General features: G+C 70.6%; 50 protein-coding genes and 2 pseudogenes. 17 read left to right on the top strand and 35 right to left on the bottom strand.

Annotation, left to right across the window (positions count from 1 at the left end; translation table 11 throughout):
• The 7 genes and pseudogenes from L0P92_RS12910 to L0P92_RS12880 all read right to left on the bottom strand — a co-directional run.
• Positions 1-1,057: pseudogene (locus L0P92_RS12910) on the bottom strand (nicotinate-nucleotide--dimethylbenzimidazole phosphoribosyltransferase); the annotation flags it as partial.
• A gap of 368 nt (positions 1,058-1,425) precedes the next feature.
• Complete coding sequence (cbiE, locus tag L0P92_RS12905; protein WP_234762714.1) at positions 1,426-2,637, bottom strand: precorrin-6y C5,15-methyltransferase (decarboxylating) subunit CbiE; 1,212 nt, start codon at positions 2,635-2,637, stop codon at positions 1,426-1,428.
• Between the two features lie 76 nt (positions 2,638-2,713).
• Positions 2,714-3,346, bottom strand: a complete 633-nt coding sequence (locus L0P92_RS12900) for a GNAT family N-acetyltransferase (protein WP_234762713.1) — start codon at positions 3,344-3,346, stop codon at positions 2,714-2,716.
• A gap of 151 nt (positions 3,347-3,497) precedes the next feature.
• Positions 3,498-4,331 carry a MetQ/NlpA family ABC transporter substrate-binding protein gene (locus L0P92_RS12895; RefSeq protein ID WP_234762712.1) on the bottom strand — a complete coding sequence of 278 codons (834 nt, stop codon included), beginning with the start codon at positions 4,329-4,331 and terminating at the stop codon, positions 3,498-3,500.
• 69 nt (positions 4,332-4,400) lie between these two features.
• Entirely contained in the window at positions 4,401-5,126 is a 726-nt protein-coding gene (locus L0P92_RS12890; protein WP_234762711.1) for a methionine ABC transporter permease, read from the bottom strand.
• Positions 5,123-6,160, bottom strand: coding sequence for a methionine ABC transporter ATP-binding protein (locus L0P92_RS12885; RefSeq protein ID WP_234762710.1), 1,038 nt, complete (start codon positions 6,158-6,160; stop codon positions 5,123-5,125). Before L0P92_RS12885 ends, L0P92_RS12890 begins: the two co-directional genes overlap by 4 nt.
• Before the next feature lie 384 nt (positions 6,161-6,544).
• Complete coding sequence (locus L0P92_RS12880) at positions 6,545-7,192, bottom strand: HAD family hydrolase (protein WP_234762709.1); 648 nt, start codon at positions 7,190-7,192, stop codon at positions 6,545-6,547.
• Positions 7,193-7,261: 69 nt separating this feature from the next.
• On the opposite strand from L0P92_RS12880, the gene L0P92_RS12875 reads away from it, so the two are divergent.
• Positions 7,262-7,621: a hypothetical protein gene (locus tag L0P92_RS12875; RefSeq protein WP_234762708.1), complete on the top strand. Its 360-nt coding sequence runs from the start codon at positions 7,262-7,264 to the stop codon at positions 7,619-7,621.
• Complete coding sequence (locus L0P92_RS12870) at positions 7,602-8,051, top strand: hypothetical protein (RefSeq protein ID WP_234762707.1); 450 nt, start codon at positions 7,602-7,604, stop codon at positions 8,049-8,051. The genes L0P92_RS12875 and L0P92_RS12870 overlap by 20 nt, the downstream gene beginning before the upstream one ends.
• Positions 8,052-8,125: 74 nt before the next feature.
• Here L0P92_RS12870 and L0P92_RS12865 read toward each other — a convergent pair whose 3' ends face one another.
• The 3 genes from L0P92_RS12865 to L0P92_RS12855 form a co-directional block, all read right to left on the bottom strand.
• Complete coding sequence (locus tag L0P92_RS12865; protein WP_234762706.1) at positions 8,126-8,623, bottom strand: GNAT family N-acetyltransferase; 498 nt, start codon at positions 8,621-8,623, stop codon at positions 8,126-8,128.
• Between the two features lie 45 nt (positions 8,624-8,668).
• Entirely contained in the window at positions 8,669-9,178 is a 510-nt protein-coding gene (locus L0P92_RS12860; protein ID WP_234762705.1) for a sigma-70 family RNA polymerase sigma factor, read from the bottom strand.
• A gap of 74 nt (positions 9,179-9,252) precedes the next feature.
• Positions 9,253-10,422, bottom strand: coding sequence for a glycerophosphodiester phosphodiesterase (locus L0P92_RS12855; RefSeq protein WP_234762704.1), 1,170 nt, complete (start codon positions 10,420-10,422; stop codon positions 9,253-9,255).
• 380 nt (positions 10,423-10,802) lie between these two features.
• Between L0P92_RS12855 and L0P92_RS12850 the strand changes: the two genes are divergently transcribed.
• Positions 10,803-11,477: a lysophospholipid acyltransferase family protein gene (locus tag L0P92_RS12850; RefSeq protein WP_308289715.1), complete on the top strand. Its 675-nt coding sequence runs from the start codon at positions 10,803-10,805 to the stop codon at positions 11,475-11,477.
• Between the two features lie 15 nt (positions 11,478-11,492).
• On the opposite strand, the gene L0P92_RS12845 is transcribed toward L0P92_RS12850, so the two are convergent.
• From L0P92_RS12845 to argH, 4 genes are all read right to left on the bottom strand, one after another.
• Positions 11,493-13,073 carry an MFS transporter gene (locus tag L0P92_RS12845; protein WP_234762703.1) on the bottom strand — a complete coding sequence of 527 codons (1,581 nt, stop codon included), beginning with the start codon at positions 13,071-13,073 and terminating at the stop codon, positions 11,493-11,495.
• Positions 13,070-13,636 (bottom strand): TetR/AcrR family transcriptional regulator, encoded by a 567-nt coding sequence (locus L0P92_RS12840; RefSeq protein WP_234762702.1) that lies wholly within the window; start codon positions 13,634-13,636, stop codon positions 13,070-13,072. The genes L0P92_RS12845 and L0P92_RS12840 overlap by 4 nt, the downstream gene beginning before the upstream one ends.
• Before the next feature lie 114 nt (positions 13,637-13,750).
• A complete protein-coding gene (locus L0P92_RS12835; RefSeq protein ID WP_234762701.1) occupies positions 13,751-14,722 on the bottom strand; it encodes an aldo/keto reductase in 972 nt (323 codons plus the stop codon).
• A 138-nt stretch (positions 14,723-14,860) separates the two neighbouring features.
• Positions 14,861-16,285: an argininosuccinate lyase gene (gene argH / locus L0P92_RS12830; RefSeq protein ID WP_234762700.1), complete on the bottom strand. Its 1,425-nt coding sequence runs from the start codon at positions 16,283-16,285 to the stop codon at positions 14,861-14,863.
• A 300-nt stretch (positions 16,286-16,585) separates the two neighbouring features.
• On the opposite strand from argH, the gene L0P92_RS12825 reads away from it, so the two are divergent.
• The 6 genes from L0P92_RS12825 (at position 16,586) to L0P92_RS12800 (ending at position 22,636) form a co-directional block, all read left to right on the top strand.
• Complete coding sequence (locus L0P92_RS12825; RefSeq protein ID WP_234762699.1) at positions 16,586-17,524, top strand: hypothetical protein; 939 nt, start codon at positions 16,586-16,588, stop codon at positions 17,522-17,524.
• Between the two features lie 117 nt (positions 17,525-17,641).
• On the top strand, positions 17,642-18,226 hold the full coding sequence (locus L0P92_RS12820; protein WP_234762698.1) for a pyridoxamine 5'-phosphate oxidase family protein: 585 nt from the start codon (positions 17,642-17,644) through the stop codon (positions 18,224-18,226).
• Between the two features lie 3 nt (positions 18,227-18,229).
• Positions 18,230-18,931, top strand: a complete 702-nt coding sequence (locus L0P92_RS12815; RefSeq protein WP_234762697.1) for a L,D-transpeptidase family protein — start codon at positions 18,230-18,232, stop codon at positions 18,929-18,931.
• A gap of 97 nt (positions 18,932-19,028) precedes the next feature.
• Positions 19,029-20,411 (top strand): ferredoxin reductase family protein, encoded by a 1,383-nt coding sequence (locus L0P92_RS12810; RefSeq protein ID WP_234762696.1) that lies wholly within the window; start codon positions 19,029-19,031, stop codon positions 20,409-20,411.
• 37 nt (positions 20,412-20,448) lie between these two features.
• A complete protein-coding gene (locus tag L0P92_RS12805; RefSeq protein ID WP_234762695.1) occupies positions 20,449-21,840 on the top strand; it encodes an FMN-binding protein in 1,392 nt (463 codons plus the stop codon).
• 55 nt (positions 21,841-21,895) lie between these two features.
• Positions 21,896-22,636, top strand: coding sequence for an FAD:protein FMN transferase (locus L0P92_RS12800; RefSeq protein WP_234762694.1), 741 nt, complete (start codon positions 21,896-21,898; stop codon positions 22,634-22,636).
• 128 nt (positions 22,637-22,764) lie between these two features.
• On the opposite strand, the gene L0P92_RS12795 is transcribed toward L0P92_RS12800, so the two are convergent.
• From L0P92_RS12795 to argC, 5 genes are read right to left on the bottom strand one after another with little or no spacing between them, the layout of a single operon-like run.
• Complete coding sequence (locus L0P92_RS12795) at positions 22,765-23,310, bottom strand: arginine repressor (protein ID WP_234762693.1); 546 nt, start codon at positions 23,308-23,310, stop codon at positions 22,765-22,767.
• Between the two features lie 19 nt (positions 23,311-23,329).
• The gene (locus L0P92_RS12790; RefSeq protein ID WP_234762692.1) at positions 23,330-24,517 is read right to left on the bottom strand and encodes an acetylornithine transaminase; all 1,188 of its coding nucleotides are present in this window, start codon (positions 24,515-24,517) and stop codon (positions 23,330-23,332) included.
• Positions 24,514-25,428, bottom strand: a complete 915-nt coding sequence (gene argB, locus L0P92_RS12785) for an acetylglutamate kinase (protein ID WP_234762691.1) — start codon at positions 25,426-25,428, stop codon at positions 24,514-24,516. Before argB ends, L0P92_RS12790 begins: the two co-directional genes overlap by 4 nt.
• Entirely contained in the window at positions 25,425-26,576 is a 1,152-nt protein-coding gene (argJ, locus tag L0P92_RS12780; RefSeq protein WP_234762690.1) for a bifunctional glutamate N-acetyltransferase/amino-acid acetyltransferase ArgJ, read from the bottom strand. Before argJ ends, argB begins: the two co-directional genes overlap by 4 nt.
• Positions 26,573-27,601, bottom strand: a complete 1,029-nt coding sequence (gene argC / locus L0P92_RS12775) for an N-acetyl-gamma-glutamyl-phosphate reductase (RefSeq protein WP_234762689.1) — start codon at positions 27,599-27,601, stop codon at positions 26,573-26,575. Before argC ends, argJ begins: the two co-directional genes overlap by 4 nt.
• A 195-nt stretch (positions 27,602-27,796) precedes the next feature.
• Between argC and L0P92_RS12770 the strand changes: the two genes are divergently transcribed.
• Positions 27,797-28,489 carry a DUF6215 domain-containing protein gene (locus L0P92_RS12770; protein WP_234762688.1) on the top strand — a complete coding sequence of 231 codons (693 nt, stop codon included), beginning with the start codon at positions 27,797-27,799 and terminating at the stop codon, positions 28,487-28,489.
• 15 nt (positions 28,490-28,504) lie between these two features.
• Here L0P92_RS12770 and L0P92_RS12765 read toward each other — a convergent pair whose 3' ends face one another.
• Entirely contained in the window at positions 28,505-30,985 is a 2,481-nt protein-coding gene (locus L0P92_RS12765; RefSeq protein ID WP_234762687.1) for an alpha-L-arabinofuranosidase family protein, read from the bottom strand.
• A gap of 126 nt (positions 30,986-31,111) precedes the next feature.
• Between L0P92_RS12765 and L0P92_RS12760 the strand changes: the two genes are divergently transcribed.
• Positions 31,112-31,555, top strand: a complete 444-nt coding sequence (locus tag L0P92_RS12760; protein WP_234762686.1) for a DUF6314 family protein — start codon at positions 31,112-31,114, stop codon at positions 31,553-31,555.
• Here L0P92_RS12760 and L0P92_RS12755 read toward each other — a convergent pair.
• The 3 genes from L0P92_RS12755 to L0P92_RS12745 all read right to left on the bottom strand — a co-directional run bounded on the left by L0P92_RS12755 (position 31,537) and on the right by L0P92_RS12745 (position 34,311).
• The gene (locus L0P92_RS12755) at positions 31,537-32,130 is read right to left on the bottom strand and encodes a histidine phosphatase family protein (protein WP_234762685.1); all 594 of its coding nucleotides are present in this window, start codon (positions 32,128-32,130) and stop codon (positions 31,537-31,539) included. The two genes, L0P92_RS12760 and L0P92_RS12755, sit on opposite strands and share 19 nt — an antisense overlap.
• A gap of 140 nt (positions 32,131-32,270) precedes the next feature.
• Positions 32,271-32,705: a GNAT family N-acetyltransferase gene (locus L0P92_RS12750; RefSeq protein ID WP_234762684.1), complete on the bottom strand. Its 435-nt coding sequence runs from the start codon at positions 32,703-32,705 to the stop codon at positions 32,271-32,273.
• Positions 32,706-32,877: 172 nt separating this feature from the next.
• On the bottom strand, positions 32,878-34,311 hold the full coding sequence (locus tag L0P92_RS12745; RefSeq protein WP_234762683.1) for an aminotransferase-like domain-containing protein: 1,434 nt from the start codon (positions 34,309-34,311) through the stop codon (positions 32,878-32,880).
• Between L0P92_RS12745 and L0P92_RS12740 the strand changes: the two genes are divergently transcribed.
• Together L0P92_RS12740 and L0P92_RS12735 are read left to right on the top strand one after the other, a co-directional pair.
• The gene (locus L0P92_RS12740; RefSeq protein WP_234762682.1) at positions 34,310-35,224 is read left to right on the top strand and encodes a DMT family transporter; all 915 of its coding nucleotides are present in this window, start codon (positions 34,310-34,312) and stop codon (positions 35,222-35,224) included. The two genes, L0P92_RS12745 and L0P92_RS12740, sit on opposite strands and share 2 nt — an antisense overlap.
• Positions 35,225-35,319: 95 nt before the next feature.
• Positions 35,320-35,514 (top strand): DUF1918 domain-containing protein, encoded by a 195-nt coding sequence (locus L0P92_RS12735; protein ID WP_234762681.1) that lies wholly within the window; start codon positions 35,320-35,322, stop codon positions 35,512-35,514.
• 13 nt (positions 35,515-35,527) lie between these two features.
• Here L0P92_RS12735 and L0P92_RS12730 read toward each other — a convergent pair whose 3' ends face one another.
• A complete protein-coding gene (locus L0P92_RS12730; RefSeq protein WP_234762680.1) occupies positions 35,528-36,793 on the bottom strand; it encodes a glycoside hydrolase family 10-like protein in 1,266 nt (421 codons plus the stop codon).
• A 197-nt stretch (positions 36,794-36,990) separates the two neighbouring features.
• Here L0P92_RS12730 and L0P92_RS12725 point away from each other — a divergent pair, with 197 nt between their 5' ends.
• Together L0P92_RS12725 and L0P92_RS12720 are read left to right on the top strand one after the other, a co-directional pair.
• Entirely contained in the window at positions 36,991-37,863 is an 873-nt protein-coding gene (locus L0P92_RS12725; protein WP_308289714.1) for a 3-hydroxybutyryl-CoA dehydrogenase, read from the top strand.
• Positions 37,864-38,088: 225 nt separating this feature from the next.
• Complete coding sequence (locus L0P92_RS12720) at positions 38,089-38,346, top strand: hypothetical protein (protein WP_234762679.1); 258 nt, start codon at positions 38,089-38,091, stop codon at positions 38,344-38,346.
• On the opposite strand, the gene L0P92_RS12715 is transcribed toward L0P92_RS12720, so the two are convergent.
• The 10 genes and pseudogenes from L0P92_RS12715 to infC form a co-directional block, all read right to left on the bottom strand.
• On the bottom strand, positions 38,343-38,873 hold the full coding sequence (locus L0P92_RS12715; protein WP_234762678.1) for an NUDIX hydrolase: 531 nt from the start codon (positions 38,871-38,873) through the stop codon (positions 38,343-38,345). The genes L0P92_RS12720 and L0P92_RS12715 overlap by 4 nt on opposite strands.
• A 75-nt stretch (positions 38,874-38,948) precedes the next feature.
• Positions 38,949-40,289, bottom strand: a complete 1,341-nt coding sequence (locus L0P92_RS12710) for an NsdA family TPR-like regulatory protein (protein ID WP_234762677.1) — start codon at positions 40,287-40,289, stop codon at positions 38,949-38,951.
• Positions 40,290-40,545: 256 nt separating this feature from the next.
• Entirely contained in the window at positions 40,546-41,604 is a 1,059-nt protein-coding gene (locus L0P92_RS12705) for a PP2C family protein-serine/threonine phosphatase (protein ID WP_234762676.1), read from the bottom strand.
• A 218-nt stretch (positions 41,605-41,822) separates the two neighbouring features.
• Complete coding sequence (gene pheT, locus L0P92_RS12700) at positions 41,823-44,336, bottom strand: phenylalanine--tRNA ligase subunit beta (protein WP_234762675.1); 2,514 nt, start codon at positions 44,334-44,336, stop codon at positions 41,823-41,825.
• On the bottom strand, positions 44,336-45,457 hold the full coding sequence (gene pheS / locus L0P92_RS12695; protein WP_234762674.1) for a phenylalanine--tRNA ligase subunit alpha: 1,122 nt from the start codon (positions 45,455-45,457) through the stop codon (positions 44,336-44,338). Before pheS ends, pheT begins: the two co-directional genes overlap by 1 nt.
• A gap of 136 nt (positions 45,458-45,593) precedes the next feature.
• Positions 45,594-46,730 (bottom strand): sensor histidine kinase, encoded by a 1,137-nt coding sequence (locus L0P92_RS12690; RefSeq protein WP_234762673.1) that lies wholly within the window; start codon positions 46,728-46,730, stop codon positions 45,594-45,596.
• 53 nt (positions 46,731-46,783) lie between these two features.
• Positions 46,784-47,632, bottom strand: a complete 849-nt coding sequence (locus L0P92_RS12685; RefSeq protein ID WP_234762672.1) for a TrmH family RNA methyltransferase — start codon at positions 47,630-47,632, stop codon at positions 46,784-46,786.
• Between the two features lie 104 nt (positions 47,633-47,736).
• Positions 47,737-48,120, bottom strand: coding sequence for a 50S ribosomal protein L20 (rplT, locus tag L0P92_RS12680; protein WP_004002577.1), 384 nt, complete (start codon positions 48,118-48,120; stop codon positions 47,737-47,739).
• 111 nt (positions 48,121-48,231) lie between these two features.
• Positions 48,232-48,426, bottom strand: coding sequence for a 50S ribosomal protein L35 (rpmI, locus tag L0P92_RS12675; RefSeq protein ID WP_234762671.1), 195 nt, complete (start codon positions 48,424-48,426; stop codon positions 48,232-48,234).
• A 111-nt stretch (positions 48,427-48,537) separates the two neighbouring features.
• A pseudogene (gene infC, locus L0P92_RS12670) lies at positions 48,538-49,219 on the bottom strand (translation initiation factor IF-3).
• Between the two features lie 335 nt (positions 49,220-49,554).
• On the opposite strand from infC, the gene L0P92_RS12665 reads away from it, so the two are divergent.
• On the top strand, positions 49,555-49,920 hold the full coding sequence (locus tag L0P92_RS12665) for a DUF1844 domain-containing protein (protein WP_234762670.1): 366 nt from the start codon (positions 49,555-49,557) through the stop codon (positions 49,918-49,920).
• A 13-nt stretch (positions 49,921-49,933) separates the two neighbouring features.
• Here L0P92_RS12665 and L0P92_RS12660 read toward each other — a convergent pair whose 3' ends face one another.
• Positions 49,934-50,665 (bottom strand): SseB family protein, encoded by a 732-nt coding sequence (locus L0P92_RS12660; protein ID WP_234762669.1) that lies wholly within the window; start codon positions 50,663-50,665, stop codon positions 49,934-49,936.
• Positions 50,666-50,814: 149 nt separating this feature from the next.
• Between L0P92_RS12660 and L0P92_RS12655 the strand changes: the two genes are divergently transcribed.
• The coding region (locus tag L0P92_RS12655; protein WP_234762668.1) for a serine hydrolase at positions 50,815-51,543 on the top strand (729 nt) is incomplete at its 3' end.

The following is a 51,543-nucleotide window of genomic DNA, read 5'->3' as shown; positions in this document are numbered from 1 at the left end:
CGGCGTCCGTGGGCTGCTCGGTCGACGTGAGGTGCTCGGCCGGCGTGGGGTGCTCAGGCTCGGGGGCGGCGTCGGCTTCGACGGCGGGCTGCTCCTCGGGGAGCTGCGCGGCCTCGGGCGCGGGGTCGGCCTCGGGAGCCGGAGGCTGTGCGGCCTCGGCAGCGGGGGTCTCGGAAACCTGGTCGACCTCGGCCGCGGGTGCTTGGGGCGTCTCGGGAAGCTGGTCGGCCTCGGTGACGGGGTCGGCAACCGGAGCAGCGGCTTCCGGAGTGGAACCCTCGGGCTCAGGAGCCTGGTCGGCCACCTCGACAGCCTCGACCACCGGGGCTTCGGCGACCTCGGCAACCTCACCGGCATCGGCAGCGGGAACCGTCGGCGCGGCAGGCGCCTCGTCGCCCTGAGCGGCACCGGCCACCCGGGACACCACCGCCTGCGCCGCGCCGGGCTGTCCGGTCGGGACAACCGTTTCGGCAGCCGTCCCCTCGGCGCTCACCGGAGCCGGGGCCGGAGCCTGGACCTGCACGGCGGCCGGGGCGGCGGCGCCCCAGGGGGCCGCCGGCTGCGGGGCCGCCGCTTCCTGCGGCTGCGGGACGTCCAGGTACTCGGGGCCGGCCGGGGCCTGCCCGGGCTGGCGTACGGGTGCGCCGACGGCGCCGCGGTCGGCGAGCGAGCGGACCGGGCTGGCGGAGGCGTCGGGGATGGGCGGGCCGAGGTGCAGGGGGCGGCGCGGGGTGATCGGCGGAATCGGCGTCGACGGGGCCGAGGGGACCGACGGGCCGGGCAGCCGTACGGCGCTGAGGTCGACCGAGCCGCTGTCGCGGCCGGAGATCTCGTGCGCGTCCGGTTCGTGCACGGCCTCGACGACCGGTTCCGGCGCGGGCGGAGCGACCTCGTTGCCCCAGGCGCCCTGGGAGCCGGGCAGCAGCAGGTCTTCGTCCTCGGCGGTGGTCTCGGAGAGGTAGGTGTACGAACCGTGCGCCGCGGGGGCGCCCGGCTGCTCCACCATGCCTGCGCTCTCCGGCAGTCCCTCGCCCGGGACCTGGCCGGTGTCGGTCATGCGTACCCCTCGCCCATCGGTTAGTGCTTCTACGACCAGCTCACCGGGGACGGCGCACCGACCGCCCCCGCAGTGAAGAACGAGCGTGTGTGCCCAGCGGCACGAACGACCCGCCCAAAAAAGGCGACAAAGCCATTGAGTGGCATTGTCGTGGCCGTTCGGCCGTCGCGACAGGTTGATCCGCGACAGGCCGCTGTGGACTGCGCCACGTTGCGCGTCCTCCGGTTCCGCCGTACCACACCCACCCCAAACGGGGCGTGTTTTTCCGGACATTGACCGACGAAGTGCCGGGCGACCGAGTGCGGTACAACGATCGGCCAGCCTACCGCGCGCGGTACGACAACAGGATCACGGGGACGGCTTCGCGGTCACCCGGTGCGGTCGGGCAGCACCCCGCTGAGCAGGAACGCGACACTGCGCTCGCGCTCCGTCCAGGCCCGCGTGTCGAGTTCGACGGACTGGAGGAGGGAGCACTCGACGTCGTAGCCGTGTGCGGTGAGGTCGCGTCCGACGATCTCGGCGGCGTCGCGGGTCGCGGCGTGTGTGACGATGCGCTGCGGACGCCGGTCGGCGACGGCCGAGACGACCTCCGCTCCCCCGCCGCCGATGCGTACGACGTCCGGTTCGGGGAGGTTCTCCAGGGCGTGCGGGGCCGTGCCGTTGACGACCTGGAGCTGGACGCCGAAGCCGCGTGCGTTGGCCTCGGTGCGGGTGCAGGCCTGTGGGTCGCGGTCGACGGCGATGACGGCGGCGCCGGCCCGGGCGGCCTCGACGGAGAAGGCTCCGCTGCCGCAGCCGATGTCCCACACCAGGTCGCCGACGCGCGGGCCGAGCCGGGTGAGTTGGGCGGTGCGGAGCGGTTCCAGCTCGCCTTCGCCCATGAGTCCGCCGTAGGACTCGGCGGGCAGGGTCCAGCCGCGGGGTCCGGCGGCGGGGTCGCGGCCGGCGATCCAGTCGCCGGACTCGCGGGCGGCGGCCGTGCCGCCGATGACGATGACGACGTTCGGATCGCGCCAGGTGTGGTCGGCGGCCTTGTCGGAGGTGACGACGGTGACCTGCTCGCGTTCGCTGCCCAGCGCCTCGCAGATGACGAAGGTGCGGTGGACGCCTTCCAGGAGGAGGCCGAGTTCGGCGGGGCCGGCGCCCGGTGAGGTGAGGACGGCGACCTTGGTGTGGGCGCGGCACACATTCACCGCGCGTCGCAGGGTGCGACGGTGTGCGACGACCACTTGTGCGTCGTCCCAGGGCATGCCGGCCCGGGCGAAGGCGGCGGCGACCGAGGAGACGGCGGGCACGACCTCGACCTCCAGGCCGAACTCGGGCGCGCGCAGGGTGCGTACGACCCCGAAGAACCCGGGGTCGCCGTCGGCGAGGACCACGGCGGTGCCGCGGTGGCCGGCGATCCGGCGGGCGGCGAGGGCGACGCTGCCGAGGCGGATGCGCTCGGCGGTGGGCGGCACCTCGGGGAGCGCGAGGTGGTGTGCGGCACCGGCCACCAGGGTGGCGGCGCCGAGAGCGGAGCGTGCCGCGGCGGTCAGCGGTGAGCCGTCCCAGCCGATCACCGTGACGCGGTCGGCCATCGTCGTCAGTCTCCAGGGTTCGCGCAGGTCGCCTGCGTGGGCTGTCCGTGGGCGGGCTCCGTGAGCGTACCCGGTGTCAGTTCCAGTCGCCGAACGAGGTGAAACCGTCGGCGGGCTGATCGCCGACGCCCTCCAGGTCCTCGGGCAGCAGGCTCCACACGATCAGGTCGGTGCGGACGTCGGTCCACTCGCCGCTGTCCGTGCGGGTCCGGGCTATCCAGGCGCCGCGCAGCACGCCCTCGCTGATACAGCCGATCTTCTGGGCGACCTGCTGGGAGGCGGTGTTGTCGGCGGCGGTGCGCAGTTCCAGCCGTTCGAACTTCTGGTCGTGGAACAGCCACTGCGCGGTGGCCAGGGCCGCCTCGGAGGCGTAGCCCTCGCCGCGGGCCCAGGGCGCGACGACGTAGGAGATCTCGCTGGAGCGGACCCGCCAGTCGGTGTTCTGGAGGTGCACGATGCCGACCAGGCGCTGGGTGAGGAACTCGTCGACGGCGAAGACAATGCCGCGACCGTCGGCGCGTTCGGCGGGCGCGAGCCGGGTGATCCAGTCGCGGGCGTCGTCCTCGGTGTAGGGCTGCGGCACGGTGGTCCAGGCGGTGACGAGTTCGTCGTTCATCATCTCGGCGAACGCCTCGACGTCCAGGTCCTCGAAGGGGCGCAGCACCAACCGCTCCGTGCTGATGGAGATGTTGGGGAAGGTGCCAGTCATGCGCCGCTCCGTAACCTTTGAAAATCCGTCAGGGCCTGCTGAACTGCCCAGCATGCAGCATGAAAGCACTGAACCGCACCACGGGGTCCACACCAAGTGAGCGAGTGGACCCCGTGCGTGGCGATACGCCGTATACGCGCCGTCTAAAGGATCAGAAGGCGGCGACGACCGCTCCGTCGTACTTGTCCTCGATGAACTTCTTCACCTCGGGCGAGGTGAGCAGCTTCGCGAGCTTCTCGACGCGCGGGTCGCCCTCGTTGCCCTTCTTCACGGCGAGGAAGTTGCCGTACGGGTTGTCCTTGGGCGACTCGGCGGCGATGGCGTCCTTCGCCGGGCTGAGGTCGGCCTCCAGGGCGTAGTTGCCGTTGATGACGGCGGCGTCGACGTCACCGAGGGAGCGCGGCAGCTGGGCGGCCTCCAGCTCCTTGAAGTTCAGGTTCTTCGGGTTGGAGGCGATGTCCTTCGGGGTCGCCTCGTAGCCGACGCCCGCCTTCAGCTTGATCACGCCGTTGGCTTCGAGCAGCTTCAGCGCGCGGGCCTCGTTGGTGGTGTCGTTCGGCAGGGCGACGGTGGCGCCCTTCTTCAGGTCCGTCAGCTTCTTGACGCCCTGGGAGTACACGCCGAGCGGCTCCAGGTGCACCGTGGCGTTCGGCACTGCGACGACGTCGGTGCCGTTCTTCTTGTTGAAGTCGTCCAGGTACGGCTGGTGCTGGAAGTAGTTGGCGTCGACCTCACCCTGCTGGACGGCCGTGTTCGGCGTCACGTAGTCGGTGAACTCCTTGACCTCGAGGTCGAGGCCGGCCTTCTTGGCGAGGTTGTCCTTGATGTACGTGAGGATCTCGCCCTGCGGGGTGGGCGTGGCGGCGACCTTCAGCGGGGCGCTCGCGTCGGAGCGGGAGTCCTTGTCCGCGCCGCAGGCGGTGAGCCCGAGGGTGAGGGCTCCGGCGGCGAGGACGGCAGTGGTGAACTTGGCGGTGTTACGCACGAAAAGTGCCTTTCCTGATGGTGGTGCATCCCCATGGGGTATTACGGGGAGATCTGGGGGGAGCAGGACCTAGACGGTCTTGGTCGTCGCCGTGGACGCCTTCAGCAGCCGTAGCTTCGGCCCGGGGCCGGAGCGTCCGCCCCGGCGGTGCAGGGAGCGGGCCGCGTAGTCGCCGGCGAACTGGATGAGGGAGATCACGACGGCGAGGATCGCGACGGTGAGCCACATCAGCTCGGTCTCGAAGCGCTGGTAGCCGTAGCGGATGGCGATGTCGCCGAGGCCGCCTGCGCCGACCGTGCCGGCCATGGCGGAGTAGCCGATGAGGGCGACGATCGTGGTCGTGGTGCTGGCGATGAGGGAGGGCAGGGACTCGGGCACGAGGACCTTGCGGACGACGGTCCAGGTGTTGCCGCCCATCGACTGCACGGCCTCGACGAGCCCGCCGTCCACTTCGCGGACAGCCGTCTCGACAAGGCGCGCGAAGAACGGGATCGCGCCGATCGCGAGCGGCACGATGGCGGCCTCGCGGCCGATGGTCGTGCCGGTGACCCAGCGCGTGAAGCTCATCAGCGCGACCATCAGGATGATGAACGGCATCGAACGGGCGACGTTCACGATCTGCCCGATGACCTTGTTGGCCAGGACGTTCTGGAGGAGCCCGCCCCGGTCGGTGAGGACGAGCAGGATGCCGAGCGGGAGGCCGCCGACGACGGCGATGACGGTGGACCAGCCGACCATGTAGAGGGTGTCCCAACACGCCTGCTCCAGCAGGGGCTGCATCTCGGACCAGGTCACAGCTGGGCACCTTCCTTCAGCAGAACGGGCTCCTGGCCCAGTACGTCGATCTGCAGGCCCTGTTCGCGCAGGAAGCCGATGGGCACGACGTTGTCCTCGTAGCGGCCGGGCAGTTCGATGCGCATCCGGCCGACCTGGAGGCCGCCGACGGTGTCGATGGCGGCGCCGAGGATCGAGATGTCGATGTTGTAGGTGCGCGAGAGCTGGGAGATGACCGGCTGGGTGGCCGCCTCGCCCTGGAAGGTCACGTCGACGACGGTGCGGTCGTCGGCGGAGGCCTCGCCGCCGACCGGGAAGAGCGCGGAGGCGAGTTCGGAGCCGGGGGTCGCGAGCAGCTCGCTGACGGTGCCGGACTCGACGATGCGGCCGTTCTCCATGAGTGCGGCCGAGTCGCAGATCGACTTCACGACGTCCATCTCGTGGGTGATCAGCAGGACGGTCAGGCCCAGCTGCCGGTTCAGGTCGCGCAGCAGCTGGAGGATGGAGCGGGTGGTCTCGGGGTCGAGGGCGCTGGTGGCCTCGTCGGACAGCAGCACCTTGGGGTCACCGGCGAGGGCGCGGGCGATGCCGACGCGCTGCTTCTGGCCGCCGGAGAGCTGGGCGGGGTAGGCCTTGGCCTTGTCCGCGAGACCCACCAGGTCCAGGAGCTCGAGCGCCTTGCGCGACCGCTCCTTGCCGGACTTGCCGAGGATCTCCAGCGGCAGCTCGACGTTGTCCTGGACGGTCCGTGAGGACAGCAGGTTGAAGTGCTGGAAGACCATGCCGATACGGCTGCGGGCCTGCCGGAGTTCCCTGCCGGCCCGGGGGCCTCGTCCGGCGAGGGCCGTCAGGTCCTGTCCGGCGACGGTCACCGTGCCGGCGGTGGGGCGCTCCAGCAGGTTGATGCAGCGGATGAGGGAGGACTTGCCGGCGCCGGACTGGCCGATGACGCCGTAGACCTCGCCTTCGCGGACGTGGAGATCGACGCCGTCGAGGGCGGTGACCTCACGGCCGCGTGAGCGGTAGACCTTGGTCAGGCCCGTGGTGGTGATCACTGGGGTTTCCGTCACTGTCGAGTGCGCGGCGCGTCGTGGGCGCCGGGCACGTGGCGTTCATGGTCGAAGGCAGCCGGAACGCAGCACGGTTCTCCGGGACGCGGAGGGAACCGGAGGAGAATCGTGTGCGCGGGGCGCGGCTCAGTCACCTACGCGGGGCGTACGGGCGGACATGAGCGGGCTCTCGCTTCGGGGCGCGAGGCTCAGCGGTGGTGCGGGGGCCCTCTAGAAGGCGCACATTCGACACATACAACGAGCACCGGGCGTCAGGGTCGCCTCGGTCGCAAGGGTGCGGCAGCTCGTCGTGGTCATGCGATCAGTAAACCAGACCTACGGTCCTTACCGGCCGCCGCTGTCCACATACCGGACAGCGGCGGACAGCTCTCAGCCGCGTACGGAGATCTCGATGCCGGCGTCGGTGACCAGGGCGGACAGGGCGGACAGGTCCCGCACCACATGGTCGGCGTCGAGCTCATGGGCCTGGTGGGTTGTGGTGAACGCCACGGTGGTCATCCCGGCGGCGCGACCGGCCTGGAGACCGGCGGGGGCGTCCTCGAAGACGACGCAGTGCGCCGGGTCGACGCCGAGCTGCCGGGCGGCGAGCAGGTAGGGCTCGGGGTCGGGCTTGCCGCGCGTGATGTCGTCGGCGGCGATCATCGTCTTGGGCCGGATGCCGACGGCGTCGAGCCGGGCCTCGGCGAGCCGCCGGGTGGCGGAGGTGACGACGGCCCAGCGGTCGGCGGGCAGCGAGTCGAGGAAGGCCTTGGTGCCGGGCAGCAGATGCACTCCGCCGTTCGGCACGTCCTCGACCTCCAGCGCCTCGATCCGGGCGAGGGCCTGCGGCACGACGTCGGCGGGCAGCAGCTCGGTGACTATCTCCACGGCCGGACGTCCGTGCAGCTCGACCCTGCCGAACTCCTCCGTGATGCCGTACTCCTCGGCCCAGCGTGCCCAGCAGCGGTCCACGGAGGCGAGGGAGGAGACCAGTGTGCCGTCGTTGTCGAACAGGAGGGCGCGCGCATCGATCGTCATGGTCCAGACCCTACGGTGCCGTCCGGGGGCGGCCGCACCAGCCCTTTTGGGCCGTAATAGGCTCGCCGCATGTTTGATGCCCTGACGCTGGCGACCGGGGTCGCCGCGCTGTTGCTCGCCGCCTGGTGCGGCTGGGCGGCCTACCGTGACCAGCCGACGAAGGACTGGCACTTCATCGGGATGGCCGTGGTGACGGTACTGGCCCTGGTGCAGCTGGTGGCCGGGATCGTGCTGCTGGCGCGGGGCGAGAAGCCGGAGCAGGGCACGACGATCTTCGTGGCGTATCTGCTGGGGTCGTTCGCGTGCATTCCGGCCGCGGGCTTCATGTCGCTGGCCGAGCGGTCCAAGTGGGGTTCGGTGACGGTTGCCGCCGGCGGTGTGGTGCTGGCCGTGCTGGAGGTGCGGCTGTATGACATCTGGGGAGGCTGAGGTGACCGTGTCGGAGGACGAGCCCACCAGGACGCGGCTGATCGGCGGTCCCGGGATTCTGCTGGTGTGGCTGTACGGCGTGATGGTCGTCGGGGCCGTGTCGCGGTCGGCGTACCAGATCGCCACGGAGTTCGACCGGGCGCCGCTTGCTTATTCGTTGTCGGCGGTGGCGGGGCTTGTGTACGGGTTCATCACGTACACGCTGGTGCGGGGCGGGGAGACGGCCCGTAAGGCGGCGCGGGTGTGCTGCGCGGCCGAGTTGGCGGGCGTGCTGATTGTGGGTACGTGGACCATGGTCGAGCCTTCGGCGTTCCCCGATGCGACCGTGTGGTCCGATTTCGGTATGGGGTACGTGTTCATTCCGGTGCTCTTGCCGCTGTCCGCGCTGTATTGGTTGCGCAAGCGTGCGCCTCATGGGGATGCCGCCTGAGGTTTTCAGGCGGCATGCGGTCCGTTGTGGCTTGTCGCGCAGTTCCCCGCGCCCCTAAAGGCAGGGGGTTGCAGTCACGCTGTTGTTGCGTATGCGCCGGCTGCCTTCTCCAGGACGACCATCGGGACGCCGTCGGCGCCCTTGGACGTGCCCACCGTTTCGTAGCCGACCTTGCGGTAGAGGCGGAGGTTGCCCTCGCTGCGGTGGCCGGTCTCCAGGCGGAACCTCTTGGCGCCGCGCTGTTCGGCCAGGGCCGCTTCCGCCGCGCGCAGCAGCCTCGCGCCGATGCCGTGGCCCTGGAGGCGGGGGTGGACGCAGAGCTTGCCGATGGCGGCCGAACCGTCCCCGGTGACGCTGCCGCGGACCGAGCCGACCACCTCCTCGCCGAGCCGGGCCACGAAGACGCAGTCCGTGGCGACCTCCGCGCGGACCGAGTCCAGGGTTTGGACGAGCGGGTCGATGCGGTAGTTGCCGTACAGCGCCGCTTCGCTCTGGAAGCACAGGTACTGCAACCTGAAGATCTGCTCCGCGTCCTGCTCGGTCGCCGCAGAGATGGTCACGCTCATGCCCATGTGCGCACGCCTCCCGCTCACCTGATCGCCTGTCGTCCCCCACTCCTATCCCCGCGCTTCGCGGGCCGCAACCTCCGGTGTGAGCAATCGGCGCAGACATCCCAGGCATCTGGAACGTTCCGGGCCGAGACTTCCCTGTGAGATACCCAACTCCCCCGCGATTTCCCGGTATGTCGGGTCCCTCGGGGAGAGGAGGGCCTCGACGAGCCGGGGGCAGCGGCCGGGGAGCCGGCGGACCGCTTCCCGCAGGGCGCGGCGGCGGGCGGCCATCAGGGCGAGGTGTTCGGGATCGTGCCGGTCGGTGTCGGCGGCGGGCTCGTGCTCGTAGGGCCGTTCCCGTCGTGTCGTACGGCGGCTGCGGCGGGCCTCGGAGCGGACGGCCCTGCGCAGCCAGCCCGGTGGGTCCGGGGGCGGGCCGTCGGTGTCGAGGCGTTCCAGGAGGCGGAGCCAGACCGCCTGTTCCAGGTCGCCCGGCTCGGTTCCGGCGGCGTGGGCCTCGGCGGAGGCCTCCGCGAGGAGCAGCGGGCGCAGGGCGGCAACCAGGTCGTGCGTCATATGCGGCACGACGCGGCCGCCCGGGCAGAGGGTTGCCCGGGCGACCGTGAGTCACCCCAACCGGGGCGCGGGTCTCAGCTGTTGACGAAGTCCTCGCGGGCCAGCACCCCGGTGTCGGGGTTGTCGGTGAAGACACCGTCGATGCCGGTCGCGAAGTACGTCCGGTAGGCGCCGAAGACATCGCCGTAGGCGTCGGCGTCGGTGCCCTTGCGGAAGTTCGTGGGGAGGAAGGGGTTCTCGTTGCGCATCGTGTAGGGGTGCAGGATCAGGCCGACCTTGTGCGCGTCGCTCACCAGCGTGGTGGGCGCGGTGAGGTTGCCGTTCGCGTCCTTGGGGATGACCAGGTCCAGGGTGGGGCCGATGCCCTGGGCGTAGGAGGCGATCTCCCTGAGGCCGGCCGGCTTGATCAGGTCGGCGACCGTGCGCGGGTCACCCGTCTCGACGAAGTCCCAGGGGCGGCTGGTCGCGCCGGAGAGCAGGACCACCAGCGGGTTGTCGACCAGCTTGTTCAGGCGCTGGACGCTGGTCGGTTCGAAGGACTGGAGGATGACCGGGGAGTTCCGCCGGTCCTTGCCGTGCTTGTGCAGCACCTTGGCGACCCGCTCCTCCAGGGCGAGGCCCTGCTTGCGGAAGTAGGTGGGGTGCTTGAGCTCGGGGTAGATCCAGACCTGCTTGCCGCGCCCCCGGGTCTGCTCGTCCTGCCAGCGCAGCACCTCTTCGAAGGTGGGGATCTCCCAGCGGCCGTTGTAGAGGGTGTTGTGCGGGCGGTTGGCAGGGATGCGCTCGGTGGCGCGCAGGGTCTTCAGCTCGGCGAGCGTGAAGTCCTCGGTGAACCAGCCGGTGGTGGAGACGCCGTCGAGGAGCTTGGTCTTCTTGCGGTCGGCGAACTCGGGATGGTCCGCGACATCGGTCGTGCCGCCGATCTCCGGCTCGTGCCGGCAGACGAGATGGCCGTCCCTGGTGGGCACCAGGTCGCCGGCCTCGACGATGTCGGCGCCCATGTCGAGGGCCAGCTGGTAGGAGCCGAGGGTGTGCTCGGGCCGGTAGCCGCTGGCGCCCCGGTGGCCGATGATCGTCGGCTTGGGCAGGCTCTTCACTCCGCCACCACCGCCTCCGTGCCGGGTCTCCGCCGCTCTCGCCGTGCCGGAGAGCCCGAGGACCGCTCCGCCCGCGCCGAGCACGGCCGCGCCGAGAAGCATCCGCCGTCCGGTGACGCCCGTCTGCTCGTTCTCCTGGGTTCCCATGTGGACCCTCCCTGACCGTCCGCTCATTCAGTGCGCGCCGATCGTAGGTGCGCGTGCGTGACGGATGGGAGACCTCCGGCGGAACTCGCGGGTGACGCTGAATGTCGTACGGGAAAGGTGAGGTGACGTTCCGTCGGGAGTCGGCCGGAGGGCGCGGGCAGGTCGTCGCTAGGCCCTCGGGGCGATGTCGGTCACATCGTGGCCGGCGTGTTACGGGCCGTCCACGCCGCGTCACCGCAGGTAAACCTGTGTCAACAGTGCGTAAGGCCTCGGTGAAGTCGGCGCACCCGATGTGCGGGACCCCGGGAACCGCGAGTATCGTCCTCACCTGCACAGACTTGTACAGATCCCTCGCCATCCCCTTGACCCCGGAGGGCCCGTTGTCCCGCTTCGCGCTCATCAAGGCAGTGCTCGGACCGATCATGCGCCTGATGTTCCGCCCACAGGTGGAGGGCGCGGAGCACATCCCGGGCGACGGTCCGGTCATCCTGGCCGGCAACCACCTCACCTTCATCGACTCGATGATCCTGCCGCTGGTCTGCGACCGTCAGGTCTTCTTCATCGGCAAGGACGAGTACGTCACCGGCAAGGGCTTCAAGGGTCGTGCGATGGCCTGGTTCTTCACCGGGGTCGGCATGATCCCGGTCGACCGGGACGGCGGCCGGGGCGGGGTCGCGGCGCTGATGACCGGGCGCCGGATCCTGGAGGAGGGCAAGGTCTTCGGCATCTACCCCGAGGGCACGCGGTCGCCCGACGGGCGGCTGTACCGGGGGCGCACCGGGATCGCACGGTTGACGCTGATGACCGGTGCGCCGGTGGTGCCGTTCGCCATGATCGGCACGGACAAGATTCAGCCGGGTGGGGCGGGGATGCCGCGGCCTCGTAAGGTCACGGTTCGCTTTGGTGAGGCGATGGAGTTCTCCCGTTACGAGGGGATGGACCGGGACCGGTATGTGCTGCGGGCCGTGACGGACTCTGTGATGACCGAGGTCATGCGGCTGTCCGGGCAGGAGTACGTGGACATGTACGCCAGCAAGGCGAAAGAAGCCGCGTAAGCACCGTTCGGGTTCTCAGGTACGGCGGCTGCGGGTCCGCTGTGGTTGATCGCGCAGTTCCCCGCGCCCCTGAGGCAAGCTGTCCAGCCGTTGGTCTCGCAGCATGAACCACGCTGCCACTGCCGCAGTGAGCAGGACAACCGCGCCCACGCCCGATGCCAGTGCGAGGCCGTCCACGAAGGACTGGCGGGCGGCGTCGAGCAGGGCCTCGGACGTGGGGGCGGGCAGGTGTGCCGCCGCCTCCACCGCGCCGCCCAGAGATTCGTGGGCCTCGGCCGGAGTGCCTGCCGGGCCCGTGAAGTCGCGGTAGACGCCCGTCACGATCGAGCCGAGCACCGCGATGCCGAGCGCCGCGCCCAGTTCGTACGCCGTCTCCGACACCGCCGAGGCCGCGCCTGCCTGCTCCTTCGGTACGGAGGAGAGGATCACGTCGGAGGTGACCGTGAAGGAGAAGCCGGCGCCGACGCCGACGACCAGGAGGGCGGCGCCGAGCAGGGGGTAGCCCGTCGAGCGGTCGATGACCGTGAGCGCGGCCAGGGCGAGGCCGATCGCCGCGAGGCCGCCGGAGACCACGGCGCGCACCGAGTAGCGGCGGGCCACGCGACCGGCGATGAGTCCGGCCACGACCGCGCCGATCGCGGCGGGCAGTTCGGCAAGACCCGCCTCCAACGGGCCCCTGCCCTGCACGAGTTGCAGGAACTGGGAGAGGAAGAAGACCAGGCCGGACAGGCCGAGGATGGTCAGCAGGTCGGCCAGCACCGCGCCGCTGAAGCCACGGTGCCGGAACAGCCGCATGTCCAGCAGTGGGGACGGCAGCGTGAGCTGGCGGCGCACGAAGCCGTACAGCGCGGCCGCGCCGGCCAGGCCGGCGGCGAGCGTGGCCCAGGTGAAGCCGTGAGCGGCCGCTTCCTTGACGGCGTACACGACACCGATCATGCCGACGAGGGACAGGGCGACGCTGGTCATGTCCCAGGGGCCGGGGCTCGGGTCGCGTGACTCGGGCAGCAGCTTGATGCCGACGAGGACGAGGACGACCATCACCGGCAGGTTGATCAGGAAGACCGAGCCCCACCAGAAGTGTTCGAGCAGGAAGCCACCGGCGATCGGGCCGACGGCGGTACCGGCGGAGGCGGTCGCACCCCAGATGCCGATGGCGAGGCTGCGTTCACGCGGGTCGTGGAAGAGGTTACGGATCAGGGCGAGGGTCGCCGGCATCAGCGTCGCGCCGGCGACACCCAGCAGCGCCCGGGCGACGATCATCAGCTCCGGGGTCGTCGCGTAGGCGTTGAGCACGGATATCGCGCCGAACGCCGTGGCGCCGACGAGCAGGATCCGCTTGCGGCCTATTCGGTCGCCGAGGCTGCCCATCGAGACGAGCAGACCGGCGATCACGAAGGAGTAGACGTCGCCGATCCACAGGAGCTGGGTGCCGGAGGGCTTCAGGTCCTCGCTGATGTAGGGGGTCGCGAGGCCGAGGACGGTCGCGTCGACGGCCACCAGCAGCACGGCGAGCACGAGGACGGACAGCGCGAGCCAACGGCCCGGGCGCTTGGTCACCGCCTCGGTCGTGGTGGCCGGCTGCAGGGTGCTGGTCATGATTCCTCTCTCGGTCGTGCGGGTTGGCGTAGTGCGCCGCCGAGCAGCAGCTCGACGATCATGTGGGTGAAGTCGTTGCGGGCGACCCGGCCCTCCGCGACCGCCCAGGCCGCTGAGCCCAGCAGGCCGTAGAGCGCCTCGGTGAGCCAGACCGGGCTGAGGTCGATGCGGAACTCGCCGTTCTGCTGGCCGCGTCGGAACAGGGCGGCGATGCGGTCGTCGATGCGTGCCCAGCCCGCGTTCTGCTGCTCGCCCTCGAACAGTTGGTTCTCCGTGTAGAGGAAGGCGAGCAGTCCAGCGGCGGGTTCGATGGCGCCGACGAGGCGTCGTACGGCGTCACCCGCCGCGCCCTCGTCCAGACGCGCCGCGTCCAGCGCGGCCTCGCACTCCGCGATGCCGAGCGACTCCAGCGCGCGCACGAGCGCGTCCCGTCCGGCGAAGTGCCGGTGCAGGGTGGCGCGGCTGATCCCGGCGGCCTTGGCGACCTCGTCCATGGTCGCGGTGGATTTGCGGGTCAGCAGGGCCGCGGCGGTGCGCAGCACGTGGTCACGATCAACAGCCATGAGACGAGAGTAGCGCATGTGAGACATGATTGTCTCATCGTGGGCATGCGTGACTCATTGCGCGTCGGCCAGCGTGATCTACGGGGCCGACGGCCGGCGATCAACGGGTGTGCGTCAGTGCCAGGGCAGTTGCCCGCGCGTCTCCCAGTACGCGTCCGGCTCCTCCACCAGCGCGGCCAGCCGCTCCAGTTGGGCGTCGTCCAGGTCCACGACCGCCGCGTGCAGGTTCGACGCGAGTTGTACGGTCGTCGCCGCGCCGGAGAGGACGACGCCGGCCCAGGGCTCACGGAGGATCAGCGCCAGCGCGACGGCGTCGCAGCCGAGTTCCGTCTCCTCGGCCACCGCCTTCAGCGCGTCCGGCGCATACCGGTCCGCGAGTCGTCCGTTGGCCATGCCCTCCTTGACGATCACCGTGAGCCCGGCGTCGTGGGCCTCGGCGAGGGCGGGGCCCGCCGAGGTCTCCAGGGCGTTGAACGTCGACTGGACGGTATGGAAGAGGGGCTCGCCGTCGACCGTCACGGCGAGGGCGGCGCGGATCGCGGCCGCTTGGGCGGGGCCGCTGGTGGAGAAGCCGATGGTGAGGCCGGCGGCCGCGGCTTCGGCGAGCCTCGCGTGCAGGTCCTTGTCGGTGAGGGCGGGGCTGTCCGGGGTCACCGAGTGGATCTGGTAGAGGTCGAGACGGTCGCCGAGCAGGGCGTCGGACTCGGCGCGCTGACGCTCGTAGGTCTGGAGGGTGTGGTCCTTGACCTCGTGTTTCTCGGCGTCGGTGGACCAGTCGGCGGTGTAGGTGTAGCCCCACTTGCTGCCGATGACCACGTCGTCGATGCCGGGGTTCTTGTCGAGCCAGTCCGCGAGGAACTCCTCCGAGCGGCCGTAGGAGCGGGCGGCGTCGAAGTAGCGGACGCCCTGGGCGTAGGCGGCGTCGAGGAGTTCGTGGGTGCGGGTGTGCAGCGCTTCGGCGCTGCGGTGCTCTCCGAGGTCTTCGTGTCGGCCGAGGTTGATGTAACCGGGGCGGCCGACGGCGGCGAGGCCCAGTCCGATGTGGCAGGTGGGGGTTGTCGCTGTCGCCAGTCGGGCGAAGGGCATCGCGGGCTCCGTTCGGTCGGCTCCGGTACGGCTCCTGACCAACGTAACCCGCGATGACCTTCGCCTCAGGGGTTGGGTTGTGCGGTAGTTCGGCGGCTTTCGGCCTGTGGGGTTTGCTCGCGCAGTTCCCCGCGCCCCTTAAGGGCGATTCGCCCACTGGTGCTGGGCTGCCACGTCCTGCTTCACCTCGGCCAGTTGGACGGCCACCGCGCTCGGGGCCGTGCCCCCCCGGCCGTTCCTGGAAGCCAGCGCGCCCGGCACGTTGAGGACCGTCCGGACCTCCGGCGTCAGATGGGCGCTGATCTTCGCGAACTGTTCGTCCGTCAGGTCGTCCAGCTCCTTGTTCTCCGCCTCGGCGACCTTCACGCACTCGCCGGCGACCTCGTGGGCGACGCGGAAGGGGACGCCCTGCTTGACGAGCCACTCGGCGATGTCGGTGGCGAGGGAGAAGCCGGCCGGGGCCAGTTCCTCCATGCGCTCGCGGTTGACGGTGAGGGTGGCCATCATGCCGGTGAAGGCGGGGAGCAGGACCTCCAGCTGGTCGCAGGAGTCGAAGACCGGCTCCTTGTCCTCCTGGAGGTCGCGGTTGTAGGCGAGGGGCAGCGCCTTGAGCGTCGCCATCAGGCCCGTCAGGTTGCCGATCAGCCGGCCGCTCTTGCCGCGCGCCAGCTCCGCGATGTCCGGGTTCTTCTTCTGCGGCATGATCGACGAACCCGTGGAGAACGCGTCGTGCAGGGTCACGAAGGAGAACTCCTTCGTGTTCCAGATGATGATCTCCTCGGCGATCCGGGAGAGGTTCACGCCGATCATCGCGGTGATGAAGGCGAACTCGGCGACGAAGTCACGGGAGGCCGTGCCGTCGATCGAGTTGGCGGCCGACCCGTGCTCGAAGCCGAGGTCCTTCGCCACCGCCTCCGGGTCCAGACCGAGGGAGGAACCCGCCAGGGCGCCGGAACCGTACGGCGACACCGCCGTGCGCTCGTCCCACTGGCGCAGCCGCTCGGCGTCCCGGGACAGGGACTGGACGTGGGCCAGGACGTGGTGGGCGAAGAGCACCGGCTGGGCGTGCTGGAGGTGGGTGCGGCCGGGCATCGCCACGTCCGGATGGGCCTCGGCGAGGCCCATCAGCGCGTCCTGGAGGTCGGCGATCAGGCCGCCGATGACGCGGGCGTGGTCCCTCAGGTACATCCGGAAGAGGGTGGCCACCTGGTCGTTCCGGGAGCGGCCCGCGCGGAGCTTGCCGCCGAGGTCGGCGCCGAGGCGCTCCAGCAGGCCGCGCTCCAGGGCGGTGTGCACGTCCTCGTCGGCGATCGTGCCCACGAAGGAGCCGTCGGCGACATCCGCTTCGAGCTGGTCAAGGCCCGCGATCATCCGGGTCAGCTCGTCCTCCGTGAGCAGCCCCGCCTTGTGCAGCACGCGCGCGTGGGCGCGGGAGCCGGCGATGTCGTACGGAGCCAGCCGCCAGTCGAAGTGGACCGATGCGGACAGCTTGGCCAGGGCCTCGGCGGGACCGTCGGCGAAACGGCCGCCCCAGAGCCGGACGTCACCGCTGTTGCTGCTCACTTGCTGCGCTCCTCGGGAGGGTCTGGATGTGGCACCGCCTCCCCGTGGCGTGAACGGGGAGGCGGTCGTCAGGCTAGTGCGCTTGACCACACATTCACCTGCATGAGTATGCAGAGCTCTGCATGATTCGTCAATTCAGGCGGCCGGGGCGGTCGACTCCAGGGCGGGGCGCGGCAGAAAACTCGCGCTTCCTTTGAACGCGGGAAACCGCTTACCCGTACCTCTCGCCGAACGCAGGCGCCGCGTTTGCAACAGACAGCACGCACAGACGACACCCCCGAACCCGAGTGAGGCATCCGCATGTCCAGGGCTCTTCCGAAGTACAACAAGCGCCGCGTCGCGTTCATCGGCGGCGCCGCCGCGGTGGCGCTGTCCGGCACGGTGATCGCCGGCTTCGCCCTTGCCGGGGAGACGACATCGTCTTCGAAGAGCGCCGGCACGAACGCCCGCACACTGGCCGGACCAGGCACCATCACGTGCCCGGACGTGACCGGTCAGCTGCCCGCGATCCCGGCCTCGGCGCAGGCCGAGGTCGACCGCAACCTCGCCCAGCTCCAGACCCAGATCGACGAAGCCAACCAGCGCCTCGTCGACACCGTCGGCCAGGGCGGACCCAACTTCGTCCAGAACGCCATCCTCGGCCCCCTGGAGGACAAGCGCGTCGCCGCCCTCAACCGCATCGAGACCGCCATCGGCCGGGCAGCCGCGAAGCCCGAGGGGCTGGAGGCGTTCGCCGCCTGCACGCTCGACGCGGATGGCGCCGGTGGCGGGGCGGGTGCGGGTGAGGAGGCCGGTGCCGGGGCCGATGCCGGCGAGGACGCGGGCGCGGAGGCCGGGGCCGGTGAGGACGCCGGTGCCGGTGCCGGTGAGGAAGCGGGCGCGGGTGCGGAGGCCGGTGCGGGCGAGGACGCCGGGGACGCGGCGGGCGACGCGGGGAACGCCGGGGTCGGGACGATCAGCTGCCCGGACGTGACCGGTCAGCTGCCCGCGATCCCCGCCTCCGCGCAGGCCGAGGTCGACCGCAACCTCGCCCAGCTCCAGACCCAGATCGACGAAGCCAACCAGCGCCTCGTCGACACCGTCGGCCAGGGCGGACCCAACTTCGTCCAGAACGCCATCCTCGGCCCCCTGGAGGACAAGCGCGTCGCCGCCCTCAACCGCATCGAGACCGCCATCGGCCGCGCGGCCGAAAAGCCCGAGGGGCTGGAGGCATTCGCCGCCTGCACGCTCACCCAGTGACGTGACAGGCAGCCGTGGCCGCCCCGTTGGCACGCCGGCCGGGGCGGCCGCGGTGTTTCATGCCGCACCCCACAATTACTTAGACATACGAACGACCTACGTCCATAATCGGTTGACGTGGGAAAAACTTACGAACGTATCGACGGCAGACTCCGCACCTTCATCGAGGAGCAGCCCCTCTTCTTCACCGCGACCGCTCCCCTGTCGGCCGACGGCACCGTCAACCTCTCCCCCAAGGGTCTCAAGGGCTCCTTCGCGATCCTCGACGAACTGACCCTGGCCTACCTCGACTTCGCCGGCTCCAACGCCGAGACGGTCGCGCATCTGCGGGAGAACGGCCGGATCACCCTGATGTGGTGCGCCTTCCAGGGGCCGCCCAACATCGTCCGGGTGCACGGCCGCGGTGAGGCCGTCTTCCGTGACGATCCGCGGTTCGAGGAGCTGCTCGGGCACTTTCCCGACATCGACCCGTCCCTGCACGGCCTGCGCGCGATCGTCGTGGTGCGGGCCGATGTCATCCGCGACTCCTGCGGATACGCGGTCCCGCTCATGACGTACGACGAGGACCGCGACCTGCACGCGAGGCGCTTCGCGCGTGAGGACGACGACTCGCTGAGCGCGTACTTCGCCAAGAGGCAGATCGCGAACAGCCTGGATGGCCTACCCGGAGTGCCGTTGCCCCTGCCCCCGTCTAGCGTCTGAGCCATGCGCCCCGGTGTCGTCGCCCTCGTGTCCGCGTCCCTCCTGGCAGTCGGCGCCGCCCCGGCCGGCCCGCCCCGGCCCGCGCTGCCCGCACGCATGGCCGACACCGGCGGCGGCACCCAGCTGATCACCGCCGTGGCCCTGGGAACCGGCTCCACGTCCGGCACCGTGACCTGGTGGGACCGGGTCGAGGGGACATGGGTGAAGGCCGGTTCGGCGTCCGCCCGGTTCGGGGCGAAGGGTCTCGTCGAGGGGGCCCGGCGCAAGCAGAGCACCAACACGACGCCGACCGGGCTGTACAAGCTGCCGTACGCCTTCGGCATCGAGGCGGCGCCGCGCGGGACGGCGTACGAGTACCGCCGGGTGCGCAAGGACTCCTGGTGGTGCCAGGACAACGACTCCCGCGTCTACAACCGCTGGACCGAGCCACGGGCCCGCGACTGCCGGGCCGCCGAGTCCGAGCACCTGATCTCCTACGGCCCGCTGTACGCGCACGCACTCGTCATCGGCTTCAACTACGACCGCCCGGTCAAGGGCCGCGGAGCGGGCATCTTCCTCCATGTGAAGGGGCGCGGGGCGACGGCCGGTTGTGTGTCGGTGTCGCGGAAGGCGATGCGGCGGATCCTGACATGGGCCGATCCGGGGCGGAAACCGCATATCGCGATCGGGACGGCGAAGGGGTCGACGGCCATCACCCGGTACTGAGCGCGCGCCACTGAACACACGGACCTCCCCGCACGTATCTCAGGGCCAAGGGACCACGCCCATCACGCACCCCCCTTGCCCCGTCCCCGGAGGAACCGTGACCACCACGCTCGCAGGCGGCCGTGCCGCTCGCCGCCAGACGATGCGCCGCATCCGCCCGCGCCGCTCCCCGGCCGTCCCGCTGGTGATCGCCCTATGGGCGGGCGCGGCGGCGGTGCTGTGGCTGTGGTGGGACAACACGCCGTCCCTCGCGGACAACACCGCGAAGATCCTCGCCGCGGGGCGGATCACCGGACTGCTCGCCGGCTATCTGATGGCGCTCGTCGTGCTCCAGATGGCCCGGGTGCCGGCGCTGGAGCGGCGGGTGGGCTCGGACCGGGTCGCGCGGTGGCACGCGATGAGCGGGCGGTACACGATCTGCCTGGTCATCGCCCATGTCTTCCTGACCATGTGGGCGTACGCGCTGCAGGCCGGCAAGACGCTCGGCGACGTCGTGCAGCAGACGGTCGACTCGGTCAACACGCTGCCCGACATGGGCAAGGCGGCCATCGGCACCGGGCTGCTGTTCCTCATCGCGTTCCTGTCGATCGGGGGCGTCCGCCGCCGGATCCCGTACGACACCTGGTACCACGTCCACCTGCTGACGTACGCGGCGGTGTACCTGACGTTCTGGCACCAGATCACCACCGGCAACGAGTTCGCCGTCGAGCCCACCGCGAAGACCTTCTGGTACGGGCTGTACGGCGCCGTGACCGCGGCGGTGATCTGGTACCGGGTCCTCACCCCGATCCGCCTCAACATGCGGCACCGGATGTATGTCGAGGCGGTCATCGAGGAGACGCCGGGCGTGGTGTCGGTGCTGATCGGCGGGCGCAAGCTGCACCGGATGGGGGCGGAGGCCGGGCAGTTCTTCCGGTGGCGGTTCAAGGCGCCGGGGATGCGGTTCAGTTCCCACCCGTACTCGCTGTCGGCGGCGCCCCGCCCGGACATGCTGCGGATCACGGTCAAGGCGATCGGCGACCACACGTCGCGGCTGCGTGACCTGAAGCCGGGAACGAAGGTGTGGGCCGAGGGGCCGTACGGTGCGATGACGGCACAGCGGCGCAGCCGCGGCAAGGTGCTGCTGGTGGCCGGCGGTGTCGGCATCACACCGATGCGGGCGCTGTTCGAGACGCTGCCCGGCGCGTCCGGTGACATCACGCTCCTCTACCGGGCCAACAGCACCCAGGACCTGGCGCTGTGGGACGAGCTGGCCAAGATCGCCGACGAGCGCGGCGCCCGTCTGATGTACGCGGTGAACAGCCCTGACGGCGAGCGGCCCGACATCTCGGCGGAGCGGTTGCGGCAGAAGCTGCCCGACATCGACAAGCACGACGTTTTCATGTGCGGGCCGGCCGGCTTCGCGCAGTCCGTCTACGAAGCACTGCGCGGCGCGGGTGTGCCCGCCCGCCGCATCCATCACGAGTCGTTCGAGATGTGAGCGACGGGACTCAAAGACTTCAGGAGCTGTAGGACCGATGAGGAAGAGTCACCCCATCCGGCGTGTCGTGCTGGCCGGCGCCGCCACCGTGTCCGGGATCGTGCTGCTGCTGTCGCTGAAACCGGCGTCCGACCCGGGTTCCGCACAGGCGGCGGGCATCGGCGCACCGCCGGCGGCCTCGGCCCAGGGCGGCGCCCAGGCGGCGGCCACCGGCACGTTCACCGGTGACGCGGCGCAGACCCAGTACGGGGCCGTGCAGGTACGCCTGACGGTGGCCAACGGCAAGATCACCAAGGCGGAGACGGTCCAGGCCCCCAAGGGCGGCCGGAGCGACCAGATCACCGCCAACGCCGTACCCAAGCTCAACCAGGCCGCCGTGGCAGCCGGCAGCGCCGACATCGACGCCGTCTCCGGAGCCACCTACACCAGCGCCGGATACAAGGAATCCCTCCAGTCCGCCCTGGACAAGGCGCAGGCGAGCGCCGGTGCGTCGCAGGGGTCCGGTGCCGCCCAGGCCGCCACGGTCACCGGGGACGCCGTCCAGACCCAGTACGGCGCGGTCCAGGTCCGTATCACCGTCAACGGCGGCAAGATCTCCAAGGCGGAGACGGTCCAGGCGCCCAAGGGCGGCCGGAGCGACCAGGTCACCGCCGACGCCGTACCGAAACTCAACCAGGCGGCCGTGGCAGCGGGCACCGCCGACATCGACGCCGTCTCCGGAGCCACCTACACCAGCGCCGGATACAAGGAATCCCTCCAGTCCGCCCTGGACAAGGCGCAGGCGAGCGCCGGTGCGTCGCAGGGGTCCGGTGCCGCCCAGGCCGCCACGGTCACCGGGGACGCCGTCCAGACCCAGTACGGCGCGGTCCAGGTCCGTATCACCGTCAACGGCGGCAAGATCTCCAAGGCGGAGACGGTCCAGGCGCCCAAGGGCGGCCGGAGCGACCAGGTCACCGCCGACGCCGTACCGAAACTCAACCAGGCGGCCGTGGCAGCGGGCACCGCCGACATCGACGCCGTCTCCGGAGCCACCTACACCAGCGCCGGATACAAGGAATCCCTCCAGTCCGCCCTGGACAAGGCGCAGGCGAGCGCCGGTGCGTCGCAGGGGTCGGGCTCCCAGGGCTCCGGGTCCCAGGGTTCGGGCGCCGCGCAGGCCCGTACCGTCACCGGCGAGGTGTCCCAGACGCAGTACGGGCCGGTCCAGGTGCGCGTCACGGTCGCCGGCGGCAAGATCACCAAGGCCGAGGCGGTCCAGACGCCCAAGGGCGGCCAGAGCGACCAGGTCACCGCCAACGCCGTACCCAAGCTCAACCAGGCCGCCGTGGCAGCCGGCAGCGCCGACATCGACGCCGTCTCCGGAGCCACCTACACCAGCGCCGGATACAAGGAATCCCTCCAGTCGGCACTGGACCAGGCCGGTGGCTGACACGGTGGTGGAACCGACACAAGCTCCCGCCGCGGTGCGTCATGCGGAGGAGGTCATGGGGACGGTCTTCTCCTTCGACGTCCGCGGCGGGGACCCCGGTGCCGTGCGGTCGGCACTGGACGAGGCGGTCGCCGGACTGCACCGGGTCGACGAGGTGTTCAGCACCTACCGCGACGACAGCCAGATCTCCCGGCTGGTACGCGGTGCGCTGACCGTCGACGAGTGCGATCCGGAGGTCGCCGAGGTGCTGGAGCTCGGCGCCGAGGCGGAGCGGACCAGCGAGGGCTGGTTCAGCACGTCGTACGAGGGCCGCCTCGACCCGACCGGCATCGTCAAGGGCTGGTCGGTGGAACGGGCGGCCCGCCGCCTCGCGGACGTCCCCGGCGTGAGCGGCGTCAGCCTCAACGGCGGCGGCGACGTCCAGCTCCTGGGCGTCCCGGGCGCACAGCGCCCCTGGCGGGTGGGGGTGGCCGACCCGCTCCGCCCGGGCGGCCTTGCTGCCGTGATCTCCGCTGCCGGTCTGTCCGAACTGGCGGTCGCCACCTCCGGCACCGCCGAACGCGGCGCCCACATAGTCGACCCCCGCACGGGCCGCTCCGCGGTGACGGACCTGGTGGCGGTGACGGTCGTAGCCCCCAGCCTCACCTGGGCCGACTGCTGGGCGACCGCCGCCTTCGCCATGGGTTCACGCCAGGGTCTGCGCTGGCTGGAGTCGTTGCCGGACGTAGAAGCGCTCTTGATCACAGCGGGCGACGAGGTCCGCTGCACCGGGGGGTTGGCGGCGCGGCTGGGCTGACGCGGCCGGGGGGCTGAGGCGGGGGCAACCTCGCAGCCCACGCGAGCCGACCCACCCAGGGGCGCGGGGAACTGCGCGACCAGCCACGAACAACCCGCGCCCAACCAGTCACAGACCCCCTACGGCGACTAGTGCCCGTTCTGAGCCAACCGCAGCAAATGATCGGCCAGAGCCTGACCCCCCGTAGGATTCCGGCTGATCAACAGCAACGTGTCGTCACCGGCGATGGTCCCCAGGATGTCCTGCAGCTCGGCCTGATCGATGGCCGAGGCCAAGAACTGCGCCGCCCCCGGAGGGGTCCGCAGGACCACGAGGTTCGCGGAAGCCTCCGCGGAGATGAGCAGCTCCTGCGACAACCGCCGCATCCGCTCCTCCTTCGCCGACTCCCCCAGCGGCGCCCGAGGCGTACGAAACCCGCCCTCACTCGGCACCGCGTAGATCAGGTCACCGTCGTTGTTCCGGATCTTCACCGCGTTGAGCTCGTCCAGGTCCCGGGAGAGCGTCGCCTGCGTGACGCTCAGCCCGTCGTCCGACAGCAGCTTCGCCAGCTGACTCTGCGACCGCACCGGCTGCCGGTTGAGGATGTCCACGATCCGGCGGTGGCGTGCGGTACGGGTCTGCGGCACGGCAGGCCCGGCGGCCCCGCCCTGCTCGTGGTCCTGCGCCTGACTCATCGTCGTCTCATTCCCCGGATCATCCGTCCCCGTTGGCAACGTCCAGGATGCCGGGAAGGGCCTGAAGAAGCGCTTCCACTTCGTCGTCCCCGAGGTTCAGCGGCGGCATGAGCCGTACGACATCGGGGGCGGGCGCGTTCAGCAGGAATCCGGCGTCCTGAGCCGCCTGCTGCACCTTCGCGGCGTGCGGCTCGGTGAGCACGATACCCAGGAGCAGTCCCGCGCCCCGGACATGGCTGACCAGCGGATGGCCCAGCGCCTCGATCCCGTCGCGCAACGTCTCGCTCTGCCGCTTGACGTTCTCCAGCAACCCGTCGTTCGCGATGGTGTCCAGCACCGCGAGACCGGCGGCGCACGCGACCGGGTTGCCACCGAACGTCGTCCCGTGGTGCCCGGGCTGCAGCAGCTCGGCGGCCCGCCCGAAAGCGACCGTCGCGCCCAGCGGCAGGCCGCCGCCCAGCTGCTTGGCGAGGGTGACGACGTCGGGCAGGACGCCCTCGTGGGCCTGGTACTCGAACCAGTGCCCGGTACGGCCGACGCCGGTCTGCACCTCGTCCAGGACGAGCAGCGCACCGCTCGCGGCGGTGATCGCCCGCGCCGCCTTCAGATAGCCGGCCGGCGGCACCACGACGCCGAGCTCGCCCTGGATCGGCTCGATGATCACGAGGGCCGTCTCCTCGGTGACGGCCGCGGCCAGCGCCTGCGCGTCGCCGAAGGGCACATGCGTGACGTCACCGGGCAGCGGCAGGAACGGCTCCCGCTTGCCGGGCTGCCCGGTCATCGCGAGGGCGCCCATGGTGCGGCCGTGGAAGCCGCCGTCGGTGGCGACGACGTGCGTCCGCCCGGTCAGCCGGCCGATCTTGAAGGCCGCCTCGTTGGCCTCCGCGCCGGAGTTGCAGAAGAAGACCCTGCCGTCCCGGCCGAAGAGCTGGAGGAGCCGTTCGGCGAGGGCGACGGTCGGCTCGGCCATGAAGAAGTTGGAGATATGGCCGAGGGACGCGATCTGCTTGCTGACGGCCTCGACGATCGCCGGGTGGGCGTGGCCGAGCGCGTTGGTGGCGATGCCGCCGACCCAGTCGTAGTACTGCTTGCCCTCGGCGTCCCAGACCTTCAGGCCCTCACCGCGGACGAGAGGGAGCCGCGGGGTGCCGTAGTTGTTCATGAGCGAGCCCTGCCACCGCTGGGTGAGCTCCTGATTGTCGGTCATACGGCATCCCCCTCTTGCGCGTCCGGCACGACCATCGTGCCGATGCCTTCATCGGTGAAGATCTCCAGCAGGATCGAGTGCTGGACCCGCCCGTCGATGACGCGGGCGGTGGTGACGCCCCCGCGCACGGCGTGCAGGCAGCCCTCCATCTTCGGCACCATGCCGGAGCTCAACTCCGGCAGCAGCTTCTCCAGTTGGGAAGCGGTGAGACGGCTGATCACCTCGTCGGAGTTGGGCCAGTCCTCGTAGAGGCCCTCGACGTCCGTGAGGACCATGAGGGTTTCGGCGCCCAGAGCAGCAGCGAGTGCCGCAGCCGCCGTATCAGCATTGACGTTGTAGACATGTCCGTCGTCCTCGGAACGGGCGATCGACGAGACGACCGGGATCCGGCCGTCGGCCAGCAGCGCCTCGATCGCGCCCGTGTCGATGGCGGTGATCTCGCCGACCCGGCCGATGTCGACCAGCTCGCCGTCGATCTCGGGCTGGTGCTTGGTGGCGGTGATGGTGTGCGCGTCCTCACCGGTCAGGCCGACGGCCAGCGGGCCGTGCTGGTTGAGCAGGTTGACCAGCTCGCGCTGGACCTGTCCGGCCAGCACCATCCGTACGACGTCCATGGCGTCCTCGGTGGTGACGCGCAGGCCGGCCTTGAACTCGCTGACGATGCCGTGCTTGTCGAGGGCGGCGCTGATCTGCGGGCCGCCCCCGTGCACGACGACCGGCTTGAGGCCGGCGTGGTGCAGGAACACGACGTCCTGGGCGAAGGCGGCCTTCAGCTCCTCGTCGATCATGGCGTTGCCGCCGAACTTGATCACGACGGTCTTGCCGTTGTGCCGGACCAGCCAGGGCAGCGCCTCGATGAGGATCTGGGCCTTGGGGAGCGCGGTGTGCTTGCGCGCGGGTGAGTTGCTCATGAGGAGTAGGCGCTGTTCTCGTGGACGTAGTCGGCGGTCAGGTCGTTGGTCCAGATGGTCGCGGTCTCGGAGCCCGCGGCCAGGTCGGCGACGATGTGCACCTCGCGGTAGCGCATGTCGACCTTCTCGCGGTCCTCGCCGACGCCGCCGTTCTTGCACACCCAGACGCCGTTGATGGCGACGTTGAGCCGGTCGGGCTCGAAGGCGGCGGACGTCGTGCCGATCGCGGACAGGACACGGCCCCAGTTGGGGTCCTCGCCGTGGATGGCGCACTTGAGGAGGTTGTTGCGGGCGATGGAGCGGCCCACCTCGACGGCGTCGTCCTCGGTCGCGGCGTTGACGACCTCGACCTTGATGTCCTTGCTGGCGCCCTCGGCGTCCCGGATGAGCTGCTGGCCGAGGTCGTCGCAGACCTGCCGTACGGCTTCGGCGAACTCCTCGTACTGCGGGGTGACTTCGGCGGCGCCGGAGGCGAGCAGCAGCACGGTGTCGTTGGTGGACATGCAGCCGTCGGAGTCGACGCGGTCGAAGGTGACCTTGGTGGCGGCGCGCAGGGCCTTGTCCAGGGCGTCGTTGTCGAGGTCGGCGTCGGTGGTGAGGACGACCAGCATGGTGGCGAGGCCGGGGGCGAGCATGCCGGCGCCCTTGGCCATGCCGCCGACGGTCCAGCCGTCCTTGGTGACGACGGACGTCTTGTGGACGGTGTCGGTGGTCTTGATGGCGATGGCGGCCTTCTCACCGCCGTGCTCGGAGAGCTGCGCGGCGGCGGTCTCGACGCCGGGGAGCAGCTTGTCCATGGGGAGCAGGACGCCGATGAGGCCGGTGGAGCAGACGGCGATCTCGATGGCGCCCCGGCCGAGGGCCTCGGCGGCCTTCTCGGCGGTGGCGTGGGTGTCCTGGAAGCCCTTGGAGCCCGTGCAGGCGTTGGCGCCGCCGGAGTTGAGGACGACGGCGGCGACCTGGCCGCTCTTGAGGACCTGCTCGGACCACAGGACCGGCGCGGCCTTCACGCGGTTGGAGGTGAAGACACCGGCGGCGGCGCGGCGGGGCCCGGTGTTGACCACGAGGGCCAGGTCCGGGTTGCCGTTCTCCTTGATCCCGGCGGCGATGCCCGCCGCCGTGAATCCTTTGGCTGCCGTGACGCTCACGGTGCGACTCCGATCGTCGAAAGGCCGGTGGCCTCGTCAAATCCCAGGGCGATGTTCATGCTCTGGACGGCACCGCCCGCGGTGCCCTTGGTCAGGTTGTCGATGGCGCTGATCGCGATGATGCGGTTCGCGGCGGCGTCGTACGCGACCTGCACCTGAACGGCGTTGGAACCGTAGACGGACGCCGTGGCGGGCCACTGCCCCTCCGGGAGGAGGTGGACGAAGGGCTCGTCGGCGAACGCCTTCTCGTAGGCGGCGCGCACGGAGTCCGCCGTGACGCCGGGGCGGGCGTGGGCGCTGCAGGTGGCGAGGATGCCGCGGGGCATCGGGGCGAGGGTCGGCGTGAAGGAGACCGACACCCGCTGGCCCGCCGCCCCGCTGAGGTTCTGGATCATCTCGGGGGTGTGCCGGTGGCCGCCGCCGACGCCGTACGGCGTCATGGAGCCCATGACCTCGCTGCCCAGCAGATGGGGCTTGGGCGCCTTGCCCGCGCCGGAGGTGCCGGAGGCGGCGACGATCACGGCGTCGGGCTCGGCGAGGCCGGCGGCGTAGGCCGGGAAGAGGGCGAGCGAGACGGCGGTCGGGTAGCAGCCGGGTACCGCGATGCGCTTGGACCCCTCCAGCGCGGCGCGGCCACCCGACAGTTCGGGGAGGCCGTAGGGCCAGGTGCCGGCGTGCGGGGAGCCGTAGAAGGTCTCCCAGTCGGCCGCGTCCTTCAGCCGGAAGTCGGCGCCCATGTCGACGACCAGGACGTCCGGGCCGAGCTGCTCGGCGACCGCGGCGGACTGTCCGTGGGGCAGGGCGAGGAAGACGACGTCGTGTCCGGCGAGGACCTCGGGGGTCGTCTCCTGGAGTATGCGGTCGGCGAGGGGCAGCAGGTGCGGCTGGAGCGCGCCGAGCCGCTGTCCCGCGTTCGAGTTGCCGGTCAGGGCCCCGATCTCGACCTCGGGGTGCGCCAGGAGCAGACGCAGCAGTTCCCCGCCCGCGTACCCACTCGCTCCGGCCACTGCCGCACGTACCGCCATGGAATCCTCCTCCTAGATGGCATGACTATACGTTTCGCCGCAGGTTTATGCAATCTTGGCCGGGCGGCCTACCCCGCCCGGCCGACGCGCCGCACCCCACCCGGGCGAGAGGGCACGAAAACCGGCTTTGTCCATGTCATGTCCATGGGCTAGTGTCCCCGGGCACGTATCAGGGGATCACGGCAGGTGGGGGACATGGCCGAAAAGATCGGCTCGCCCGAGAAGGGCCACAACGCTTGGGGGCAGGCCTTCGCGGCCGTGGCGTTGTTCGCGGCGCTCGGGGGCGCCCTGTGGGCGTCCGACGTGACGTCCGGGAACGGGAGCAGCGGCACGCCGGCCGCCAGCTGCTCCGACGAGAAGGAGCCCGGCAAGCGGACCGGCCGGGTGACCGGGAAGCAGCTGTGCGAGGCCCTGCTGCGGCCCGACCTCGCCGAACTGCTGGGCACTCCGACGGAGACCGCGAAGACCGCCTTCGGCAACGACGGCTCCGTGGGGCTCTCCGGCGGCAAGGACATCCCGATGCCCTCCGCCGAGGTCGAGTTCGACACGTACACGGTGACGGTCTCCGCCACCTACGACGACCTCCCCGTGGCCGGGTCGCACGAACTGCTGGGGAGCGCGACCGAGCGGACGGTGCTCGGCCGTCCCGCTGTCCTCTACTCGGACCGGACCATAAAGATCAACTTCCGTCTCGACGGCGGCGACGCCGAGAGCGGCACCGGCGTCCCGCTGCGCTCCGTCGTGGTGGCCCAGGACGAGAAGGACAGCGGCGGTTCCTACGACGTGACCCTGTGGCGCGCGGACGGCATGGTGCCGGACGACGCCGTACTGCTCCGGGTCGCCGAGAAGGTGCTGCCGACGGTCCCGGGGTGGGCCGCCGGCAGCTGAGCCTCTCGGAGCTCCTTACCTCTGCTTGATCCGCAGGAAGGTGACGGAGTTCGCCGGGAAGGTGTACGTGAACTTGTCGGTGACGCCCCGGAAGGTGGAGCTCACCGGGGTGACCGGCGTGTCCGTCTCGGTGTTCACCGCGTCCTGGTCGGCGGCCAGCGTGGTGACGCGGGCGGTGGAGGCGACCTTGGCGCCGCCGAGGTCGATGGCCGTGCGGGCCTCGGCGGACTGGGCGTTGACGACCTTGACGATCAGGTCACCGGTCCTCGCGTCCTTGGTGACGACCTGCCGGAACGGCTCGGCCGGCTTGTCGTCGGTGAAGCTGCCCCACTCCTTGCCGTCGAGGAGCAGGGTGACCTGGCGGCCGCGCACCTTGATGTCGATGTCGTAGGCGCGGCCCGTCTCGATCGACCCGGGTTTGGTCATCAGGGTGCCCTTGCCGCCGTCGACGGCCTGCTCGATCGCGGACTGGGTGTTGTTCCAGCCGCCCAGGTTCCACCAGTAGTAGTTGCCGGTGTCCTTGACGCCGAAGGCGACGAGGAAGCCCTCCTTGCCGGACTTCTTGGTGGCCTTCACATGCAGGTCGTAGTCCTTCCAGGCCGGGTCGCCCGCCGTGACCATGGTGTTCTCGGCGGCGGCGTCGGTCTGGACGTACTGGCCGTCCTGGATGCTCCAGCTGCCGGCGCCGCTGTGCGTCCACTTCGAGGCGTCACCGGAGAAGTCGTCGCTGAGCAGCGTCGAGCCGTCCGCCGAGGTGACCTTGACGTCGTCGTACGCGGCGCTGGTCGCCCAGGTGGACAGGCCGACGGCGCCGCTGATGGGGCCGCTGACGTTCGGCGTGGTGGTGGCCCTGGACGGGACGACGCGGTCGCCGACGTTGTTCATGAACAGCTTCTGGACCTCGTAGTTTGCCGAGTTCCAGGAGGCCCGGTTGTTGAACCAGATCATGTCCGGCCGCCACTGGACGTAGTCCTCGTTGGCGAGCAGCGGGGCATACGAGGCGAGCTTGACGACGTCCGCGTTGCGCTCCAGGCCGGTCATGAAGGCGGCTTCGGAGAGGCCGTTCTTCCAGGCGTTGCCCTGGGAGGCGTACTCGCCGAGGAAGACCTTGGGGCCGTTCCTGTCGTAGGAGTCGTAGCGGTCGTTGTTCTGCAGGAACCAGTTCGGGCTGTTGTAGTAGTGCTCGTCGACCATGTCGACCTTGCCCTCGCGGTTGAGCTGCCACGCGGTGTCGAAGGTCGTGCCGGCGTCGTCCGGGCCGGAGTTGGAGATGACGGTGATGTCCGGGTACTTGGCCTTGATGGCGGCCCGGAACTGCTCGAAGCGGGCGAAGAACTCCTTGGGGAGGTTCTCCTCGTTGCCGACCCCGATGTGGGTCAGGTGGAAGGGCTTCGGGTGGCCCATCTGGGCGCGGACCTTGCCCCACTTGGAGGTCGCCGGGCCGTTGGCGAACTCGATGAGATCCAGGGTGTCCTGGATATGCCGCTTGAGCAGCGCCTCGTTGTCGGTGGCCTTGTTCTGGCCGCAGCCGGTGACCAGGGCGGGGACGACGGGCAGCGGCATGGCGCCGATGTCCTCGGAGAAGCGGAAGTACTCGTAGTAGCCGAGACCGTAACTCTGGTTGTAGCCCCAGAAGTTGGCGTTGGTGGCGCGCTGTTCGACCGGGCCTATGGTGTCCTTCCACTGGTAGCTGCGCTTGCGCTGCCAGTTCGAGGCCTCGCTGTAGTCCTCCATCGAGCCGGTGTTGACCAGGCAGCCGCCGGGGAAGCGCACGAAGCCCGGCTTCAGGGCGGCGATCTTCTCGGCGAGGTCCTTGCGCAGGCCGTTCGGCTGGTTCTTGTAGGTGTCGCGCGGGAAGAGCGACACCTCGTCGAGTGCGGCCGCGGCGGTCGAGGCCACGGCGAGCCGGCCGCGGTTGCTGGTGCGGGTCGCGGTGAAGGTGGCCTTGTACTTGGCCCAGCCGCCCTTCACGGCGACCTGCCGGGCGGTGGCCAGCGTGCCCGCGGCGTCCTTCAGGGAGACGGTGAGCGTGCTGCCGCTCTCGGCGCGGGCCCACACCGAGAAGTCGTACCTCTTGCCCTGCTCGACCCGGATGCCGGTGTTGTAACCGGCGTTCGTGACGGACGAACCGGCGCCCAGCGAGAGGTAGTTGCGGTTGCGCGCGTTGAGCCGGCCGGTGTCGTTGACGACCTGGGCCGTGCCGCCGACGGTCCACGAGGTCAGGGGCGTGTACGAGCCGTTGTCGGCGGTGGAGTACTCGAAGGACCGGTTCTGCACGAGCTCGGCGTACAGTCCGCCGTCCGCGGCCCGGTTGATGTCCTCGAAGAAGACGCCGTACATCGTGTCGTCGATCGCCGCGCCTTGGGCGCTCGGGTCGACGGTGATCGCGTAGTCGGTGACGTCCTCGGCGTGGGCGGGCGACGGGATGAGACCGGCTGCCACCAGGAAGGCGGTGGTCGCTAGGCCGAATCTCCAGCGGCTGGGATTGCGTGGCATGGATACTCCGCGGCTCGATGTTCGAAATATCAAACGCTGATCAGCACTTCGAACGGCAAGATAGGGAGGGTGATCCGGAGCGTCAACGGGTCGCGCGGTACCGAAAGTGTCGGAAGCGAGGAGCGGATGAGCGAGTTCTGGCCAGTACCGGAGGTGCTGACGTATCTGACCGGAGACTGGCGGGTCGAGCGGTCCGTGCGGGATCTGACGACGGGGGAGGCAGGCGACTTCTCCGGTACGACGGTTTTCGGCCGACTCGACGACGGCGGCCTCCTGCACCACGAGTCCGGCACTTTCGTCTGGCGTGACGTCCCGCGCCCCGCCGAACGCACCCTGCGTTTCCTCCCGGGCGGTTCACCGGGAACGGCGGACGTCCGCTTCGCCGACGGCCGCTTCTTCCACGACCTGGACCTGACGACCGGCCGGCACATCACCGACCACCCGTGCTCGGCCGACCTCTACCGGGGCGAGTTCACCGTCCGGGACGAGAACCACTGGCGGACGGTGTGGCGGGTTCGGGGCCCGGCGAAGGACCTCGTCCTCACCACGGACTACGCCCGCGAGGGCTGAGTCGGCGCCCCGTCGAAGCGGAGGTTCCAGCGGCCGGCGTGGCCGGTCACGGTGGTGGTCGACAGGGGGCGTACGTCGATGTTCCAGTAGGTGGCGGGCGGCGCCTTCAGGGCGTAGACCAGGGCGGCCCGGATCACGGACGGTTCGGCCACGGCGACGATCCGGCCGCCGTCGTCCACGGGACGGGTGTCGAGCCAGCCGCCGACCCGGCCGATGAACGCGAGCAGGGACTCCCCGCCGTGCGGCGTGCCGCGCGGATCGGCGAGCCAGGCGTCCACGGCGTCCGGCTCCCGGGCCATCGCCTCGCCCAGGGTGAGCCCGCGCCAGCGGCCCATGTCACAGTCGCGCAGGGCGAGTTGGACCAGCGGTGCGTAGCCGAGGGCGTCGCCGGTGGCGCGGCTGCGCGGGGTCGGCGAGCAGTAGCGCAGCTCGGCCGCCGCCAGCGGCAGCAGGTCGCGTGCGACGCGCTGCACCTCGTCCCAGCCGGCCTGGTCCAGCGGCCGGTCGTCCTCGAAGCGCTCGGCGAGCAGCGGGGAGCTGCGCGCGGCGGCGACGAACGTGACCCGAAGCGACATGCGGCGATGGTGTGTCGCGGAAGTGCGCAGGTCAAGAGGGTCTGTGCGGGCGTCACGGAGGGTGGACGAAGCCTTACTGCGGAGTCAGGACCAGGCGGACAAGTCACTGGAAAACGGCTGTTGGACATTCAAGTACGCAACTAGAAGTAGAGCGCCATCCATTGGTCGGGGTTCTCCAGCGCCGCGAACCCGAGCTTCTCGTAGACCCCGTGCGCGTCGTGCGTCGCGAGCAGCATCCGCCGCAGCCCGTACGGCCGCAGATGCTCGCGTACCCCCTCGACGAGCGCCGTCCCGATGCCCTTGCCGCGCACCGACGGGTCGACGTACACGTCACACAGCCACGCGAAGGTCGCCCGGTCGGTGACGACCCGGGCATACGCCACCTGCTCTCCCGAAACCGTGTCGTACACGCCGAAGTTCAGCGAGCCCTCGATCGCCCGGTCCTGCTTCTCCCGCGCCCGCCCGAGCGCCCAGTACGCGTCGGTGGACAGCCACCGGTGCACACGCTCGGCGTCGATGCGCCGGAGGTCGGTGGAGATCTCGTAGCCGTCGGCGAGGGGCGGGGTGTCGGTCATGCCGTGAGGCTCGCAGGGCGGGGGCGGGGGCGTCGAGCGGTTTTCGCCGGGCGCCTGCAACGCCCCAAGGGACGCGGGGCTGCGTCGATATGCGGCTCCGCCGCGCGAGCGCGACCAGCCACGACGGCGCCGCAGACAAACGACGGCCCATCGCGGCCCTCCCAGCGAAGCGTCAGCGCACCTCGTCCCACGCGGCCCGCAGTCGCCGTACCCCCTCCGCGATCTCCCCGATCCCGGCCACCGCGGCGAAGCTCAACCGCAGATGCCCCGCTGAAGGCTCCGCGCTGAAGTACGGGCGGCCGGGTGTGATGGCGACACCTGTGCGCAGGGCCGCCGAGGTCAGGGCGGGCTCGTCGGTGCCGTCGGGGAGGCGGAGCCAGAGGTGGTAGCCGCCGGACGGGATGTGCGGGAGGGAGAGTTCGGGCAGGTGCAGCCGCAGGCCCGCGGTCATGGCGTCGCGGCGGGCCCTGAGTTCGGCGGACAGGGTGCGCAGATGGCGGGGCCAGGCGGGCGAGCCGACGAGTTCCAGGGCCGCCTCCTGCAGCGGGCGGGACACGAAGAAGGTGTCGACGACCTGGATGGCGCGCAGCCGTTCCAGCACCGGTCCGCGCGCGGTGAGGGCACCGACCCGGAAGCTGGGCGAGGTCGCCTTGGTGAGGGAGGAGACATGGACGACGACACCGTCGGGGTCGTCGGCGGCGAGCGTGCGCGGCAGCGGGCCCGCGTCCTCGTGCACCAGGCGCCGTACGAAGTCGTCCTCCACGACGAAGGCACCGGCCTCCCGCGCGATGCGCAGCACCTCCGGGCGGCGCTCGGGGGCGAGGACCGCGCCGGTCGGGTTCTGGAAGAGCGGCTGGCAGACGAAGACACGGGCGCCGGTGGCGCGGAACGCGTCGGCGAGCAGGGCCGGCCTCACTCCGTCCGGGTCCACCGGTACGGGCACCGGGCGCAGTCCGGCCGCGCGGGCGATGGCCAGCATGCCCGGGTAGGTGGGCGATTCGACCAGGACCGGCGCGCCGGGCGGGGCGAGTGCGCGCAGCGCGGTGGTCAGCGCGGACTGGCCGCCGGCCGCGATCAGCACCTCGGCGGCGGTGACGGTGCCGCCGATCTGGCGGGCGAACCACTCGCGCAGCTCGGGCAGTCCGTCCAGCGGCGGCCTCCCCCAGGCGCCGGGTCGGCGGCCGGCCCGGGACAGCGCCGCTGACATGGCCTTCTCGGGCTGGAGGGAGGGGTGGGGGTAGCCGCCGCTGAACTCGATCACTCCGGGCGGCGGCGTGGCGAGACAGACGGTGACGCCGGAGGCGTCCACGGTGCGGGGTACGACGTCGGCGGCGCCGTCGGCGCTGAGCGCGACCTCCTGCCAGGAGGTGTCGCCCGCCGCCGCGAGCGGGGTGCGCGGCACGGCACGGAAGGCGCCGGCGCCGGGCCGGGTCACCACCAGCCCTTCGGCGGTGAGCTGCGCGAGGGCACGCGAGACGGTCACCGGGCTCACCCGGAACCGCTCGACGAGCGACCGGCTCGACGGGAGCTTTCCGCCGGGAGAGTAGCGGTCAAGTTCCCTTCGGAGCTGTTCCGCCAGGTCAGCCACACTGCTACGCTCTTGCATGAGAACACAGAGTAGCGCTATCGCACCGATCGGGATTGCGGTCAGCGATCGGCCCGGCACATCGGTCGGCACCCTGCAGGCCGCCCTCGGTGTCGCGGCCTTCTCCCTCACCTTCCCCGCCACCGCCTGGGGCCTGGAGGGCTTCGGCCCCTGGTCCCTGGTCGCCGTGCGCAGCGTGCTGGCCGCGCTGATCGCGGGCGGCTGTCTGCTGGCGCTGCGGGTGCCGCTTCCCGGTCGCCGGCACTGGGCGGGCCTCGCGGTGGTCGGCGCCGGAGTGGTCCTCGGCTTCCCGCTGCTGACCACGCTGGCGCTCCAGACGTCCACCACCGCGCACGCGGCGGTCGTGGTCGGCCTGCTCCCGCTGACCACCGCCCTGTTCTCGGCCCTGCGTGTCGGCACCCGCCCGTCGCGCACCTTCTGGATCGCGGCCCTCGTCGGCGCCGCGGCGGTCGTCGCCTTCACCGTGCAGCAGAGCGGCGGCACCCTGACCACGGCCGACCTGTATCTCTTCGGGGCGCTGCTGATCTGCGCGGCCGGCTACACCGAGGGCGGCCGGCTGGCCCGGGTCATGCCGGGCTGGCAGGTGGTCGGCTGGGCACTGATGCTGTGTCTGCCGCTGAGCGTGCCGGCCGCCGCGGTGGCGCTGTCGTACGAGCCCGTCCAGCTGACCTGGCACGGTGTCACCGGACTGCTGTGGGTCGCGGCGGGCTCGCAGTTCCTCGGGCTGGTCGTCTGGTACCGGGGCATGGCGGCGATCGGCATCCCGAAGGCCAGCCAGTTGCAGTTGGCCCAGCCCCTGCTCACACTGGTGTGGTCGGTGCTGCTGCTGGGCGAGCACCTGACAGTGGCCGCCCCGCTGACGGCCGCGGCGGTGCTGGTGTGCATCGCCGTGACCCAGCGGGCGCGTGGCTGAGCGGGCCCCGGCCGACCCACTTCCAACCACCGCTCCACGCCGTAGACTCAAGGCCACGGACCGCTGCTCCCGCACCTGGTGAGGAGGACCGACAGATGCGTGCAACCGTGGGCGACCAGCTTGTCCAGCACGGCAGGGTGGTCGGGCAACACGACAAGGTCGGCGAGATCGTCGAAGTCCTGGGCCAGGAGGGCAACCCTCCGTACCGCGTCCGCTTCGAGGACGGGCACGAGGGCCTGTGCTCCCCCGGCCCCGACACCGAGATCCGTCACAGGGACACGATCAAGTAGCTCGGCGAACAGGTCAGCGCGGGGGAATCGCCGGCTGCGTGTAGTGGTCGGCGACGACCCGTGCCATGGCCCCGATCCGGTCGGTGGCCAGGTCCTTCGCTGCGAAGTACATGTGCCCGCAGACCTCCGCGTGCTCCTTGGCCAGCGTGAGATGCCGGGACAGCTCGGCCGGTTCCTGCCAGGCGGCGGGCTGCGCCGGGTCACCCGCCTTGTACAGCGCCTCACCGACGTACAGCTTCGTCCTGCTGCCCCGGGCCACCTCCGACCACCAGGGCACGAGCTTGGCGTAGTCGGCGGCGGCGAAGCCGATGTTCCAGTACAGCTGCGGGCAGATGTAGTCGATCCAGCCCTCACGGACCCACTTGCGGGTGTCGGCGTACAGGTCGTCGTACGTCTGCACCCCGCCCCGGGTGTCGGAGCCGAGCGGGTCGGTGCCGGCGTTGCGCCACACCCCGAACGGGCTGATGCCGAACTCCGTGGTGGGCCGGATCTCCCTGATGCCGGCCGCCGTCTCACGGACCAGCTTGTCGATGTTGTCCCGCCGCCAGTCGGCCCGCACCGAGAAGCCGCTGCCGTGGCGGTCGTAGGCCTCGTCGTCGTCGAAGGTCTGGCCGGCCACCGGGTACGGGTAGAAGTAGTCGTCGAAGTGGACGGCGTCGATCTCGTACTTCTCGACGGCGTCGAGCATCGCCTTCCGCACGAACTCGCGGACCTCGGGCAGCCCGGGGTTGTAGTAGAGCTTGCCGCCGTACGTCACCACCCAGTCCTCGTGCTCGCGTGCGGGGTGGGAGGCGGCCAGCTTGGTGAGGTCGGTGTGGTTGGCGACGCGGTACGGGTTGAACCAGGCGTGCAGTTGCAGATCGCGGGCGTGGGCCTCCTCGACGGCCGTGCCGAGCGGGTCCCAGCCGGGGTCCTCGCCCTGGGTGCCGGTGAGGACCTGCGACCACGGCTCGTACGGCGAGGGCCACAGGGCGTCGGCCGTGGGCCGTACCTGGAAGACCACGGTGTTCAGGCGGGCCTCCGCCGCCGCGTCGAGGTGGGCGATCAGCTCGGCGCGCTGCTCGTCCGCGGTCAGGCCCTGCTTGGAGGGCCAGTCCCGGTTCGCCACGGTCGCGATCCACACGCCGCGCATCTCCCGCGTCGCCCGTCGCCGGTGGTGGTGGTCCTTGCCGCCCGCCATGGCGGAGCCTGCGGCCATCGCGCCGCCTGACGCCACGAGTGCCGACAGGGCGGTCACCGTGAACGCCCGTCGTGACAGCCGGGACTTCCGGTGCAGCATCTTCTTCGTACCTCCGTGTGCCGTGGTCAATGGCCCACCCCATGACAGATCAGCGCGTTCCGGACCTGTCCCGGCGACAGCCTTTCATGAGGCACCCGAACGATCGATCAAGCTTCGCCGAAGGTAACGTGCAGGTTTGGAGCAGGCGCCGAACAACGGCGGACCTGCCGCAGTCGTGGATCAGCGAAGGGGACGATGTGACCGGCATCTCCGGAGATATTGCACGCGTAGGCGTGGTGGGCTGCGGCCAGATGGGAGCGGGCATCGCCGAGGTGTGCGCCCGCGCCGGGCTGGACGTGAAGGTCGCCGAGACCACCGGCGAGGCCCTGGAGATCGGCCGCACCCGGCTGTTCACCTCCCTGGCCAAGGCCGCCGAGCGCGGCAAGATCGGCGAGGAGGAGCGCGACTCCACGCAGGCCCGGCTGTCCTTCACCACGGACCTCGGCGAGTTCGCCGACCGTGACCTGGTGATCGAGGCCGTCGTCGAGAACGAGCAGGTGAAGACGGAGATCTTCCAGGTCCTCGACCAGGTCGTGACCCGGCCCGACGCGATCCTCGCCTCCAACACCTCCTCGATCCCGCTGGTGAAGCTCGCGGTCGCCACCTCGCGCCCGGACCAGGTCATCGGTGTCCACTTCTTCAACCCGGCCCCGGTGCAGAAGCTCGTCGAGCTGATCCCGGCGCTCACCACCTCCGAGGGCACGATCGCCCGCGCCCAGACGTTCGCCGAGAAGCTGCTCGGCAAGCACGCGATCCGCGCCCAGGACCGCTCCGGCTTCGTGGTGAACGCGCTGCTGATCCCCTACCTCCTCTCCGCGATCCGGATGTTCGAGTCGGGCATCGCCAGCCGCGAGGACATCGACAACGGCATGGAGCTCGGCTGCGCCCACCCGATGGGCCCGCTGAAGCTGTCCGACCTGATCGGCCTGGACACCGTCGCCTCGGTGGCGCAGAGCATGTACGACGAGTTCAAGGAGCCGCTGTACGCCGCTCCCCCGCTCCTGCAGCGCATGGTCGACGCCGGCCGGCTGGGCCGCAAGACCGGCTCCGGCTTCTACACCTATGGCTGATCACATCCACGGCTGACCACATCGACGGCTGATTACAGACGGTCAGATTCCGGCCAACCGCACGGGCCCGGCACCGCGAAGGTGCCGGGCCCGCGGCATTCACACACCGTGTGCGCGCCGGGCCCGCATATGCCCGTCGCACACTCTCCCCACGCGCCCACCAGCCGAGTTCACTTTCCCTGCGCATGCAAGGGATGTGAGACCACTACGGAAAGGAGCGGACTCGTGACCGTCGATCCCGAGCATCCGGTCGTCACTGGAGAACTCGCAGAGTTACGACGCCGCCTGGACGTCGCCTACGCCCGCGTGGAGGGCGGGCTGGCTCTGCTCACGCACCGCACCGAGGAGACCGCCAAGGAACTCGACGAGCTGAACACCCGGATCAACACACTGGAACACGCGCGCTGGCCGCTGCCCGCGGTCGCCGCCCTCACCGCCGTGGGTGCTCTCGTCGTGGCGATCTGGCAGGCAGTGGGGCATTAGCCGAGCCTGAGATGGTGCAGCAGCAGTAACGCCGCCGCCATGTTGGCGGCCGGGACCTCCCCACGGGCGACCATGTCGGGGACGAGCTTGAGCGGAACCCATTCCCGGCGGTCCGACTCGAAGTCGTCCACGGGATGTCCGACGTACTCGCCCTCGTCGGCCCAGTAGATGTGGTGCCGGGCGTCGGTGAGCCCGTTGGAGGGCTCCACGCTCATGAGGTGGTGCAGGGGTCCCGGCCGCCAGCCGGTCTCCTCCTCCAGCTCCCTGGCCGCCGCGACGGCGATGTCCTCGCCGTCCTCCACGACGCCCGCCGCGAGTTCCCACCCCCAGCTGTCGGTGATGAAACGGTGGCGCCACAGGAGGAGGACCTCATTGGCCTCGTTGACCACCGTGGCCACGGCGACCGGCCGCAGCCGTATGAGGAAGTGGTCCAGGTGCCGGCCGTCCGGCAGCTCCACGTCTGCCAGGTTGACGGTGAACCAGCGGTTTTCATACACAGTTTGTTCGTTCTGTTTCGTCCACTGCACGGTTCTGCCACCTTCCGTCGAGTAAGTGGCAATATCGCAGCAGGGACTATGAGGTGTCGGCGTTCCAGCGCGGGTCTACAGCGGGACGCGCAGTGCTCCGTCGATGAGTTCGGCGGCCTCGGCCGTACCGGCGCAGCCGCTGCGCACCAGGTGTTCGCGCACCGCCCGGAGTCTGTCGCGCAGCCGCTGGGACTCCATTCCCCGCGCCTGCTCGGCCATCTGCACCGCGATGGCCACCGCCTTGTCCGCGTTGCCCTGACGGAGTTCGATCGTGCTGAGCATGGCCAGCCGGTGCACCCGGCCCCGGTCGTGCGCGGGGTTGTCGACGGCCGCCGTGGCGTGCTCGCCCGCGGCCACCAGCTCCCCGAGGCTGAGCAGCGCCTCCGCCACCTGGACGTTGACCAGCCCCGGCTGGACATAGCCGGTCTCGTCGGGTTCGTATCCGCGCCGGATGCGTTCGGCGGCCTGCTCGGCACGACGGATGCAGGACAGGGCGCTCGTGCCGTCGCCGAGGTGGGCGTACGCCTTCGCCTGCATCGCGTACAGGTCGGAGGCGAGGGCCGGGGTGATGTGCTTGCCGGCGGCCCGCAGCGCGGCCTCGGCGAAGGCGACGGCCTGCCGGAACTCCCGCATGAACAACGCCTGGTTGACCAGCAGCGCGATCACATACGCGCCGAGCCCCCGGTCCCCGCTGGCCTTCGCGAGCCGCAACGCCTGATGGAAGTAGCGTTGCGCCAGTCCGTGCGCGTCGGAGTCATAGGCGCAGATGCCCGCAATCGCCACCAACCCACCTGTCGCCCGGTGGAGTTGACGACCGGTGGCGTCGGTGTAGCTGCCGCGCAGCAGCGGAGCGGCCTCGGAGTTGAGGAAGCCGACGATCCGGGTGCGGGTCGCTATGCCGCCCGCCTTGCGGTACATCTGCTCGTAGTGGGTACGGGCGGCGCGCAGCATCTCCAGATCGGCGGGAGTGACCCGGTGCCGGCCGCCGCGCGAGACGTCGACGTCCTCGGGCGGGTTCTCCCACTCCCACACGGGCATGACGGCGGGCGTGCCGGTGACCGCGGGCGCGCCCAGGATGTGCGGCCGCTGCTGCTCGTCGGAGCGCCACAGGGCGGTGGCCCGCTCGACGAAGCCGTTCAGCGAGGTGGTGTGCGCCGCGGACTGCTCACCGGGCACGCCGAGACCGATGTCGTCGAGCGTGACGGTACGGTGCAGCCGGCCGGCCAGCACCTCGCAGATCAGGTCGGGCACTTGGCCGCGTGGCCGCTGCCCCTTCAACCACCGTGCGACGGCGGTGTGTTCGTATCTGAGCGCGAGGCCGCGGGCCCGCCCCGCCTGGTTCACGTGTGCGGCCAGCCCCGCGTGCGAGATCCCGGCCTCGTCCAGGATCGCGTCGAGCAGAGTGTTGGGCTGCATGTATGCCCCCCGGGTGGCTCGGTGCCGTCAGAGTAGTGCGAACCGCTTCACACGGGGTGTGAACGGAGTGCTCGAATCCGCAGCGTGCGCGCGCTGTCGCGGAGAGTTTCCAACCGGTTGACTGAAATGCCTCGCAAGAGGCCGGCCGGGCCGCCGGCTCCCCCTCGAACAGTGCGGCGGCCCGCATCCGCGCCGTCCGCCCAGCTGCCTGCCCGACACTCCGTGGCTGGGCGGATGGCGTCTGATCGCCGTTGTGTCAGAGGTGGTTGGACGGCTGCGGGTTCGTTGTGGCTGGTCGCGCCCCGGCGGCGGAGCCGCCTATGTCACAGCCCCGCGCCCCTAAGGGTGTGCACTGCACCGGAGTTCGGTCGTTCCGTAGGACCAGTAGTGCTATGTCGTCTGCCTGCCTTCCACCTGTGTGGCGAATGAGGGCTGTGAAAAGGGTGCGCAGGATCGTCTGTGGGGTGATGGGATGAAGGCGTACGGCGTCGATGAGAGCGGCTTGCAGGGGAAAGAACCGGCCTCGCACGTCCCTCGCGTCCTCGATTCCGTCCGTGTACAGAACCAGGGAATCGCCGGCCCGTAGGCGGCCGCAGGGCAGCGGGGTCAGCTCCGTCGGGAGGGGGAAGAGGCCGAGGGGTGGGAGAGGCTCTGCTCCGGTGAGACTTTCGACGCCTCGATCGCTCACTACGTACGGCCAGGGATGGCCGCAGTTGAGTGCAATGATCTCGCCGTCGCGGCCAAACTCAAGCAGCAGTACCGTGACGAACTCCTCCTCGTCGCACGCCCGCTCGCTCAGATACCTGGCCAGAGCCCGATCCAGTCTGCGCAGCACCCCGTCCAGACCGGGTTCGTCATGGACGGCCTCGCGGAAGCTGCCGAGGACGGCGGCGACCGTGCCGAGGGCGGCGATGCCATGGCCGCGTACGTCGCCCATCACCGCCCGTACGCCGTGCTCGGTGGCGATGACCTCGTACAGGTCGCCGCCGACACAGGCACTGCGATCCGCCGAGAGCTGGGCGGCCGCGACGTTCAGCCCGTCCACGCGCGAGGGCAACGGCCGCAGCAACGCACTCTGCGCGGCCCCGGCGACCTTGCGCACTTGCCGGAGTTCACGCAGCAGAGCCTGCCGGACGTGCACGATCAGCCCCGTGCCGACGGCGAAGAACACGGCACTGGTGACGACCCGTGCCCCGAGGCTGTCCTCCTGCGCCAGCGGACAGGCCAGCTTGTACGAGATCGCCATCGCGCCCCATGCGGTGGGCAGCCCCCACGCGAGCGCCTTGCGGGGAACCCGACCCTTGATGCGGAACATGCCGATGGCCCCCCAATAGGCCCTGACAACGCAGAACGGACCGACCCCGAAAGGCCGGTCCGATTCTGTCGGGGGATGACCCGGAAGTACCAGATCACCCAGAGAAGTCACCCTATTGAGTGAGGTGACTACAACACGCTTCTTTTAGGGGCGCGGGGAACTGCGCGACCAGCCACGACGAACCCGCAGCCGGTGAACCGCCCAGTCCCCCACGGCGACTAGCCCCTCAGGACAGCCCCCGTACGCTCCCCGGCAAGGGCAACCGCAGCGTCCCTGGCCGCCGAAGCCTCATCCACCGTCAACGTCCGGTCCCCCGCGCGGAAGCGCAACGCATACGCGAGCGACTTCTTCCCATCACCGAGCTGGTCGTCATTGACGTACACGTCGAACAGCCGGATCCCCTCGAGAAGTTCACCCGCCCCCGCACGCAACGCCGCCTCGACCTCCGCGGCCGGCACCGGCTTGTCGACCACGAGGGCGACATCCTGCGTGGCGACCGGGAACGTCGAGATGCTCGGCGCCTGCGGCACACCGTCCCCGACCCGCTCCAGGGCGTCCAGGTCCAGCTCCATCGCACAGGTACGCGCAGGCAGCCCCAGCGCCTTGAGCACCCGCGGGTGCAGCTCACCGGCGTGCCCGACGACCCGCTCGGCACCGTCGACGGTGATCGCCAGCTCGGCGCACCGCCCGGGGTGCCACGGCCCGTACTGCCCGGCCCGCACGATCAGCTCGGCCCCGGCCTCCCGCGCGACGCCACGCGCCGCCTCGACCGCGTCGGCCCAGTCGGCCGGACGGCCCTTGCCCCACCAGCCGGTCCGCTCCAGCGCGCCGGCGAGCACGACGGCGACGTGGCGCGGCTGCTCGGGCAGCACGGCGTCGAGGGCGGCGATCTCCTCGTCGGTCGGACGGCGGTCGACGGGCAGGTGCCCGGCGACGCGCTGCTCCTCGCGCGGCTGGAAGACCAGACCGGTCTCGAACAGCGCCAGGTCGTGCGAGCCCCGCCCGTCGTTGCGGCGCAGCGCGCCGAGCAGACCGGGCAGCAGCGACGTACGGAGCGCGGGCTCCTCGTCGTTGAGCGGGTTGACCAGCTTGACGACACGGCGGGCCGGGTCGTCGGCGGCCAGGCCGAGCTGGTCGAAGACCTGCTCGCTGACGAAGGGGTAGTTCGGAGCCTCGACATAGCCGGCGCCGGCCAGCGCGCGGCCGACCCTGCGGTGCAGCCGCTGGCGGTGGGTCAGGCCCCGGCCGGACGGCGGCTTGGGCAGCGTGGAGGGCAGGTTCTCGTAGCCCTCGAGGCGGATGACCTCTTCGGCCAGGTCGTTCGGCTCCAGCAGGTCGGGCCGCCAGGACGGCACGGTGACGATCAGCTCGTCCTGCCCGTACACGTCGCAGCCGATCTGCTGCAGTCGCCGTACGACGGTCTCGCGGCCGTACTCGACGCCGGCGACCTTGTCGGGGTGGTCGGCCGGGACGGTGATGGTGTGCGGCGCGGACGGTGTGACGACCTCGGTGACACCGGCATCGGCGGTGCCGCCCGCGAGCAGCACCAGCAGGTCGACCGTGCGCTGGGCGGCGGCCGCGGCGGCGGCCGGGTCGACGCCTCGCTCGAAGCGGCGGGACGCCTCCGAGGACAGCTTGTGGCGGCGGGCCGTGCGCGCGATGGCGACCTGGTCGAAGTGCGCGGCCTCGATGACGATCTCGGTCGAGGCGTTCTCGACGTCCTCGTGATCCGCGATCTCCGTGTTGGCGCCGCCCATCACGCCCGCGAGGCCGATGGGGCCGCGCTCGTCGGTGATGACCAGGTCCTCGGCGTGCAGCTTCCGCTCGACGCCGTCGAGGGTGACGATCTTCTCGCCCTCCTCGGCGCGCCGGACACCGATCGTGCCCTGGACAAGCCCCCGGTCGTACGCGTGCAGCGGCTGGCCGAGCTCCATCATCACGTAGTTGGTGACGTCGACGGCGAGCGAGATCGGGCGCATGCCGACCTTCTGCAGGCGCCGCTGGAGCCAGATCGGGGAGCGGGCCTCGGGGCTGAGGCCGGTCACCGTGCGGGCGGTGAAGCGGTCGCAGCCCATCGGGTCCGAGACCTGCACCGGGTAGCCGAAGGCGTTCGGCCCCGGCACGTCGAGCAGCGCGGGGTCGCGCAGCGGCAGGCCGTAGGCGATGGCGGTCTCGCGGGCGACGCCGCGGATGGACAGACAGTCGCCGCGGTTGGCGGTGACGGCGATGTCCAGGACCTCGTCGACCAGCTCGAGCAGCTCGATGGCGTCCTTGCCGACCTCGGTCTCCGGGGGCAGCACGATGATGCCGTGCGTGCCGTCGTCGCCCATGCCCAGCTCGGAGCTGGAGCAGATCATGCCGTGGGAGGTGCGGCCGTAGGTCTTGCGGGCGCTGATCGCGAATCCGCCGGGCAGCACGGCACCGGGGAGGACGATCACGACCTTGTCGCCGACGGCGAAGTTCCGGGCGCCGCAGATGAGCTCCTGGGGCTCGCCGGTGCCGTTGGCCTGGCCGACGTCGACGGTGCAGAAGCGGATCGGCTTCTTGAACTCCGTCAGCTCCTCGATGGTCAGCACCTGGCCGACGACGAGCGGGCCCTTGAGGCCGTCGCCGAGCTGCTCGACGGTCTCGACCTCGAGACCTGCGGAAATGAGCTTGGCCTGGACGTCACGGCCGGTTTCGGTGGCCGGCAGGTCGACGTACTCCCGCAGCCAAGAAAGCGGGACCCGCATCAGATCTCCATCCCGAACGGCCGGGTGAACCGGACGTCACCCTCGACCATGTCTCGCATGTCCTCGACGTTGTGGCGGAACATCAGCATCCGCTCGATGCCGAACCCGAAGGCGAAGCCGCTGTACTTCTCCGGGTCGACGCCGCAGGCGGTGAGCACCCGCGGGTTGACCATGCCGCAGCCGCCGAGCTCGATCCAGCCCTCGCTGGAGCAGGTACGGCAGGGCCGGTCGGGGTTGCCGACGGATTCGCCGCGGCAGACGTAGCACACCATGTCCATCTCGGCGGACGGCTCGGTGAACGGGAAGAAGTTCGGCCGCAGCCGGGTCTTCATGCCCTCGCCGAACAGCGACTGGACCATGTGGTCCAGGGTGCCCTTGAGGTCGGCCATGGTCAGGCCCTCGTCGACCGCGAGCAGCTCGACCTGGTGGAAGACCGGGGTGTGCGTGGCGTCCAGCTCGTCGGTGCGGTACACGCGGCCGGGACAGATCACGTAGACCGGCAGCTCACGGTCGAGCAGCGAGCGGATCTGCACGGGCGAGGTGTGGGTGCGCAGCACGACACCCGATTCCGAGCCGCCGTCGGGGCCCTGTACGAAGAAGGTGTCGGCCTCGCCGCGGGCCGGGTGGTCCGGGCCGATGTTGAGGGCGTCGAAGTTGAACCACTCGGCCTCGACCTGCGGGCCCTCGGCGACCTCGTAGCCCATGGCCACGAAGATGTCCTCGATGCGCTCGGACAGGGTGGTGAGCGGGTGGCGGGCGCCGGCCGGTACGCGGTCGTACGGCAGTGTGACGTCCACGGCCTCCTCGACCAGTACCCGCTGGTCGCGCTCGGCCTCCAGCTCGGCCTGGCGGGCGGCGAGGCCCTTGTTCACGGCGCCGCGGGCCTGGCCGACGCGCTTGCCGGCCTCGGCCTTGGCGTGCGGGGGCAGCGCGCCGATCTCCCGGTTGGCGAGCGCCAGCGGGGACGTGCCGCCGGTGTGGGCGACCTTGGCCTCCTGGAGCGCGTCGAGGGAGTCCGCGGCGGCGAAGGCGGCGAGCGCCTCGTCCCGCATGCGCTCGATCTCTTCCGGTTTCAACGCCTCGACCTCGACAGGGTCGTACGACTTATTCGGTGCCGACATCTCTTCCCGTGCTTCCGATTGGCTGGCGGATGGTCCCCGTACCGACTCGTGGACTGATCGTCACGGATTTTGGGACACAAAGGTGCCAAAGGCCGAGTCTAACGGGGTTGAGGAACGCGAATGCGCCCGTGGTGCCCTACGCCATGAAGGCGGGTGCCGCCACGGGCAACGTAAATCGGAACTGCGCGCCGCCGCCGGGGGCGCGGCCGACCTCCACGGCGCCGCCGTGTGCCTCGACGATGCCCTTGACGATGTAGAGCCCGAGGCCCGTGCCGCCGCGCTTGCTGCCCCGCCAGAAGCGGGTGAAGACGCGGTTCATGGACTCCTCCGGGATGCCGGGCCCCTCGTCGCTCACTGTGATCGACGTGCCGGTGTCCTCGTCCTCGCGCGGGGACGCCGTGGCCGTGATGTCAATGGTGACCGTTCCGTCGCCGTGCCGCACGGCATTTTCGATGAGGTTGCTGAGCACCTGGTCGATCTTGTCGGGGTCGGCCCACAGATCGGGCAGCGGCTGCTCGATCCGCAGCAGGAACCGGTCGGCGGGCTGCCCGGCGGCGACGTACGCCTGGATGTGCCGCCCGACGGCCGCGCCGATGTCGACGGGCTGGCGTCGCACCTCAAGGCGCCCGCTGTCGATCCGCGAGATGTCGAGCAGCTCGGCGATGAGCCGGGTGACCCGGTCGGCGTCGGCGTCGACGGTCTCCAGCATCAGCCGCTTCTGGTCGTCGGTGAACCGTGCCCACTTGGCCAGCAGCGTCGCCGTGAAGCCCTTGACGGAGGTGAGCGGCGAGCGCAGCTCGTGGGCGACGGTGGCGATCAGCTCGGCGTGCGAGCGTTCGGTACGGCGGCGGGCCTCGGTGTCGCGCAGCGAGACGACGACACGACGGACGGGCCCGGTCGGCTCGGTACGGACGTACCGCACGGAGACGAGGACCTCACGTCCGCCGGGGAGCAGCAGGTTCCGCTCGGGCTGCCTGCGCCTGATCGCCAGCCCGCCGTACGGGTCGGTCAGCTGCCACCAGCGCCGCCCCTCCAGGTCCTCTAACGGCAGGGCCTTCTCCAGTCGCTGCCCGAGGGCGTCGGCGGCACGGACGGCGGTGATGCGCTCGGCGGCGGCGTTGAAGCAGACGACGTGCCCCTGCTCGTCGGCGACGACGAGGCCGTCGGGCAGGTCGTCGGGATCGATTCCGAGCTCGGCGAGGTCACCGGGCCGGGACGCGGACGGCCGCCGCACCTGACGTGCCCCCGGCGCGCCGCTCGTGCCGACACTCATCCCCGTACCCCACCTCTCACGACGGCTTTGGGGCCCCCGAGCTGGTCACCCTACTAGCTCTCGGTGACGGTGCGGCACCCTCCGGGGGCGCGCTGTGCACGGGCCGACGCATAGAGACATACGGCGGCGGCGGTGGCGAGGTTCAGACTCTCGGCCTTCCCGTGGATCGGGACGCGCACGACGGCGTCGGCCAGCGCGCGGGTCTCCTCCGGAAGCCCCCAGGCCTCGTTCCCGAACACCCAGGCGGTCGGTCCGCCCATGCTGCCCTTGTCGAGCTCGTCGTCGAGATCGTCGGTCCCGGCACCGTCGGCGGCGAGAATCCGCACACCGGCGTCCTTCAGCCCGGCCACGGCCCGCTCGACGGGCACGCCCACGGCGACGGGGAGGTGGAACAGGGAGCCCACGGAGGCCCGTACGGCCTTGGGGTTGTACAGGTCCACGGAGGCGTCGGTGAGGACGACGGCCTCGGCCCCGGCGGCATCGGCGCACCGCAGCACGGTCCCGGCGTTCCCCGGGTCCCGCACATGCGCGAGTACGGCCACGAGCTTCGGCCGGGCGGCGAGGATCTCCTCGAACGGGGTGTCGATGAACCGGCAGACGCCGACGAGCCCCTGCGGGGTGACGGTGGTGGAGATGTCGGCGATGACCTGCTCGGCGGCGAGGTGCACGCGGGCGCCGGCGGTACGGGCCTCGCCGATGATGTCGGCGTACCGCTCCGCGGCGTCCAGCGTGGCGAACAGCTCCACCAGGGTGTCCGAGTGCCCGGCCGCCTCCCGCACCGCCTGCGGTCCCTCGGCCAGGAACAGCCGCTCCTTGCCCCGGAAGTTCCGCTTGCCGAGCCGCCGGGCGGCGGAGACACGGGGGGAACGGGGGGAGATCAGCTCGGGGCTGGCGGGGGCCATGGGGTTCACCTTGGAGTTCTGAGGTTCACGGACACAGCAGGACCCGCAGACCTCCTCGGCCTGCGGGTCCCTTCAGTCACGTCGGCTCGAGCCGAGCGCAGCGGTCAGGCCGCCTTGGGGGCGTTGACGTCGCTCGGCAGCGCCTTCTGGGCGACCTCGACCAGCGCCGCGAAGGCGCCCGCGTCGTTGACGGCCAGCTCGGCCAGGATCTTGCGGTCGACCTCGACGTTCGCGGCCTTCAGACCCTGGATGAAGCGGTTGTAGGTGATGCCGTTGGCGCGGGCAGCGGCATTGATGCGCTGGATCCACAGCTGGCGGAAGTCACCCTTGCGCTTCTTGCGGTCGTTGTAGTTGTAGACCAGCGAGTGGGTGACCTGCTCCTTGGCCTTGCGGTACAGGCGCGAACGCTGACCGCGGTAGCCGGAGGCCTGCTCGAGGATCGCCCGGCGCTTCTTGTGGGCGTTCACTGCCCGCTTGACGCGTGCCACTTTTTAACTCCTTGTAGCGGGGCCGCGGTTGGACTCACACGGCCCGGAAACGATTGGGTCCCGGTCCAGACGTACGGCGCGGATCGATCGGACGATCAAGCGCCGGGTACGTCACTTGCCGAGAAGCTTCTTGATCTTCTTGGCGTCGCCCGGGGCCATCTCGGCGTTGCCGGTGAGGCGGCGCGTCAAGGTCGACGGCTTGTGCTCGAGGTAGTGGCGCTTGCCGGCGCGCTCACGGAGCACCTTGCCGGAGCCGGTGATCTTGAAGCGCTTGCTGGCACCGCTGTGCGACTTGTTCTTCGGCATAGCGCCGTTCTCTCCTCGTCGGTGGCGTTCCGGTGCCCGGTCGTGAAACCGGGCACGGTGGAACGTCGTTCTTTGTATCGATTACGTCCTGGGGACTCGCGTCCCCCGGGATCACGCCTCGGCGGAAGCCTCGGCAGGTGCCTCGGTCTCCACGGCGTTCTCGGAGTCCGCGGCGTTCTGCGACTTGCCGGGGTTGGCCTTCGCTTCTGCCTTGCGGGCTTCCTGCGCCTGGCGGGCCTCGGCCATCGCCTCGGTCTTCTTCTTGTGCGGACCGAGAACCATGATCATGTTCCGGCCGTCCTGCTTCGGGTTCGACTCCACGAAACCGAGGTCCTGGACGTCCTCCGCGAGACGCTGCAGCAGTCGGTAGCCCAGCTCGGGCCGGGACTGCTCGCGACCACGGAACATGATCGTGATCTTGACCTTGTCGCCCTGCTTGAGGAACCGGACGACGTGACCCTTCTTGGTGTCATAGTCGTGCGGGTCGATCTTCGGCCGGAGCTTCATCTCCTTGATGACCGTGTGCGCCTGGTTCTTGCGCGCCTCACGGGCCTTCATGGCCGACTCGTACTTGAACTTCCCGTAGTCCATGAGCTTGCACACGGGCGGACGGGCGTTCGCCGCGACCTCGACCAGGTCCAGGTCGTACTCCTGCGCAAGCTCCAGTGCCTTGGCCAGCGGGACGATGCCCACCTGCTCGCCACTGGGACCGACAAGTCGCACCTCGGGAACGCGAATCCGGTCGTTGATGCGGGGCTCGGCGCTGATGGATCCTCCTCGGTTAGCACCACACGGCGGTCTGGCGGACAGCCGCGTATGTCTCTTTTCCGTAGACCTAACCGCGCCGAAGCACAAAAAATGCCCCGGACGATCACAGGCGGGGCTCCAAACACTGCCGGAGCACCGCCGCGATGATCGCGGGGCGCGATTTCGGGCGACTCCATCGTCCGTACGGAACGATGGTGGCCGCCTGACCGGGTGACCCGCCGTCCCGGGGGACGGTCAGGTGGGAAGTCGGAGCCTCCACTTGTTGGCTGGGCAGTAGCTGTCCAGCCGGTCGTTACACAAGGTTAGCAGCTAGCCGGGGGTGGTGCTAATCGGCTTACACCTGGGCCTATCGTGTGGGACATGAGTGACACCCCTGCTGAGTCTTCCGAGGCTCCCGACTTCGACGAGATGACCCGCGACATCGCCGAGGTCCCCGCCGTCGAGGTGATCGTGACGGTCGCCGTCAACCTGATGAGCGCCGCCGCCGTGAAGCTCGGTCTGACCGAGGAGGGCGACAAGCACAAGGACCTGGACGAGGCCCGCAAGCTGGTACACGCCCTGGCCGGTCTGCTGGACGCGAGCACGACCGAGATCAGCTCGTTCCACGCGGCGCCGCTGCGCGACGGACTGAAGTCGCTGCAGCTGGCCTTCCGCGAGGCGTCGATCGTCCCGGACGAGCCGGGTCAGGGACCGGGCGAGAAGTACACCGGCCCGATCTACGGCTAGTTCATCCGCTGCTTCATCCGCGTACGTAAAGGGGCTCGCCCGGAGGCGTCGTCCCGGCCGGCAGCAGTGCCAGGTCGAGACCGCGCACCAGGCGGGCCCTCAGTGTTTCGTCGGCGGCGAGCCGCTCGGCGACCGAGCGGGCGGCCCGGGCGGGTACGGCGGACTCGTCCAGTACGAGGGCGAGCGTGCCGTCGGCCTGTCCGGGCCCGAGGTGGGCGCTGAGCACGGCGGCCTCGGCAGCCACCGCGGCCCGTACCGCTTCCCGTACGGCCGGGTCGGCCAGCGGGTCGGTCATGGTCCGCCCCTCGGCCAGCGCGAGCAGCGCACGCCCGGTCAGCTCGTACGGCACCGGCCCTGCCAGGTCCAGCACGACCGTGTCCGCCTTCTCGTGCGCCGCGGCCTGGAGGGCCTGCGCCAGGGGTACGGCGACGGGGCGGGCCGCCGGGTCCCAGCGGGCGAGCGACTCGGTGGACGTGAAGGCGGGCAGGGCGACACGGCCGCCGGCCTTCAGGGTCGGTACGGCCATGTCGCTGGTCTTCTCGCGGCGCAGTCCGTTCTCGTCCTCCTCGACCTCGCCGAGCACGGCCACCACCGGGACGAGCAGCCGGGCCTCCTTGAGGGCCTCCAGGACCGGGCCCTCGGCGGTGCGGTCCTCGGCCCAGGCGGCGAGCGCGGCGCTCAGCCGGGGGGAGGCGGAGCCGTCGTCGTCGGAGAAGGGAGAGTCGGGAATGTTCTTGTTCGCCACGGTCACCGACCCTATCGGGGGGATGCTGCTGCGCTTGTGCGGGCCCGGAAACCGGGCTGTGACGCGATTCACCGGAATCTCAGATTTCCCTGACACATATCTAACGTCCGTCTAACGGCCCGCACAGTCGCCGCCCCGACGATCGCGGCATGGAGTTCTCCGGAGCCCGCCGCGGTCGCCGCGCTCGTCCGGCCAAGAGCCGCTCACTGGTGTACGTCGCCCTCGCCACGGTCGCCGTCGTGGGCGCCACGGCCGCCGGGACCGTGTACGTCCAGGCGCGGGCGCACTCCGGGTCGGGCGCCGTATCGTCGGCGGCGGTGACGCCGTCGGCGAGCGAGGAGGTTTCGGTGGAGTCCGTGGCGCGGCCGACGGTGGACCACGACGAGTTGCTGACGACGGCCATGAAGGCGGTGGACGTCCCCGAGGGCGTCGAGGTGTCGGTGGCGGTGCTGGACCTGGCGTCCGGCGCGAGTGCCTCGTACGGGGACCGTGCCTTCGACACGGCGAGCATCGTCAAGGTCGACATCCTGGCGGCGCTGCTGCTGCAGGCGCAGGACGCGGGGCGGCGGCTGACGGCGACCGAGAAGTCGTACGCGACCGCGATGATCGAGCGCAGCGACAACGCCTCCGCGTCGGAGCTGTGGCGGGCGATCGGGCAGGCGGAGGGGCTGGACGCCGCGAACGAGCGCCTCGGGCTCACGCGGACCGAGGGCGGTGACGGGATGCTGTGGGGGCTGACGCAGACCACCGCCGAGGATCAACTCCGGCTGTTGCGGCAGGTGTTCGGGACGGACTCGGAGCTCAGCGAGGACTCGCGGACGTATCTGGGCGGGCTGATGGGGCGGATCGCGGCGGGTCAGCGGTGGGGGGTGTCGGCG

The sequence above is a fragment of the Streptomyces muensis genome, from assembly GCF_021474425.1.
In the GTDB taxonomy this organism is placed as follows: Bacteria; Actinomycetota; Actinomycetes; order Streptomycetales; family Streptomycetaceae; genus Streptomyces; species Streptomyces muensis.
The sequence above is the reverse complement of the archived record's forward strand: the minus strand, read 5'-3'. Positions and strand labels throughout refer to the sequence as shown.

What these genes read in the sequence shown, in the direction of transcription:
- cbiE (WP_234762714.1), bottom strand. Translation starts at nt 2,637, where the DNA reads ATGGCCGACCGCGTCACGGTGATCGGCTGGGACGGCTCACCGCTGACC.
- L0P92_RS12900 (WP_234762713.1), bottom strand. Translation starts at nt 3,346, where the DNA reads ATGACTGGCACCTTCCCCAACATCTCCATCAGCACGGAGCGGTTGGTG.
- L0P92_RS12880 (WP_234762709.1), bottom strand. Translation starts at nt 7,192, where the DNA reads ATGACGATCGATGCGCGCGCCCTCCTGTTCGACAACGACGGCACACTG.
- L0P92_RS12875 (WP_234762708.1), top strand. Translation starts at nt 7,262, where the DNA reads ATGTTTGATGCCCTGACGCTGGCGACCGGGGTCGCCGCGCTGTTGCTC.
- L0P92_RS12870 (WP_234762707.1), top strand. Translation starts at nt 7,602, where the DNA reads ATGACATCTGGGGAGGCTGAGGTGACCGTGTCGGAGGACGAGCCCACC.
- L0P92_RS12865 (WP_234762706.1), bottom strand. Translation starts at nt 8,623, where the DNA reads ATGGGCATGAGCGTGACCATCTCTGCGGCGACCGAGCAGGACGCGGAG.
- L0P92_RS12860 (WP_234762705.1), bottom strand. Translation starts at nt 9,178, where the DNA reads ATGACGCACGACCTGGTTGCCGCCCTGCGCCCGCTGCTCCTCGCGGAG.
- L0P92_RS12855 (WP_234762704.1), bottom strand. Translation starts at nt 10,422, where the DNA reads ATGGGAACCCAGGAGAACGAGCAGACGGGCGTCACCGGACGGCGGATG.
- L0P92_RS12845 (WP_234762703.1), bottom strand. Translation starts at nt 13,073, where the DNA reads ATGACCAGCACCCTGCAGCCGGCCACCACGACCGAGGCGGTGACCAAG.
- L0P92_RS12840 (WP_234762702.1), bottom strand. Translation starts at nt 13,636, where the DNA reads ATGGCTGTTGATCGTGACCACGTGCTGCGCACCGCCGCGGCCCTGCTG.
- L0P92_RS12835 (WP_234762701.1), bottom strand. Translation starts at nt 14,722, where the DNA reads ATGCCCTTCGCCCGACTGGCGACAGCGACAACCCCCACCTGCCACATC.
- L0P92_RS12825 (WP_234762699.1), top strand. Translation starts at nt 16,586, where the DNA reads ATGTCCAGGGCTCTTCCGAAGTACAACAAGCGCCGCGTCGCGTTCATC.
- L0P92_RS12815 (WP_234762697.1), top strand. Translation starts at nt 18,230, where the DNA reads ATGCGCCCCGGTGTCGTCGCCCTCGTGTCCGCGTCCCTCCTGGCAGTC.
- L0P92_RS12805 (WP_234762695.1), top strand. Translation starts at nt 20,449, where the DNA reads ATGAGGAAGAGTCACCCCATCCGGCGTGTCGTGCTGGCCGGCGCCGCC.
- L0P92_RS12800 (WP_234762694.1), top strand. Translation starts at nt 21,896, where the DNA reads ATGGGGACGGTCTTCTCCTTCGACGTCCGCGGCGGGGACCCCGGTGCC.
- L0P92_RS12795 (WP_234762693.1), bottom strand. Translation starts at nt 23,310, where the DNA reads ATGAGTCAGGCGCAGGACCACGAGCAGGGCGGGGCCGCCGGGCCTGCC.
- L0P92_RS12790 (WP_234762692.1), bottom strand. Translation starts at nt 24,517, where the DNA reads ATGACCGACAATCAGGAGCTCACCCAGCGGTGGCAGGGCTCGCTCATG.
- argB (WP_234762691.1), bottom strand. Translation starts at nt 25,428, where the DNA reads ATGAGCAACTCACCCGCGCGCAAGCACACCGCGCTCCCCAAGGCCCAG.
- argC (WP_234762689.1), bottom strand. Translation starts at nt 27,601, where the DNA reads ATGGCGGTACGTGCGGCAGTGGCCGGAGCGAGTGGGTACGCGGGCGGG.
- L0P92_RS12770 (WP_234762688.1), top strand. Translation starts at nt 27,797, where the DNA reads ATGGCCGAAAAGATCGGCTCGCCCGAGAAGGGCCACAACGCTTGGGGG.
- L0P92_RS12765 (WP_234762687.1), bottom strand. Translation starts at nt 30,985, where the DNA reads ATGCCACGCAATCCCAGCCGCTGGAGATTCGGCCTAGCGACCACCGCC.
- L0P92_RS12760 (WP_234762686.1), top strand. Translation starts at nt 31,112, where the DNA reads ATGAGCGAGTTCTGGCCAGTACCGGAGGTGCTGACGTATCTGACCGGA.
- L0P92_RS12755 (WP_234762685.1), bottom strand. Translation starts at nt 32,130, where the DNA reads ATGTCGCTTCGGGTCACGTTCGTCGCCGCCGCGCGCAGCTCCCCGCTG.
- L0P92_RS12750 (WP_234762684.1), bottom strand. Translation starts at nt 32,705, where the DNA reads ATGACCGACACCCCGCCCCTCGCCGACGGCTACGAGATCTCCACCGAC.
- L0P92_RS12740 (WP_234762682.1), top strand. Translation starts at nt 34,310, where the DNA reads ATGAGAACACAGAGTAGCGCTATCGCACCGATCGGGATTGCGGTCAGC.
- L0P92_RS12745 (WP_234762683.1), bottom strand. Translation starts at nt 34,311, where the DNA reads ATGCAAGAGCGTAGCAGTGTGGCTGACCTGGCGGAACAGCTCCGAAGG.
- L0P92_RS12735 (WP_234762681.1), top strand. Translation starts at nt 35,320, where the DNA reads ATGCGTGCAACCGTGGGCGACCAGCTTGTCCAGCACGGCAGGGTGGTC.
- L0P92_RS12730 (WP_234762680.1), bottom strand. Translation starts at nt 36,793, where the DNA reads ATGCTGCACCGGAAGTCCCGGCTGTCACGACGGGCGTTCACGGTGACC.
- L0P92_RS12710 (WP_234762677.1), bottom strand. Translation starts at nt 40,289, where the DNA reads ATGCAGCCCAACACTCTGCTCGACGCGATCCTGGACGAGGCCGGGATC.
- L0P92_RS12705 (WP_234762676.1), bottom strand. Translation starts at nt 41,604, where the DNA reads ATGTTCCGCATCAAGGGTCGGGTTCCCCGCAAGGCGCTCGCGTGGGGG.
- pheT (WP_234762675.1), bottom strand. Translation starts at nt 44,336, where the DNA reads ATGCGGGTCCCGCTTTCTTGGCTGCGGGAGTACGTCGACCTGCCGGCC.
- pheS (WP_234762674.1), bottom strand. Translation starts at nt 45,457, where the DNA reads ATGTCGGCACCGAATAAGTCGTACGACCCTGTCGAGGTCGAGGCGTTG.
- L0P92_RS12690 (WP_234762673.1), bottom strand. Translation starts at nt 46,730, where the DNA reads ATGAGTGTCGGCACGAGCGGCGCGCCGGGGGCACGTCAGGTGCGGCGG.
- L0P92_RS12685 (WP_234762672.1), bottom strand. Translation starts at nt 47,632, where the DNA reads ATGGCCCCCGCCAGCCCCGAGCTGATCTCCCCCCGTTCCCCCCGTGTC.
- rpmI (WP_234762671.1), bottom strand. Translation starts at nt 48,426, where the DNA reads ATGCCGAAGAACAAGTCGCACAGCGGTGCCAGCAAGCGCTTCAAGATC.
- L0P92_RS12665 (WP_234762670.1), top strand. Translation starts at nt 49,555, where the DNA reads ATGAGTGACACCCCTGCTGAGTCTTCCGAGGCTCCCGACTTCGACGAG.